The organism is Candidatus Omnitrophota bacterium, from assembly GCA_041653595.1.
GTDB lineage: Bacteria > Omnitrophota > Gorgyraeia > Pluralincolimonadales > Pluralincolimonadaceae > Pluralincolimonas.
Genome location: JBAZFB010000001.1, coordinates 115343 through 173013, shown reverse-complemented (window position 1 = coordinate 173013; position 57671 = coordinate 115343). Strand labels below are relative to the sequence as shown.

Annotated in this window: 58 protein-coding genes (2 of these 58 running past the window's edge); 54 read left to right on the top strand and 4 right to left on the bottom strand. The window is 53.0% G+C overall.

The window, feature by feature from the left end; translation table 11 throughout:
- The 21 genes from WC317_00855 to WC317_00755 all read left to right on the top strand — a co-directional run.
- Positions 1–28, top strand: the 3' end of a protein-coding gene (locus WC317_00855; protein MFA5338683.1) for a putative porin. 1277 nt of this gene lie to the left of the window's left edge; only the last 28 of its 1305 coding nucleotides appear in the window; its start codon lies beyond the left edge, outside the window; its stop codon occupies positions 26–28.
- Between the two features lie 9 nt (positions 29–37).
- A complete protein-coding gene (locus tag WC317_00850) occupies positions 38–859 on the top strand; it encodes a phosphate ABC transporter substrate-binding protein (protein ID MFA5338682.1) in 822 nt (273 codons plus the stop codon).
- 4 nt (positions 860–863) lie between these two features.
- Positions 864–1748: a phosphate ABC transporter permease subunit PstC gene (gene pstC / locus WC317_00845; protein ID MFA5338681.1), complete on the top strand. Its 885-nt coding sequence runs from the start codon at positions 864–866 to the stop codon at positions 1746–1748.
- On the top strand, positions 1745–2596 hold the full coding sequence (gene pstA, locus WC317_00840) for a phosphate ABC transporter permease PstA (GenBank protein ID MFA5338680.1): 852 nt from the start codon (positions 1745–1747) through the stop codon (positions 2594–2596). The genes pstC and pstA overlap by 4 nt, the downstream gene beginning before the upstream one ends.
- Positions 2589–3353 (top strand): phosphate ABC transporter ATP-binding protein PstB, encoded by a 765-nt coding sequence (gene pstB / locus WC317_00835; GenBank protein MFA5338679.1) that lies wholly within the window; start codon positions 2589–2591, stop codon positions 3351–3353. Before pstA ends, pstB begins: the two co-directional genes overlap by 8 nt.
- Positions 3354–3776, top strand: coding sequence for an arsenate reductase ArsC (locus WC317_00830; GenBank protein MFA5338678.1), 423 nt, complete (start codon positions 3354–3356; stop codon positions 3774–3776). It abuts the gene before it with no gap.
- Positions 3776–4444, top strand: coding sequence for a phosphate signaling complex protein PhoU (phoU, locus tag WC317_00825; protein MFA5338677.1), 669 nt, complete (start codon positions 3776–3778; stop codon positions 4442–4444). The genes WC317_00830 and phoU overlap by 1 nt, the downstream gene beginning before the upstream one ends.
- 96 nt (positions 4445–4540) lie before the next feature.
- Positions 4541–4987 (top strand): Rrf2 family transcriptional regulator, encoded by a 447-nt coding sequence (locus tag WC317_00820; GenBank protein ID MFA5338676.1) that lies wholly within the window; start codon positions 4541–4543, stop codon positions 4985–4987.
- A gap of 14 nt (positions 4988–5001) precedes the next feature.
- Complete coding sequence (locus tag WC317_00815; GenBank protein ID MFA5338675.1) at positions 5002–5181, top strand: 4-oxalocrotonate tautomerase family protein; 180 nt, start codon at positions 5002–5004, stop codon at positions 5179–5181.
- Positions 5182–5201: 20 nt separating this feature from the next.
- Positions 5202–5393 carry a YezD family protein gene (locus WC317_00810; GenBank protein MFA5338674.1) on the top strand — a complete coding sequence of 64 codons (192 nt, stop codon included), beginning with the start codon at positions 5202–5204 and terminating at the stop codon, positions 5391–5393.
- A gap of 130 nt (positions 5394–5523) precedes the next feature.
- On the top strand, positions 5524–6384 hold the full coding sequence (locus WC317_00805; protein MFA5338673.1) for a DUF3034 family protein: 861 nt from the start codon (positions 5524–5526) through the stop codon (positions 6382–6384).
- Between the two features lie 54 nt (positions 6385–6438).
- Positions 6439–7731: an O-acetylhomoserine aminocarboxypropyltransferase/cysteine synthase family protein gene (locus WC317_00800; GenBank protein MFA5338672.1), complete on the top strand. Its 1293-nt coding sequence runs from the start codon at positions 6439–6441 to the stop codon at positions 7729–7731.
- 19 nt (positions 7732–7750) lie between these two features.
- Positions 7751–8677: a cysteine synthase A gene (cysK, locus tag WC317_00795; GenBank protein ID MFA5338671.1), complete on the top strand. Its 927-nt coding sequence runs from the start codon at positions 7751–7753 to the stop codon at positions 8675–8677.
- A 20-nt stretch (positions 8678–8697) separates the two neighbouring features.
- On the top strand, positions 8698–9870 hold the full coding sequence (locus WC317_00790; protein MFA5338670.1) for a cysteine desulfurase family protein: 1173 nt from the start codon (positions 8698–8700) through the stop codon (positions 9868–9870).
- A 4-nt stretch (positions 9871–9874) separates the two neighbouring features.
- The gene (locus WC317_00785) at positions 9875–10486 is read left to right on the top strand and encodes an iron-sulfur cluster assembly scaffold protein (GenBank protein MFA5338669.1); all 612 of its coding nucleotides are present in this window, start codon (positions 9875–9877) and stop codon (positions 10484–10486) included.
- A 9-nt stretch (positions 10487–10495) separates the two neighbouring features.
- Positions 10496–10957: a pyridoxamine 5'-phosphate oxidase family protein gene (locus WC317_00780; GenBank protein MFA5338668.1), complete on the top strand. Its 462-nt coding sequence runs from the start codon at positions 10496–10498 to the stop codon at positions 10955–10957.
- 37 nt (positions 10958–10994) lie between these two features.
- A complete protein-coding gene (locus WC317_00775; GenBank protein MFA5338667.1) occupies positions 10995–11582 on the top strand; it encodes a DedA family protein in 588 nt (195 codons plus the stop codon).
- Positions 11579–13291 carry a carbon starvation CstA family protein gene (locus WC317_00770; GenBank protein ID MFA5338666.1) on the top strand — a complete coding sequence of 571 codons (1713 nt, stop codon included), beginning with the start codon at positions 11579–11581 and terminating at the stop codon, positions 13289–13291. The genes WC317_00775 and WC317_00770 overlap by 4 nt, the downstream gene beginning before the upstream one ends.
- Positions 13276–14031, top strand: a complete 756-nt coding sequence (locus WC317_00765; GenBank protein ID MFA5338665.1) for an aminoacetone oxidase family FAD-binding enzyme — start codon at positions 13276–13278, stop codon at positions 14029–14031. Before WC317_00770 ends, WC317_00765 begins: the two co-directional genes overlap by 16 nt.
- Complete coding sequence (locus tag WC317_00760; GenBank protein ID MFA5338664.1) at positions 14028–14567, top strand: NAD(P)/FAD-dependent oxidoreductase; 540 nt, start codon at positions 14028–14030, stop codon at positions 14565–14567. Before WC317_00765 ends, WC317_00760 begins: the two co-directional genes overlap by 4 nt.
- Positions 14560–15138 (top strand): Maf family protein, encoded by a 579-nt coding sequence (locus WC317_00755; GenBank protein ID MFA5338663.1) that lies wholly within the window; start codon positions 14560–14562, stop codon positions 15136–15138. The genes WC317_00760 and WC317_00755 overlap by 8 nt, the downstream gene beginning before the upstream one ends.
- Before the next feature lie 16 nt (positions 15139–15154).
- Here WC317_00755 and WC317_00750 read toward each other — a convergent pair whose 3' ends face one another.
- Positions 15155–16387, bottom strand: coding sequence for an HD domain-containing phosphohydrolase (locus WC317_00750; protein MFA5338662.1), 1233 nt, complete (start codon positions 16385–16387; stop codon positions 15155–15157).
- A 70-nt stretch (positions 16388–16457) separates the two neighbouring features.
- On the opposite strand from WC317_00750, the gene WC317_00745 reads away from it, so the two are divergent.
- A complete protein-coding gene (locus WC317_00745) occupies positions 16458–17102 on the top strand; it encodes an RluA family pseudouridine synthase (GenBank protein ID MFA5338661.1) in 645 nt (214 codons plus the stop codon).
- Here the strand turns inward: WC317_00745 and WC317_00740 are convergent.
- The gene (locus WC317_00740) at positions 17083–17664 is read right to left on the bottom strand and encodes a hypothetical protein (protein ID MFA5338660.1); all 582 of its coding nucleotides are present in this window, start codon (positions 17662–17664) and stop codon (positions 17083–17085) included. The two genes, WC317_00745 and WC317_00740, sit on opposite strands and share 20 nt — an antisense overlap.
- 184 nt (positions 17665–17848) lie before the next feature.
- Between WC317_00740 and WC317_00735 the strand changes: the two genes are divergently transcribed.
- The 26 genes from WC317_00735 to WC317_00610 all read left to right on the top strand — a co-directional run bounded on the left by WC317_00735 (position 17849) and on the right by WC317_00610 (position 44920).
- Entirely contained in the window at positions 17849–18265 is a 417-nt protein-coding gene (locus tag WC317_00735) for a secondary thiamine-phosphate synthase enzyme YjbQ (protein MFA5338659.1), read from the top strand.
- Between the two features lies 1 nt (position 18266).
- On the top strand, positions 18267–18764 hold the full coding sequence (locus WC317_00730) for a ferritin family protein (GenBank protein ID MFA5338658.1): 498 nt from the start codon (positions 18267–18269) through the stop codon (positions 18762–18764).
- A 1-nt stretch (position 18765) separates the two neighbouring features.
- Complete coding sequence (locus WC317_00725) at positions 18766–19764, top strand: radical SAM protein (protein ID MFA5338657.1); 999 nt, start codon at positions 18766–18768, stop codon at positions 19762–19764.
- 18 nt (positions 19765–19782) lie between these two features.
- A complete protein-coding gene (locus tag WC317_00720; GenBank protein MFA5338656.1) occupies positions 19783–20034 on the top strand; it encodes an FmdB family zinc ribbon protein in 252 nt (83 codons plus the stop codon).
- A 24-nt stretch (positions 20035–20058) separates the two neighbouring features.
- Positions 20059–21078, top strand: coding sequence for a zinc-dependent dehydrogenase (locus WC317_00715; GenBank protein ID MFA5338655.1), 1020 nt, complete (start codon positions 20059–20061; stop codon positions 21076–21078).
- A gap of 34 nt (positions 21079–21112) precedes the next feature.
- Positions 21113–21670, top strand: coding sequence for a LemA family protein (locus WC317_00710; protein MFA5338654.1), 558 nt, complete (start codon positions 21113–21115; stop codon positions 21668–21670).
- Between the two features lie 6 nt (positions 21671–21676).
- Positions 21677–23161 (top strand): M48 family metalloprotease, encoded by a 1485-nt coding sequence (locus WC317_00705; GenBank protein MFA5338653.1) that lies wholly within the window; start codon positions 21677–21679, stop codon positions 23159–23161.
- A 44-nt stretch (positions 23162–23205) separates the two neighbouring features.
- Positions 23206–24042 carry a 3-hydroxy-5-phosphonooxypentane-2,4-dione thiolase gene (gene lsrF, locus WC317_00700; GenBank protein MFA5338652.1) on the top strand — a complete coding sequence of 279 codons (837 nt, stop codon included), beginning with the start codon at positions 23206–23208 and terminating at the stop codon, positions 24040–24042.
- A 17-nt stretch (positions 24043–24059) separates the two neighbouring features.
- On the top strand, positions 24060–26819 hold the full coding sequence (locus tag WC317_00695; GenBank protein MFA5338651.1) for a PAS domain S-box protein: 2760 nt from the start codon (positions 24060–24062) through the stop codon (positions 26817–26819).
- Positions 26820–26845: 26 nt separating this feature from the next.
- Entirely contained in the window at positions 26846–28072 is a 1227-nt protein-coding gene (locus tag WC317_00690) for a carbohydrate binding domain-containing protein (protein ID MFA5338650.1), read from the top strand.
- 218 nt (positions 28073–28290) lie between these two features.
- Positions 28291–28947: a PEP-CTERM sorting domain-containing protein gene (locus WC317_00685; protein MFA5338649.1), complete on the top strand. Its 657-nt coding sequence runs from the start codon at positions 28291–28293 to the stop codon at positions 28945–28947.
- A 186-nt stretch (positions 28948–29133) separates the two neighbouring features.
- On the top strand, positions 29134–30132 hold the full coding sequence (locus WC317_00680) for a LacI family DNA-binding transcriptional regulator (GenBank protein MFA5338648.1): 999 nt from the start codon (positions 29134–29136) through the stop codon (positions 30130–30132).
- 46 nt (positions 30133–30178) lie between these two features.
- Entirely contained in the window at positions 30179–30967 is a 789-nt protein-coding gene (locus WC317_00675) for a DUF116 domain-containing protein (GenBank protein MFA5338647.1), read from the top strand.
- Positions 30964–32865 (top strand): squalene--hopene cyclase, encoded by a 1902-nt coding sequence (shc, locus tag WC317_00670; GenBank protein MFA5338646.1) that lies wholly within the window; start codon positions 30964–30966, stop codon positions 32863–32865. The genes WC317_00675 and shc overlap by 4 nt, the downstream gene beginning before the upstream one ends.
- 34 nt (positions 32866–32899) lie before the next feature.
- Positions 32900–33868, top strand: a complete 969-nt coding sequence (gene hpnH / locus WC317_00665) for an adenosyl-hopene transferase HpnH (protein MFA5338645.1) — start codon at positions 32900–32902, stop codon at positions 33866–33868.
- A 15-nt stretch (positions 33869–33883) separates the two neighbouring features.
- On the top strand, positions 33884–34900 hold the full coding sequence (locus tag WC317_00660; GenBank protein ID MFA5338644.1) for an SDR family oxidoreductase: 1017 nt from the start codon (positions 33884–33886) through the stop codon (positions 34898–34900).
- A complete protein-coding gene (gene ispH, locus WC317_00655; protein ID MFA5338643.1) occupies positions 34897–35733 on the top strand; it encodes a 4-hydroxy-3-methylbut-2-enyl diphosphate reductase in 837 nt (278 codons plus the stop codon). Before WC317_00660 ends, ispH begins: the two co-directional genes overlap by 4 nt.
- 2 nt (positions 35734–35735) lie before the next feature.
- Positions 35736–36317, top strand: coding sequence for a hypothetical protein (locus tag WC317_00650; GenBank protein ID MFA5338642.1), 582 nt, complete (start codon positions 35736–35738; stop codon positions 36315–36317).
- Complete coding sequence (locus tag WC317_00645; GenBank protein ID MFA5338641.1) at positions 36317–36946, top strand: ribulose-phosphate 3-epimerase; 630 nt, start codon at positions 36317–36319, stop codon at positions 36944–36946. The genes WC317_00650 and WC317_00645 overlap by 1 nt, the downstream gene beginning before the upstream one ends.
- Before the next feature lie 56 nt (positions 36947–37002).
- Positions 37003–37362: a hypothetical protein gene (locus tag WC317_00640; GenBank protein MFA5338640.1), complete on the top strand. Its 360-nt coding sequence runs from the start codon at positions 37003–37005 to the stop codon at positions 37360–37362.
- Between the two features lie 96 nt (positions 37363–37458).
- Complete coding sequence (gene mgtE / locus WC317_00635) at positions 37459–38442, top strand: magnesium transporter (GenBank protein MFA5338639.1); 984 nt, start codon at positions 37459–37461, stop codon at positions 38440–38442.
- Between the two features lie 27 nt (positions 38443–38469).
- Entirely contained in the window at positions 38470–38880 is a 411-nt protein-coding gene (gene queF / locus WC317_00630; protein MFA5338638.1) for a preQ(1) synthase, read from the top strand.
- On the top strand, positions 38880–39404 hold the full coding sequence (locus WC317_00625; GenBank protein MFA5338637.1) for a cob(I)yrinic acid a,c-diamide adenosyltransferase: 525 nt from the start codon (positions 38880–38882) through the stop codon (positions 39402–39404). Before queF ends, WC317_00625 begins: the two co-directional genes overlap by 1 nt.
- On the top strand, positions 39401–40312 hold the full coding sequence (locus WC317_00620; GenBank protein MFA5338636.1) for a prenyltransferase: 912 nt from the start codon (positions 39401–39403) through the stop codon (positions 40310–40312). Before WC317_00625 ends, WC317_00620 begins: the two co-directional genes overlap by 4 nt.
- A gap of 9 nt (positions 40313–40321) precedes the next feature.
- Positions 40322–42586, top strand: coding sequence for a glucoamylase family protein (locus tag WC317_00615; protein ID MFA5338635.1), 2265 nt, complete (start codon positions 40322–40324; stop codon positions 42584–42586).
- Positions 42587–44920, top strand: coding sequence for a GH116 family glycosyl hydrolase (locus tag WC317_00610; protein ID MFA5338634.1), 2334 nt, complete (start codon positions 42587–42589; stop codon positions 44918–44920).
- A 44-nt stretch (positions 44921–44964) separates the two neighbouring features.
- On the opposite strand, the gene WC317_00605 is transcribed toward WC317_00610, so the two are convergent.
- On the bottom strand, positions 44965–46272 hold the full coding sequence (locus WC317_00605; protein ID MFA5338633.1) for an MFS transporter: 1308 nt from the start codon (positions 46270–46272) through the stop codon (positions 44965–44967).
- A 57-nt stretch (positions 46273–46329) separates the two neighbouring features.
- Here WC317_00605 and WC317_00600 point away from each other — a divergent pair, with 57 nt between their 5' ends.
- On the top strand, positions 46330–47496 hold the full coding sequence (locus WC317_00600) for a class I SAM-dependent rRNA methyltransferase (GenBank protein MFA5338632.1): 1167 nt from the start codon (positions 46330–46332) through the stop codon (positions 47494–47496).
- A gap of 33 nt (positions 47497–47529) precedes the next feature.
- On the opposite strand, the gene WC317_00595 is transcribed toward WC317_00600, so the two are convergent.
- Positions 47530–48012 carry a transposase gene (locus WC317_00595; GenBank protein MFA5338631.1) on the bottom strand — a complete coding sequence of 161 codons (483 nt, stop codon included), beginning with the start codon at positions 48010–48012 and terminating at the stop codon, positions 47530–47532.
- Between the two features lie 148 nt (positions 48013–48160).
- Between WC317_00595 and WC317_00590 the strand changes: the two genes are divergently transcribed.
- From WC317_00590 to WC317_00570, 5 genes are all read left to right on the top strand, one after another.
- Positions 48161–48676, top strand: coding sequence for a bifunctional nuclease family protein (locus WC317_00590; protein MFA5338630.1), 516 nt, complete (start codon positions 48161–48163; stop codon positions 48674–48676).
- Between the two features lies 1 nt (position 48677).
- Positions 48678–50690, top strand: coding sequence for an amylo-alpha-1,6-glucosidase (locus tag WC317_00585; protein MFA5338629.1), 2013 nt, complete (start codon positions 48678–48680; stop codon positions 50688–50690).
- Positions 50687–51892, top strand: a complete 1206-nt coding sequence (locus tag WC317_00580) for an ATP-binding protein (GenBank protein MFA5338628.1) — start codon at positions 50687–50689, stop codon at positions 51890–51892. The genes WC317_00585 and WC317_00580 overlap by 4 nt, the downstream gene beginning before the upstream one ends.
- Positions 51893–51907: 15 nt before the next feature.
- Positions 51908–52270 (top strand): response regulator, encoded by a 363-nt coding sequence (locus WC317_00575; GenBank protein ID MFA5338627.1) that lies wholly within the window; start codon positions 51908–51910, stop codon positions 52268–52270.
- Between the two features lie 243 nt (positions 52271–52513).
- On the top strand, positions 52514–57671 hold the 5' portion of the coding sequence (locus tag WC317_00570; protein ID MFA5338626.1) for a beta-galactosidase. Its footprint extends 2063 nt past the window's final position; the window shows 5158 of its 7221 coding nt (coding positions 1–5158); the start codon lies at positions 52514–52516; the stop codon falls past the right edge of the window.

The window sequence follows — 57671 nt, the reverse complement described above, 5'->3', positions numbered from 1 at the left end:
CCAGGCAGATTGGAACATTAAATTCTAAGGAGGAAAAATGAAAAAAGTTATTTGGTTGGCGGTTATTGCGGCCTTTGCGGCGGGTTTCTGTATGAACACTGCTGCCGCGGCCGCTAACAAGATAGTCCTTGAAGGTTCGACTACGGTCCTGCCGATCGCGCAGAAGGCAGCCGAGGTCTTTATGTCGAAGAACCCGGCAGTGGATATATCGGTGCGCGGCGGCGGCTCGGGAGTAGGCGTCGCTTCATTGATAGACGGCACCTGCGATATCGGGAATGCTTCGCGCTCGATGAAAGACGCCGAGCTGGAAAAGGCCGGGGTAAAAGGCAAAAACCCGAGAGCGAACGTAATAGCGATGGACGGGATAGCCGTAATAGTGAACCGTTCCAACGGCTTGAGCGCTTTGACTAAGCAGCAGCTGAAAGATATCTTTACCGGCTCGATCTCTAAATGGCCCGATGTGGGAGGCACAGGCGATAAGATAGTGGTCGTATCGCGCGATAGCTCGAGCGGGACTTTCGAGGCCTTCGGCGCGCTCGCGCTTGACGGCCGAAAGGTCCGGGCCGACGCGTTGATGCAGGCCTCCAACCAGGCGGTTGCTTCGGTCATAGCGAAGACGCCGGGCGCGATAGGCTATGTGGGCCTGGGGTACATGGGCGGTGAGGTCAAGGCGATACCCATAAACGGCGTTGAGCCTTCCAAAGAGACGGTCCTTTCGGGCAAATATCCGCTCTCGAGGCCGTTGTTCATGTACACGAACGGCGCACCGCAGGGCGCGACCAAAGCGTTCATCGATTTTATAATGAGCGACGACGGCCAGAAGATAGTGGACGAAGAAGGGTTTGTTGCGTTAAAATAAAAATATGACTAGGTTAAAAGAGAAGGCCTATCAGTGGATCTTCACTGCGCTGGCCTTCTCTTCCCTTATTTTTTTGGTCGGCATAATAATCGTCCTCTTTAAAGAAGGGCTGCCGGTATTTAAAGAGGTCAGGCCGGCGGATTTTATCTTCGGCAAGGCGTGGTATCCCACGTTCGATCCCCCGGAATTCGGGATACTGCCTTTGATACTGGCGTCGTTCTGGGTCACGGTAGGCGCCATGTTCGTCTGCGTTCCGTTGGGCGTAGGCAGCGCCCTTTACTTGAACGAACTGGCAGGCCACCGGCAGAAGGCGGTATTAAAACCGCTTGTCGAGATCCTGGCCAGCATACCGTCGGTAGTATACGGGTTTTTCGGCATGATGATGATCGCCCCTTTTTTGCAAAATTTACTCCACCTTCCTACGGGATTATGCGCTTTCACCGCGAGCCTTACCCTGGGGATAATGGCGACGCCTACGGTCTGCAGCATCGCCGAGGACGCGTTAAGCTATGTCCCGAAAAGTTTCAGGGAAGCGTCTTTTGCCGTGGGCGCGAACCGCTGGCAGACGCTTGTGAACGTCGTGATCCCGGCTGCCGGCTCCGGTATATCTACAGCGATAATACTCGGGATGAGCAGGGCCATAGGAGAGACGATGACGGTGCTCATGGTAGCGGGCGGCGCAGCCGTCATACCGCATTCGTTCTTTGAGCCGGTGCGGCCCATGACCTCGGCCATAGCCGCGGAGATGGGGGAGGCGCCGATGGGCAGCGCGCATTACCATTCACTGTTCGCGATCGCGCTGGTCCTGTTCCTTATAACCTTTGTATTTAATATCATCGCCGAACTTATAAGCCGCAGGTTCAGGATAAAACTGGGGTTGGGCGGATGAAAAAACACAAGGTAACGCAGAATATAGGTTTTGCGCTGCTCTTCCTTTGCATGGCGGTCACCCTGTTCTTCCTCGGGGCGATAATCTATTTTATTGCCGCCAGGGGAATAAAGGTCATATCGTGGGAATTCCTGACCCAGGTCCCTAAAAACGGGATGACCGAGGGCGGAGTGGCGCCGGCGATATTAGGGACATTTTATCTTACGATGGGGGCTATACTCGTCTCATTGCCGCTCGGCCTGGCGTGCGCGATATACCTTTGCGAGTATTCCCCGAAAAGCGCCCTGGTAAATATTATCAGGATGAGCATAAACAATCTCGCGGGCGTCCCATCGGTCGTTTTCGGGCTTTTCGGTTTCGCGGTATTCGTAAAATACATGAAATTCGGAGTTTCGATATTATCCGGCAGCCTGACACTCGGGATACTGGCCCTGCCGGTGATAATATCCGCGGCGCAGGAGGCGCTTATAGCTGTCCCGCAATCTTTACGGGAAGCGTCCCTGGCCCTCGGCGCGACAAAATGGGACACGATAAAAAAGATCGTCCTTCCGACGGCCCTGCCCGGTATTTTGACCGGCGTGATATTAAGCATCGGGCGTGTCGCCGGAGAGACCGCCCCCATCCTTTTTACTGCCGCCACATTTTATACGCGGCATTATCCCGATTCGGTATTTTCGGAAGTGATGGCGCTTCCTTACCATATTTACGCGTTGATGACCGAAGGGACCCATCCCGATAAACAGGCGGCGATCGCCTACGGATGCGGCTTGATCCTTTTGGTCCTGGTCTTGTTGATCTCTACTATAGCGATAGTCATACGGCAAAGACAGAGGGTCATCCATGGATAGGCAGATAGTCAAAATAGAGGCGAGGGGCGTTGACTTCTTTTATGGGGACCGGCAGGCGCTGAATTCCGTGAGCCTGGAGGTCTATAAGAACCAGGTCACCGCCATAATAGGGCCGTCGGGCTGCGGGAAATCCACTTTTATAAGGCTTTTGAACCGGATGAATGAGCTTGTGCCGGGCACCGTCTTGAAAGGGAACATATTCCTGGAAGGGGAGGACATGTTCGGCCCGTGTGTGGACCCCGTTGATATAAGAAGGCGCATAGGAATGGTCTTCCAGAAGCCGAACCCCTTCCCCAAAAGCATATTTGATAACGTAAGTTACGGCTTGAGGATCAACGGGATAAAAGATAAAGGATTTATCGAGAAGAAGGTCGAGGAGTCGCTCAAAAAGGCGGCGCTCTGGGACGAGGTAAAGGACAGGATACACGAGAACGCGCTCAAATTATCGGGCGGGCAGCAGCAGAGGCTTTGTATCGCGCGCTGTCTCGCGGTCGAGCCCGAAGTGCTGCTGTTCGACGAGCCGTGCGCGAGCCTCGATCCCATATCCACCAGCAAGATAGAAGAACTTATACTTGGATTGAAAAAGTATTATACTATAGTCATCGTGACCCACAATATGCAGCAGGCGGCCCGCGTCTCGGACTACACCGCGTTCTTCCTTCTGGGCGAATTGGTAGAATTCGGCAAGACACAGAATATCTTCACCGCCCCGAAAGACAAAAGGACAGAAGATTATATAACAGGGAGGTTCGGTTAAATGAAGAAAAAAATCTTATTTGTGTGCATAGAAAATTCCTGCCGCAGTCAGATAGCCGAGGGCTTCGCGCGTAGCCTTGGCGGCCATGTGCTGGAAGCTTACAGCGCCGGCTCTAAACCTTCGGGCAAAATAAACCCCTACGCGACAAAAGTGATGTGGGAAGAGAAGGTGGATATCTTTTCGCAGAAGTCCAAGGGTTTCAACGACCTGCCGGTCAAGGATTTCGATTATGTCATTTCCATGGGCTGTAGAGAGACGTGCCCTTTCGTGCCGGCTAAGAAGCATATCGAGTGGGACATACCTGACCCGAAAGGCAAGAGCATAGAATTTTTCAGGACGGTAAGGGACACCATTAAGGAGAAAGTGTTGAGGCTTATATTTGAAGTTGCGGAAGCGGATAAACGCAAAACAGGAGATAAATAATGGAGAGGCATTTTGACGAGGAATTAAAGGACCTTAATGCCCGGATACTCAAGATGGGAGCCCTGGCCGAGGAGGCGATAATGAACTCGGTCAAGTCCCTCAAAGAGCAGGACAAGGCCATGGCTCTGAAGGTCATCGATTCGGACAAGCAGATAGACATGATGGAACTCGAGATAGAAGAGCGCTGTCTTGAAATGCTGGCCCTGCACCAGCCGATCGCCATAGACCTCAGGTTTATCACCACGGCGATGAAGCTTAACAATGAGCTCGAGAGGATAGCCGACCTCGCGGTCGATATCGCCCAGCGCGTCCTTGAAATAGTCGATAAGCCGTTGCTCAAGCCCCTGGTAGACATACCGAAGCTTTGCGCCATAGCGCAGAACATGGTAAAGCAGGGGATAGACGCTTTCGTAAACAGGGACATAGAATTGGCGAAAAAGGTAGTCCTTACGGATCCGGAAGCCGATAAACTGAGGAATTTTGTCCAGGATGAGCTTATAAACGATTACATAGCCAAGGATAAATCCACCGCCCCGCGCGCGGTGCCGCTCCTTTTGATAGCCCGCCATCTCGAGCGCATCTGCGACCACGCAACAAACATCGCCGAAGACGTGATATACATGGTCCAGGCGAAGGTCGTGCGCCACCATCCAGAAAAACTCGAATAGGCGGGTACATTTTTTTACTTGACAAAGATTTTTTTGGTGATATAATTACACCAATTCAATAGAATTAGTGGGAAATGAAAGAAGAGGGGGATACCGATGAAATTGACGACAAAAGGACGGTACGGGACGCGGTTGATGCTGGATCTGGCGCTCCATTATGGAGACAATCCTGTTTTTCTCAAAGATGCCGCAAAGAGACAAGAGATATCGGAGAAATACCTCTGGCATTTGGTACCGCCTTTGAAGAACGCGGGCCTGATAACATCTGTCAGGGGCGCTCACGGCGGCTATTCCCTGGCCAGGCCGCCGGCTCATATAACCCTGAAAGAGATACTGCTTGCGGTAGAAGGGCCGATATCATTTGTCATGTGCGTCGGCGATTCCTCCGCATGCGCGCGGTCGGAGACATGCGCAACGAGGGATATCTGGAGCGAATTATCGGAAAAGTTTTTAGGGATACTGGAATCGGTCACGCTTGAGGATATAGCAGAGAAGCAGAAGAGCAAATACGGGTCTTTAGCAGCGTACAATTACGTAATTTAAAAAAGGAGGGAAAGATGCCATTCGTAAATTTGAAACTAGTCGGTAAGCTGACAAAAGAACAGAAGAAAGAGATCGCCGAGAGATTTTCAGAGACGCTCCTGAAAGTGGCCGGAAAACCTAAAGAGAGCCTGTATCTGGTCTTCGACGAGGTCAACGGCGAGAACTGGGCCCACGGCGATAAGCTATTGGGCTAAGGCCGGACAGGAAAATGACGATGGAAAAGAGCGACCAGAAGAAGAACATAATAAATGACGCGATAATAAAGGAGCTGAGCGACGCCGTGCACAAGATCAAGTACGGCGATATAAATATTACCGTGCATAATTCGAAGATAGTGCAAGTAGAGGTATCGGAGAAGAAACGGTTTGACGACGTTTGGACCGTCGAGGAAGGGGGTGGTATATGATACCCTGCGGCGCAGCCGAAGGGTAGTTTAGGTTTTTGTGTTTGCCGGACCACCGGGAACCTTATAAATCAAAAAAGCACCTGAGCGACCAGTCAACTGGGGTTTAAGGGCCATTGCTTGGAGGTCGTTCATGAAAATAGCGGCATTGTTCGTGTTGGTAGTTTTATTGACTGTGGTTTATCCGTTCGAAGAGGCGAACGCCGGAGTCCCGCTCAATAACCTTGAAGGCGTGGGCGGTATAGCGTTCAACCCGCTGGCCTATACGGCCGGCACCGCTATCGAATCGGACAAGAAATCCGGGGAAAAAGAGGGGGAAAAGGACCTCACTTATAAGGATGTCTTTTCCAAACCTCAGTTCGGCGTATGGTACGTGAACTTAAACGACGTCAAGGTCGGTTGGACGAGTATCGGGACCGCGGAGACGTTCTTCAAAAGGCTCGAGGTCTCGTATGCCCATGAAATAATAGCTCCGCCAGGGAAGAACATCCATAAGGACAACGTAGGCGCCAAGTTGTTATTGCTGCCGGAGAACTTCAACAATAATAAGTTCCTTCCCGCAGTATCGGTCGGAAGCGTATGGAAACATGCGAATAATGTCGCTCCGGGAGTGGATGACAGCGATTTTGACATCTACGGTGTCGTGACGAAGCTGATAACCCAGACGCCGAGGCCGGTGCTGATATCGGGAGGCCTCCTCTCGACGACAGGATTGGCCACGGGAGTGTTTGGGTTTGACAAGAACAGGAAGCAGGTAGGTTTTGCCAATGTCGATATCCTGCCGTTCGACAATCTCGCGATCGGGTTCGAGTATAAACAAGGCGCGAGGTTCAAGGACTTCAAGAACGCGGATTACTGGGATGCGCATGTGGCCTGGTTCGCGAACAAGAACCTGTCTCTCGTACTTGCTTATGTCAATGCCGGAAACAGCAAATCGACCTCGAGAGTAGGTTTGGGCGAGGGAGTAGTCTTGAGCGCGCAATACGCGTTCTAAAAACATTTGGGTCGGGAGGAAGATCCCTCCCGACCCGGAAAAGGAAGGATAAAGATGAGTAAGATAGACAGTAAACTGAAAGTGGAGTCACTGGCTTTACACGGCGGGCAGGAAGCAGACCCGACGACAGGCTCGAGGGCGGTGCCGATATACCAGACGACCTCGTACCAATTCAAGAACACGGAGCATGCCGCCAATCTTTTCGGGCTTAAAGAATTCGGGAATATCTATACTCGCCTGATGAACCCGACAACCGATGTTTTTGAAAAGCGTATCGCAGCTTTAGACGGCGGCGTAGGAGCATTGGCTGTCGCGAGCGGCCAGTCAGCGATAACGCTGGCCCTCCTTAATATAGCCAAAGCCGGGGACGAGATCGTCTCGGCGGATAATCTCTACGGGGGAACGTATAACCTGTTTCATTATACCTTCCCGAAATTTGGGATCACCGTAAAGTTCGTGAAGTCAAACGACCTCGACGCGCTCCAGAAAGCGATCACGCCTAAGACGAAGGCCTTCTATGCCGAGTCGATAGGCAATCCCAAACTTGACGTGGCCGACCTGGAAGGCATCGCGGGGGTCACGCACAAGAACGGGATACCTTTCGTGCTCGATAATACGGTATCGCCGTATCTCTTGAGGCCTATCGATTTCGGCGTCGATGTCGTCGTTTATTCGGCGACGAAATTCATCGGGGGCCACGGGACCTCCTTAGGCGGGGTGATAGTCGATTCAGGCAAATTCGATTGGGATAGCGGAAAATTCCCGCTCATCTCAGAACCTGATCCCAGCTATCACGGCATCGACTTTATCGAGGCCTTGAAACCGATGGGCAACATCGCCTATATCATCAAGGCGAGGGTCACGCTCTTGCGCGACCTGGGCCCCGCGCTATCTCCGTTCAATTCGTTCCTGTTCCTGCAGGGGCTCGAGACCTTGCACCTGAGGTTGCCGCGCCATTCCGAGAACGCGCTTGCGGTCGCGGAATATCTCTCGCGGCATCCGAAAGTGGGCTGGGTCAATTATCCGGGCCTTAAGAACAGCCCGGAGAAAGACAGGGTAAAGAAGTACCTGCCTAAGGGCGCCGGCGCGATACTCGGATTCGGCATAAAAGGAGGGCTTGAGGCGGGAAGCAGGTTCATTAACTCCCTTGAGCTTATATCGCACCTTGCAAATGTCGGCGACGCCAAGAGCCTGGCGATACACCCGGCCACAACGACGCATCAACAGCTTTCAAGCGAAGAACAGTTGGCGACCGGAGTAACACCCGACTTCGTAAGATTATCTATCGGCATCGAGCATATTGATGATATAATCAGGGACATAGAACAGGCCTTGGAAAAGGCATAACTATCAAGGAGACAATAAGATGGCGAGGATATTTGACGATATAACAAAGACGGTGGGCAACACGCCGCTGGTCAGGATAAATCGCCTTACGAAGGGCCTGAACGCGACAGTTATCGCGAAACTCGAATCTTTCAATCCGCTATCCAGCGTCAAGGACAGGTTAGGCGTCGCGCTGATCGAGGCGGCAGAGAAAGCGGGCAAGCTCAAGAAAGGCACCGTCATCATCGAGCCGACGAGCGGTAATACCGGCATCGCTCTAGCGTTCGTCGCCGCGGCAAAGGGCTACAAACTGGTCTTAACGATGCCCGAGACGATGAGCGTCGAGCGCAGGCAGCTGCTTAAGATCCTGGGAGCGGAGATAGTCCTGACAGAGGGCGCAAAAGGCATGAAGGGCGCTATCCAAAAAGCGGAAGAACTCGTAAAAAGCACCCCTAACGCTTTTATGCCGCAGCAATTCGACAACCCCGCCAATCCCGAGATACACCGCCGCACGACGGCCGAGGAGATACTTAGGGATACCGACGGCAAAGTCGATGTGTTTATCTCAGGGGTCGGCACCGGCGGCACGATAACAGGCGTCGGGGAGATCCTGAAAAAGAAGAACTCAAAAGTGAAAATAATCGCGGTAGAGCCGAAAGATTCTCCTGTATTATCCGGCGGGAATCCGGGCCCGCATAAGATACAGGGAATAGGCGCGGGATTTGTCCCGAATGTATTGAACAAAAACATAATAGATGAGATAATCCAGGTAACCGCCGAAGACTCCGGAGCGACCTCCCGCAGGCTTGCGAAAGAAGAGGGCATACTTGTCGGGATCTCGAGCGGAGCCGCATTATGGGCCGCTTTGGAAGTCGCGAAACGCCCGGAATCGGCGGGGAAAACAATAGTCGTCCTGCTTCCCGATACGGGAGAAAGGTACCTGTCAACCTGGCTGTTCCAGGAGTAAACTCCTAAGGAGAAAGAAAATTGAAACGCAAAGTATATCTGGATCATAACGCGACAACGCCATTGCATCCGGAAGTGAAGAAGGCGATGATAGAAGCGATGGACGCCTTCGGCAACCCTTCGAGCCTGCACAGCTTCGGAAGGCAGGCGCGGCGCCTCATCGATGACGCGAGAGAGAAGATAGGCGCGTTCATCGGAGGAAAAGCCGAGGACATTGTCTTCTCCGGAAGCGGCTCCGAGGCGAACAACACCGTCTTGAACCTGCTTTATTGCGCCGCGAGGCACTGCGAAGCGCCCCACACAAAAAGACACCAAATAATCACATCGCAAATAGAACACCCCTGTATCCTGGAAGCGGCGGCATGCCTCGAGGAGAGGGGCATCGACGTCGTCTATTTGCCCGTGCATAAGACCGGGAAGATAGATATGGACAAATATTCATCGGTCATATCGGATAAGACCGCGCTCGTCACGGTCATGATGGCCAATAACGAGATCGGCACCATACAGGACATAAAAGAGATAGGCAGGATCGCCCATAAACACGGCGCGATGTTCCATACAGACGCTATCCAGGCTGTGGGCAAGATACCCGTCAATGTCCATGAGCTGGGCGTCGATTATCTTTCGCTCTCGGCCCATAAAATATACGGGCCCAAAGGCGTCGGCGCGCTGTATGTTTCGCCGGGCGTGCCGTTCTGTCCGTTCATACGCGGTGGTCACCAGGAGAGGGGCAGGCGCGCCGGAACAGAGAACACGATAGGAATCGCAGGTTTCGGGAAAGCCATCGAGATGCGCGTTACCGAGATGGCCCCTGAAGCGAAACGTTTATTGTCGCTTAAATCTAAACTCAAAGCTGGCATCGAAAAAAATGTCCCGAATATCCAGTTCAACGGCCATCCGACCGACACCCTGCCCGGAACTTTAAACGTCTCATTCTTCGGAGCAGAAGGGGAGGCGATACTTCTCTACCTCGACCTCGAAGGGATAGCCGTATCGACCGGTTCGGCGTGCGCGTCCGGCTCGCTTGACCCGTCGCATGTCCTGATAGCGGCCGGCCTTCCGGCAGAAGAGGCGCACGGCTCGATCAGGATGAGCCTCGGAAGGGATAACACCGAAGAGGATATCGACTACACGGCAGAGAAGATCGCGCTGGTCATCGACAAGATCAGAAAAATGTCTACGGTAAGGTGAGGCCATGGACAATAAATTTGAATGGGTATATTCGGAAAAAGTAAAAGACCATTTCATGCATCCCCGCAACGTCCTTGCGGACGAGGCGGCTTATCACGCGGACGGCAGGGGCATCGTCGGTAATATCAAATGCGGCGACGAAATGGTCGTCGCGATAAAGGTCGACAAGAAGAAAAATACGATCGCCGACTGCAAGTGGAAGACATACGGCTGCGCCAGCGCGATCGCCAGCACGTCCATACTTTCAGAGATCGTGATAGGAAAGACGCTCGATCAGGCATACCACCTTACCGCAAAAGATATCGCGAAAGAGCTCGGAGGCCTTCCAGAGTACAAGATCCATTGTTCGGTCCTCGGGCATAAGGCGCTGCGCGCGGCGATAAACGATTATTACACCAAAAACGGCATGCTCGACAAGGTCGAGGAAGAAAAAGCCCATATCGTCTGCCAGTGCATGAACGTGACCGACATGGAGATAGAGCACGCCGTGCTGGAGGGCGCCAGGACGTACCTTGAACTGCAGGAACACACGAAACTCGGCACCGTCTGCGGGCAATGCAAGGATAAGGCGATAGAGCTGCTCGAGGAGTACAAGAAGAAGCATTTTTCAAAATAGGGCTGAAAGATGATTAAGCTTCCGGAAGATGTTATAAAATTTTTCCACAGCCAGCATTTTACGATAGTTTCGACGGTAGACCCTGACGGGATGCCGCATATCTCATGCAAAGGTATCGTACAGATAGATCCGGACGGGACGATATACCTCCTCGACCTCTACACCGGCAAGACGCGCGCTAACCTCGAAAGGAATCCCGCGATAAACTTGAGCGCCGTCGACGAGCATAAATTCAGGGGCTACAGCCTGAAAGGCACGGCGAAGATAATAAAAGAAGAAGAGCTGAAATCGCATATAATAAAGGCATGGGAAGAAAAGCTCACCGCGAGGATAACCCACCGGCTCATCAAGAACCTGAAAGGCGAGCCGGGCCACGAAAGGCATCCCGAGGCGCAGCTCCCGAAGCCGAAATACCTTATAGTAATGACAGTAAGCGATATAGTCGACCTCACCCCGCCGCCGCTCAGATAAGTGGACAAATCCCCCCAAAGAAGTTAGAATATTGTCTATGTTAGAAGCCGGAATGCAGCCCCATGTTACAAAGCTCGTCGCCGAACTCGGCGACCTTGGCGTCTTTATCGCGATGTTCCTCGAGTCGAGCATCGTGCCCCTGCCTTCCGAGGTCATAATAATCGGGGCCGGGGCGTTAGGCCTCTCGTTATGGTCGGTGACGGTATTCGGCTCGCTTGGCGCTACGCTCGGAGCGATAGTCGGATACATGATAGGGAAATACGCGGGAGCGCCCGTCATCAAAAGATACGGCAAATACGTATTCATAAAGCCCCACCATATTGACAAGGCCGAAGCATTCGCGAAAAAACACGGCGCATGGGGCGTACTGATCGGCCGTCTTTTGCCGATCATCCCGTTTAAAGTCTTCTCTATCGCCTCCGGTATAACCAAGCTCCCTTTAGGGCCTTTTATCCTGTGCACCTTCATAGGCGTCGTCCCGAGGATAATACTGCTCACGCTTTTCGGCACGAGCCTCGTGAAATACACTAAACCGACGGTCATCGCCGTAGGCCTGCTGGTATTGATATTCGTATCTTATAAGATAACGAAAAGGATATTTTATATGAACGGGAAAAAGAGATGAGCCTCCTGTTGCTTGTCGTAGTCTGCATCGCGCTGCTTGTTACGGGATATATATTTTACGGCTCGTTCTTGTCCGGGCTCCTGAAGCTCGACTCGAAGGTAAAGACGCCCGCGCATGTGTTCAAGGACGGCATCGATTTCGTCCCGACCGGAAAGTCTTACCTGCTGGGGCAGCATTTCTCCGCCATCGCCGCGGCCGGGCCGATCGTAGGGCCGATAATAGCGGGCATATGGTTCGGCTGGCTTCCGACCGTCCTCTGGATAATAATAGGCAGTATATTCATCGGCGGAGTCCACGACTTCTTCTCGCTTACGGCCTCTATCCGCCATCAGGGGCGCTCTATAGCCGAGGTCATCAAGGAGCATAAGAGCAAGAGGGCGTTCATACTTTTCCTCATTTTCCTTTGGGTCTCGCTGGTATACATAATCACCGCTTTTACCGATATAACGGCAGGGGCTTTTGTCGCCGCGCAATCCGGGCCGGCGGTCGCGTCGTCATCGATGATGTACCTGCTGTTGGCCCTTATCATGGGAATGGTGCTGAGAGGGTCTAATCCGCCGCTTTTAAAGATGACCCTCATATCATTACCGCTCGTCCTGCTGTGTATCTATCTCGGTTCGATATTTCCCCTCCATATCCAGCCGCTTTTCGGGACTAGCCTGCGCACGACGTGGGATATACTGCTTTTGGGCTACTGTTTTTTCGCGGCGGTGATACCGGTATGGCTCCTTCTCCAGCCGAGGGGATACCTCGGCGGGACGTTCCTCGTATTTACCGCCGGGATAAGCTTTATAGGGCTTGTGGTAGGCACATTTACACAAAGCTACGTGATACAGTATCCGGCGTTCGTAAAATGGGTCAACCCGCAGGGCCTGCCTCTTTTGCCGCTTCTTTTTACGACAGTGGCCTGCGGCGCCTGCTCGGGCTTCCATGCGCTGGTATCTTCGGGCACCACCTCTAAACAGATATCTAACGAGAAAGACGCCAAGCCCATCGGCTACGGCGGGATGCTGCTTGAGAGTTTCGTCGCGGTGATCGCCCTGGGAACGCTGCTCCTTTTGAGTAAAGACCAGATGATGACGCTAAAGACGCCCGACCAGATATACGCTAACGGCATAGCATCTTTCCTGAACAGCCTCGGGATAAACAGGGATTTCGCGTTCAATTTCGCCCTGCTAGCGTTCGCCACATTCGTATATGACACCCTCGACGTGGCCACGAGGCTCGGCCGTTACATATTCCAGGAGCTGACGCACGTCCGCGGGAAGATAAGCATCTATGTCTCGGCGCTGGCCACATTGCTCCTGCCGCTCTTCTTTGTCACGAGGGAGATGAAGGACGCGCAGGGCAACATCATCCCGGTCTGGCAGCTCTTTTGGACCGTCTTCGGCGCGAGCAACCAGCTGCTTGCGGCGCTGGTCCTTTTGGGCCTGAGTGTCTGGCTTTTCAAGAAGAAAGGGAATTTCATTGTCACGCTCATACCGTCGATATTCATGATCATCGTGGCGATGGTATCGCTATGGCTCCTCTTAAAACCGTGGATACAGAAGATCCTGTCGGGAGGCACGTTCGCGTTCGAGCCGATCGTCCTTACCATAATAGCCCTGTTTATACTAGCGACATTCCTTATAATAGAGGGTGCAGCGATATTCATAAAAGGCAAGGTCCCGCCTCAGCGGGGAAAGGACCTCAAGTGCCGCGTCCCGTAAGTAGCGTTGACTATTATGATATCGCGGTCGTAGGCGGCGGCCCGGCCGGGGCCATGGCCGCGATACGCGCCGCGCAGCTGAAAAAGAACGTCGTCCTGGTCGAGAGGAACGCATCTATCGGCCGGAAGATACTGATAACCGGCAAAGGCAGGTGCAACCTGACCAACACCGCCGATATGGAAACATTCATGCAAAAATTCGGCAAACAGGGGCAGTTCCTGCGTTCAGCGTTCTACGAATTCTTCAACGACGACCTTATTAATTTCTTTAAAGAATACGGCCTCTCAGCCAAAGCCGAAAGGCAGGGCAGGGTATTCCCGTCCGATGACAAGTCGATGTCCGTGGTCCGCGCCCTCGAAAAGGCGCTTGCCGAGACCGGCGTCCACGTCCTTACCGGCTCGCGCGTGATGGGCATAAGGAATGAGGGCGGTATATTCCATTTGAAGTTCGAAGGCAGGACAGAGATATGGACCAACCGGCTCATCCTCGCGACAGGCGGGGCTTCCTATAAGGCGACGGGTTCTACCGGAGACGGTTTCCATTTCGCGAAATTACTCGGCCATACCTTTAACCCCTTAAGGCCCGGGCTTGTTCCGTTAAAGACCAAAGAGCCCTGGGTCACGGAGATGCAGGGGCTGACGCTGAAAAATGTCCGGATCACTTTCGAATGCGGCGGCAAAAAAATACATTCCGAAATAGGCGAGATGCTATTTACGCATTTCGGGGTCCCGGGCCCTTGATCCTCGACTTAAGCTCGCAGGTCGTCGAACTTCTCGGGGATAAAAAAGAAGTTACGCTTTCTGTCGACCTTAAACCAGGGCTCACCAAAGAGCAGCTCGATAACAGGATGCTGCGCGATATAGAGGAGCATGGGAGCATAAACATAAAGACGCTTCTTAAAGATATGCTGCCGCTGAAGATGATCCCGGTATTCGCTTCGGCGCTTAATCTTGACCCGGCAAAGAGGATCAACCAGCTTGCCAAGGGAGAGAGGGAAGGGATAACGGCGCTGCTCAAGGATTTCAGGATGACGGTTGTAGGCGCCTTGCCGCTCGAGGAGGCTATGGTCACGTGCGGCGGCATCCCGGTCAAGGACATTAACCCGCGCACGATGGAGTCGCGGATCATTCCCGGCTTATATTTTGCCGGCGAGATAATAGACGCGACCGCGCCGAGCGGCGGTTATAACCTTCAGCAGGCATTCTCTACGGGGTATCTGGCCGGGGAGAGCGCGGCGAATCCCGAACTTTCCGGAAAGGGCGGGACAAGTGCGTAAGATAATACTCGCATCGCAATCGAAACAGAGGCAGAAGCTCCTGAGGCAGATAGGCCTGCGATTCGTTTCCGCCAGATCAGATGTAAAAGAGGATATGAAGCTTAAAAGCGGCTGCGCTGACCTGGTCATGGATAACGCGCTGAAAAAGGCAGAAGACGCCGCGAAAAGACACCATTCCGGCATCGTCATCGCCGCCGATACGGTCGTCCTCTCCGGCAAGAAGATAATCGGCAAGCCGAAAAACCTCGACGACGCGTTCAGGACGTTAAAACTCATCTCGCGCAGGCCCCAATGGGTCTATACCGGGATGGCGGTGATAGACATCGATAACGGGAAGGTGCTTATGGATTTCGAGAAGACGAAAATATACATGTACCGCTTAAGCGACAGGCAGATAAGGAATTATTTCAGGAAGGTCTCGCCGCTTGACAAGGCGGGGAGTTTCGATATACAGGGACTGGGAAGCGTATTCATCAACAGGATAGAAGGCTGCTTCAACAATGTCATCGGCCTGCCGTTAGCGAAGCTGGCAAAGATGCTTAAAAAAATAGATATTGATCTTTTTGCCTGAAGCGGCGTGTTATTTCCTACATTAGGGAAATAGAGAGGTTGCGCAGGACCGGGATAGCTTCCTTGACCACGGCCGGGTCGAACTGGGTCCCGGCGCATTTTTCGATCTCGTCGCACGCGGAGTCCTTGCCCAGGGCCTTGCGGTAAGTCCTTGTCGATGTCATCGCGTCGAAAGCGTCGGCGACCGAGATTATCCTTGTTCCTAAAGGTATCTGGTCGCCCTTAAGCCCCATCGGATAACCCTTCCCGTCATAGCGTTCGTGGTCGGAGCTGGCTATCAGCGCTATATCCTTAAAGTCCGTGATCGTCTCGAGCAGCTCACGCGTAAATACGGCGTGTATCTTCATCGTCGCGAATTCCTGGGGCGTGAGCTTTCCGGGTTTGCTTATGAGGCTTTTTGCGATGCCCAGTTTCCCGACGTCATGGAGCAAGGCGGCCCATTTTGTCTTGGTTATCTCGTCGTGGGAGAGGTTCATCGCGAGCGATACTAGCATCGAATAGACCGAGACCCTTTTGGAATGCCCGATCATCGAAGGGTGTTTTGTGTCTATAAGCTGCGAGAAGACCTCGCAGGCGATACCTACCGCGTCGACGCTTCCGGGTATATCCACGGGGCCGGTCTCTGCCCTTACCCTGTTAAATACAGCCGGTATCTTCTCCTTGGCCGATACCTCCTCGATAAGCCCTTCGTCCCTGAGGACCCTTATGGCCGTTTCGACGAGCTCGGCCGAGACGCGCTCATTCGACCACGAGGAGATCTCCTTCTCTATCGTTTTTATGCCGCGCACCGATTCGTTCCTCATGAGCATATCCAGCTGGTCGGAGAGCAGTATTATCTGCGCGCCCAAAGGGATCTCATTGCGCTGCTTACCGAGCGGATAACCCCTGCCGTTATACCGTTCATGGTGGTTTAAGATAAGCTTGGCTATCGTAGAGAGGTTCGGTATCTGGCTGGTCAGTTCCGCGCCGATGATAGGATGGGAGAGTATTATCGGGTCCTTAGTCGGGTCTTCCTGCGCGAAAAGATAATGCGTTATATGTTCGGGAAGCGCGAGATAACCGATGTCATGCAGGAGCGAGGCGTAAAATATGGTCTTTCTTTCGTCGGGGACGGTCGCCTTCGCGAATTGAGAGGCGAATATGCCTACGCGCCATGAGTGGTAAAGGTTGGTGCCTTCGCTCATGACATCAAGGACATAAGCGATAGCGGAGACGAGTTCATTAATGGTGCGAGTTGTATTTATGTCCATATTGTTATATAAATTTATCATATAAATTTTACATTGTCAATTCATCTCTGCCGGATGTATAATTACGTCGATGAGCGGATTTAAAATACTCTATGAAGATGACCACATAATAGTTGCCGATAAGCCGGCCGGGATGCTGGTGATACCGACCCCTAAAGGGGAATCGAATACCCTCACGTCCCTTTTGAATAGGGAGCTCGACGCCCGCGGTATAGAGGCGAACGCCCACCCGTGCCACCGCATTGACAGGGATACTTCCGGGCTCATAATATATGCTAAGGGGAAGAAGGCCCAGCAGGCGATGATGGAGGAGTTCAGGGCCCGCAGGGTCAAGAAATCATACATCGCTTTTGTCCACGGACGGCTTGTCAGGAAGGCGGGCGCGATCGACCTTCCGATAGAGGGCAAGAAGTCCGTGACAAAATACAAGGTGCTCGAGGAGCGAAGGGATTTTTCGGTCGTAGAGATCGAGCCGGAGACGGGCAGGACCAACCAGATAAGGATCCATTTTAAGTCGATAGGCCATCCGCTGGTCGGAGAAAGAAAATTCGCGTTCGCCAAGGATTATAAACTTAAGTTCAGGAGAGCTGCGCTTCATTCCCACAAGATAGGGTTTGAAGATCCGTTTACGAAAAAACCCCTTGGTTTTACGACTCCGTTGCCGGAAGATATGGCGAAGTTCCTTGAAGCGACCCCTATTGTATATGCGGGGTGAGGATTATTTCGAGATCGCTTTGCGAGGCGGCGGAGAAGAAATACTTGTCGAACTCCGCGTCCTTCCGGAGCCCTCCGATCGGGATCGATTGGCCGTCTGCCGCGATGACGGTCGTGCTTAACGTCTTGATATCTATTGTCCGGCGTTTCCTGTCCCGCATGAAGCTTATTTCGGGGGTGAGAGTTATCTCCACGGCGTTATTCCCGACTATGCGGGGCTTGACCTTCAATTTAGTCCCGATATCTTTTATCACGGTCTCTTCCTCTTCCAGTATGTAGCCGCGCTTAAATAGGAATCTCCTGTAATAGGCCACGAACGGCACTTCTTCCCCGACGAATATGCTCGCCGAAAAACCGTCCAACACGACGATAAATTGTTTTGTGTAAGAGCTGTTTTTTCCGGCGCGCCATTGCGCCGAGCCGATCCCCCGGCCCGCCTCGCCGGACTGCCTGTATTCCACGTCGATGCGTATGTTCCGCGGCCGGTAGTCCTCTCCGGCGGTCGCATGGGAATAGGACAAAAATACGGCGGCAACGATCGTTATCAGCTTAATATATCTCATGGATATATGATATCATTCCCGAGAGGATAATAAAATATATTTATGCCGGAAATTTAAGTCCCGCTCGGCCTTTCTTTATTACTCGCTTCCACAAAATATCTACTGCGTCATAAACCGGCTCTTCGCGAGACGTTAAATTTCCGGCATTGATATAACTCATGATTCTTGTTATAATTACTAAACCATGAAGTCGTATACCGAATACCTCGTATTCAATACCGAAAATAGGTATGAGATAGTAAATATTACCGCCCAGGTCGAGAAGGCGCTCGATAAGAGCGGCATAAAGGAAGGGCTTTGCCTCGTGAACGCCATGCATATCACGGCGAGCGTCTTCATAAATGACGACGAGGACGGGCTGCACCGGGATTTCCTTGATTGGGTAGAGAAACTGGCGCCTTACGGCGTAGAGAAATACAGGCATAACCGCACCGGCGAGGATAACGGCGACGCGCACCTCAAAAGGACCATAATGGGCCGGGAAGTAGTCGTGGCCGTGACGAAGGGGAAGCTCGATTTCGGGCCGTGGGAACGGATATTCTACGGCGAGTTCGACGGACAGAGGCGCAAGAGGGTACTGGTCAAGATAATAGGGGAATAATATGAAGATAGAGTATAAAGGCGACGAGATAATAATATCGGACTTCAAGCCGCTGGAGGCGTACAAGATCGCGCGCAGGCTCGAGGCCGAGGGTATAAATTTTTACAGCCTTTTCCTGTCATCGGTGGATGATGTGGAGGCCGAGAAGGCGGTCTATTCGCTCCTTACCGAAGAAAGGAAGCACCTGAAGTTCTTTAGCCAAAAGGCCGAAGAGCTCTCCGGGCCTTTCGACGAGAACAGCATAGTCGACGAGATAGATACAAGGGTCTTCGGGGCTCTCGGCGAGTCGGTCGACCTGGCCGCCATAATAAAAGACGAGAAGAAAGCGATAGAGCTGGGCATATTTTTCGAAAAACGCTCCGTCAGCTTCTTTAAAGCATGCCTCGGCAAGACGGCCGATGCCCCGGCAAAGAAGGCTTTTGAGGATATAATAAAAGAAGAGGAGAAGCACCTCGAGTCGCTAAAAGGGATCCTGAAAATCTGGAGGGGCGTGTCATAAGATGGGGGAGAACCTCTTTTTCCAGTGGCACATAACCGACGCGTGCAATTTCAGGTGCCGCCATTGTTACCAGCATGATTTCACGAAGGCCTCGGACCTTCCGCTGGCCGCCCTCATCAAGATATATGAGAATATCGCCTCGAGCGCGGCCGGAAGGAAGACGAAGATAAACCTCACCGGCGGGGAACCTTTCCTGAGGAAGGACTTCTTCGGCCTCCTGCGCTATCTCGACAAGCACGATACCACCGAAGAGCTTGCCATAATAACGAACGCCAGCCTTATCGACGAGGATGCCGTCGCGAAACTCAGGGAGATAAAGAAATTAAAGCAGGTCAAGATATCCCTCGACGGGGCGACTGAGAAGACTAACGACGCGATACGCAAGGCCGGCGCTTTCAGGACGGCCCTCGAAAAGATAAACCTGCTCCAGGAGAAGGGCGCCTTCGAGGTCATAATAATGCTCACGGCGATGCGGTCGAACACCTATGAGCTGCCCGCGCTTTTCCAGCTGTGCAGGGACCTCAAGGTCGACGGCCTGATAATAGAGCGCTTTATACCGCTGGGCCAGAGCAAGGGCCTCAAATCCGAGGTCATAGATAAGGAAGACTGGAAGCGGCTGGTCGGCGAGATATGCGAATATATGGAGGTCGACGCGCGCGGGGACGATATGCTGCCCTGCAAGGCGTTCTGGATAAAATTCAAAGAGGGCGACGCGGAACTGCTCGGCGCGGAATGCAACCTCGGCGAGGACGCCTTCGCTATACTGCCCAACGGGGACCTGCTCCCGTGCCGCAGGTTCGCCATAAAGATCGGCAACCTACTCGATAAGGGCCTGAAGGATATAATAAACGAAAGCAGGGTGCTCAAGGAAGTGACCGATAAGGGAAAATTAAAAGGCAAGTGCCGTACCTGCCGTATAGTTAAATGCCGCGGATGCCGGGCTTTCGCCTACGCGGTGGGGGACGATTACCTGGCCGAGGACGGGCTCTGCTGGATATAAAGGAGATAATTTTCGAAGATGCCTACTTACGATTACGAATGCCAGAAATGCAAGCATATATTTGAGGTCTTCCAGTCGATGGCCGACAAGCGCCTCGAGAAGTGCCCCAAATGCGGCGGCAAGGTCAAGCGGCTCATAAGCGGGGGCGCCGGCGTGATATTCAAGGGCTCGGGTTTTTACGAGACCGATTACAAGAAAAAGTCCCAGCCGTCTCCCTGCGAGAAGGCGACCTCGAGCTGCCCCTCAGGCTGCAAACATAAACACAAATAGAAAAGGCTTTCTATGCGAGTCGCGATGTATTATAGCAACAATGATGTCCGCCTCGAAGAGGCGCCTATACCCGAGACAGGGCCGGGCGAGATCCTCATCCGCGTGGCCTCGAGCGGTATCTGCGGAAGCGACGTCATGGAGTGGTACCGCATCAACAGGGTGCCGCTTGTCCTCGGCCACGAGATAGCCGGTACGGTTGAAAAGACCGGCGCGGGCGTAAAGAATTTAAAAATAGGCGACCGCGTCGCCGTATCCCACCACGTCCCCTGTAATAAATGCCATTATTGCCTCAACGGCCATGAGACCGCCTGCGAAACACTGCGCAAGACAAATTTCTATCCGGGAGGATTCGCCGAATTCGTCCGTGTACCGGCGATAAACATAGAGCAGGGCGGCGTCTATCCGCTGCCGGCAGGCGTCTCTTTTGACGAGGCGACATTCATCGAGCCTCTAGCTTGCGTCCTGCGCGGCCAGAGGATAGCAGGGGTCAAAAAGGGCCAAACCGTCCTCGTGATAGGAAGCGGGATATCAGGGCTACTGCATATCCAGTATGCGCGGGCGCTCGGCGCAAAACTTGTAGCAGCGACGGATATTTCGCAATACCGTATTGATGCTGCCAAGAAGTTCGGCGCGGACAGCTCATTTAGCGCTAAAGAATATTCCCCGGAAAAATTGAAAGCCATAAACAGCGGCATGCTCGCCGACGCCGTCATCCTGTGCGCCGGCGCAAGGCCGGCAGTAGAGCAGGCGCTGGCCTCGGTCGAGCGCGGCGGGACCGTCCTTTTCTTCGCGGCCGCCGAGAAAGACCTCGCGCTTCCAAGATCGATAAATGATATCTTCTGGCGCAACGAAGTGACCCTTACAAGCTCTTACGCGGCGAGCCCCAAAGAACATCTTGAGGCCCTCGAATTGATAAGGTCGGGCAAGGTCAACGTAAAGGACATGATAACGCACCGGTTCGCCCTGGCCGACGCGGGAAAAGGTTTTAAGCTCGTCGCGGGCGCCGCAGATTCAATAAAAGTCATCATTGAACCCCAGAAATAAATCAGGTATACTTTAAAAAATAGGAGGTAGCGCTATGGCCGCATTATTTATCATTCTTGTCATCGTAGTCGTCGCTGTGCTTTGGCTAATCGGCGTTTATAACGGCCTCGTCCAGCTGAAGATGCGGGTCAAGAACGGCTGGGCCCAGATAGACGTCCAGCTCAAGAGAAGGCACGACCTTATCCCGAACCTCGTCGAGACGGCGAAGGGATACATGAAATTCGAACGCGAGACCCTCGAGAACGTCATCAAGGCGCGCACCCAGGCGACCCAGGCGACGACGGTCAAGGACAAAGAAGGCGCGGAGAACATGCTTACCGGCGCGTTGCGTTCCCTGTTTGCCGTGGCGGAGAAATATCCGGACCTGAAAGCGAACCAGAACATGCTGGCGCTGCAGGAAGAGCTGACCTCTACCGAGAACAAGATCGCCTTCGCAAGGCAGTATTACAACGACGAGGTCACGCGCTATAATACTACGGTCAAGACATTCCCGGCCAATACGGTCGCCCCGGCGCTAGGTTTCGCGCCTGAAGAGTTCTTCGAACTCAAGGACCTCGCAGAGAGGGAGCCGCCAAAAGTCAGCTTCACCTAGAGTTAAATGCCCTACTCATTTGTCGTGATAGAGAAAGAGAAGACGCGGGTAATAAAAGCAGTCTTCGTCTTTCTGCTGGTATTTTATTTCCTCGTCGCCGAACTCCTCTGGATAGTGACGAGGATGTTTTTTAGTTCCCCGTCTTCGTTCGCCGGCCCGGCGCAGCTCTTCTCCCCGGGAGAATTTGTGATAGTATTTGCCGTTGCCCTCGCGGTCGCATCCCTCCATTGGTACTATTCGACCCGGAATATGATAGCGGATGTGACGAATCTTCTCGACGCCAGGGCGCCGGACCCCGGGGATACCTACCATAAGACGTTCCGGAATGTCGTCGATGAGGTTTCTATCGCCACAGGCGGAAGGAAGATCGGATGCTACGTCGTGCCCTCGAGCGGGATGAACGCCTTCGCCGTATCGGATCTCGAGGGAAATTCCGCCATAGGCGTCACCGAGGGGCTGCTCTCGAGGCTTAGCAGGAGCCAGCTCGAGGCGGTCGTCGGCCATGAGGCCGCGCACATCGCCTCCGGCGACAGTTTTTCGACGACGGTGATATGCTCCCTCTTCGGTATCTACGGCGCGCTCCTCGAAGGGATCAACAGGATCACCCTGAGGAGGTCCGGCGACAGCTCCGAAGAGAGGGTCAGCGTCGGCGCGAGGTTCGGGGCGTATCTCCTGGTCGTCTACCTGGTCCTTCTCGTCGTAAAAGGCGCGAACCATCTCCTTAATATGTTCATCTCCAGGCAGCGCGAATACCGGGCCGACGCCGTCGCGGTCCGCCTTACAAGGGACCCTGTAGCGCTCTCCGAGGCCCTCTATCTTATATCAAGGGGGTGGCGCGGAGTGGGAGTGATACCCGGCTCGCTCTCGCCGATATTCATAACTGCCCCGGATACCGACAGCCTCTCGGAGTCCGAGGGCATATTTTCCGACCTCTTTTCGACGCATCCGCCGGTCAAGAACCGCCTTAATATACTGCTCGACATGGCGCACTCCGACCTGCAGTCGTTAAAGAGAGGGATAAGGACGACGCCTAAGACAGTGGTCGAAGAGGAACCGGTCGAATTGGAAGGGCTTTCCGTTGACGCCCGGAAGGGATGGCCGTTCTGCCCTAAATGCGGCCAGGCGCTTTCGGAAATATCATATGAGGGCGCGCCGGCAATGAAGTGCCGTTTTTGCGGAGGGGTTTTGGCCGCCTCTGACGTAGCGAGCAGGGTGATCGCGAGGGAAAATTATTTATTTCCCGGAGAGATAAGAGAGGCCGCCGAAGCGCTCATGAAGAGCCATTGGAGGGAGAACCCGCCTAACTTCTTTAACGTGACAGATAAGCTGGCCTGTCCCAAGTGCCGGGAGGCGATGGAACGCGGCTTCTTCACATACGGGCTGCCGGTCATCATAGATAAATGTTTTAAATGCGGGAATATCTGGTTCGATAAGGGTGAACTCGAGATGCTCCAGTACCTGATCGAAAAGAGCAGGAGCGGGGAGCTATAAACGAAACGTTTCTACAACCCCTTGAAAAATCAGGCAAATAGGGTATAATTAGTTATACTGCCTACCAAAAAAGGAGCTACAACATGGATTGGGGACTCAAGAACCGTTTAAGCCGGATAATAAAGCCGGACGGCCGCACAGTCATGCTCGCAATAGACCACGGATATTTCCTCGGACCCGTACAAAGATTAGAAGATCCCTCCAAGACTATCAAACCGCTGCTTCCTTATACAGACGCGCTCATGCCCACGCGGGGGGTGCTGCGGAATTGCGTTGACGCGGGCATCGATATACCGATAGTCCTCAGGGCCTCAGGCGGGAACACCATAATAGGCGAAGACCTCTCCAACGAAGAGATCACGGTTTCGATGAAAGACGCGGTTCGCCTGAATGTTTCGGCCGTGGCGTTCTCTATCTATATAGGTTCGAAGCATGAGCACCAGACTATCGTAAATTTTTCAAGGCTCGTCGACGAGGGGATGGAATACGGGATACCGGCATTGGCAGTGACCGCGGTCGGGAAGGAACTTGAGAAGAGAGACGCCCGTTACCTGTCGCTCTGCTGCAGGATCGCCGCGGAATTAGGCGCAAGTTTCGTTAAGACTTATTATTGCGAAGATTTCGAGAAAGTGGTAAAGAGCTGCCCTGTGCCGCTCGTCATCGCAGGCGGCCCGAAGTTAAAAACGGAGACAGACGCGCTCGAGATAGCGTATGAGGCGATAAGGCGCGGCGCTTGCGGGGTGGATATGGGCCGCAATATATGGCAGTCCGGAAATCCGGTGGCGATGATAAAGACGATCCGCGCCATCGTCCACGACAACATCTCTATTGACAAGGCGAAGCAGATGCTGGATACCCTCAAAGGCAAGACTAAGCCCTGAACGGAGCGTAGGAGTTAATGTTCGTAAACCTCTTCGTAAAGAACGATAAATGGGTCAAGGATAATAAGGTCGCTTTCGCATTATTCGATGACTTTGGGGTGGGCGTCGCCGTAATAAGCCCGGAGATGGAGATCCTCGCCTTAAACAAAGTCATGAAGAAATGGTTCCCGGAAGTGGACGTAAACAAAAAGCCCGTCTGTTATACCTGTTTCAATAATCCGCCGCGCAACGAAAAGTGTTCATATTGTCCGACCGCAAAAACCCTAAAAGACGGAAAAGTCCATGAGGCCGTCACCGAGACACCCCGATTTGATAGAATAGTAAATTTCCGCGTGGTCTCCTCGCCGGTCAAGGACAAGGACGGCAACATAATCGCCGCGATCGAGGTCGTAGAGGATGTGACCGAACATAAACGTCTGGACGAAGAGAGGGCGAATACGGAAAAGAAATACCGTTCTCTTGTCGAAAAACTCCCGGCGGTCACTTACATCGCGTCCCTGGACAAGGACAGCAGGACGCTTTTTATCAGCCCCCAGATCAAGGACCTGCTGGGGTTCACCCCGGAAGAGTACTATAAGTCGGAGGCGGAGATATGGCTGAAACAGCTGTATCCGGAAGACCGCGACAAGGTCATTGCCGAGTTGGAGAAATGCCATAAGTCCATGTCGTCTTTCCGGGTGGATTACAGGATGGCGAGGAAGGACGGCCGCGTCATATGGGTCACCGATGAGGCGTCGGTAATAAAAGACGAATCCGGGAAGCCGCTCTTCCTCCAGGGTGTCATGTTCGATATCACAAAGAGGAAGCGGACCGAAGAAATACTTAAAGAGATAGAGAAGCAGCAGGAAGCCTTACTCGACAACATTCCCGACATCGCGTGGCTCAAAGATAAGGAGAGCAGGTTTATTGCGGTAAACGAGCCGTTTAGCAGGGCTTGCGGAGTAGCGCCCAAAGACCTCGTCGGTAAGAACGATTTTGATATCTGGCCCAGGAACCTCTCGGAGAGCTACAGGGCAGATGATGCCGAGGTCATAAGGACGGGGAGGAGAAAAATAATAGAAGAGCCGATGCACAATAAGGACGGGAAGGTGCAGTGGATAGAGACGATCAAGACCCCCATCTTTAACGAGAAAGGCGAGGTTATCGGCACAACCGGCATCGCGCGCGATATTACCGTGAGAAAAAAGCTCGAATTCCAGCTTAAGGAATCCGAGGAGAAGTTCCGGAGGATCTTCGAGTCAGCTAACGACGCGATATTTATCGCGGATCTGCGGACAGGCGAGATATTAGATGTAAACAAAGCGGCGGAGAACCTGATAGGCAGGCCCAGAAAGGAGCTCGTCGGAGTAAACCAGACCAAGCTTCATCCGTCGGAAGAAAGCGAGAGCTATAAGGAAAAATTTTACAGTATGACCAGCGATGCGCAGGAAATGAAAAACTCCCTTAATCCCTCCCTTGAGGCTGAGATATTCAATTCAAGGGGTGAAAGGGTGCCGGTCTATATAAGCGTCTCTGTCTTCGAGATCGGCGGGAGGAAAGTGGCCCAGGGGATATTCAGGGATATTTCGGAGCTCAAGAGGATAGAACGCGAGAAAAAAGAGGCTGAAGCCCTCGCCCTCATAGACCCGCATACCCAGCTTTATAATTACCGCTATCTCCAGAGGAGGTTGCATTCTGAATTTGAATTATCGAAACGCAGGGCCACGCCCCTTTCGATACTTATGGTGGACATAGATTATTTCAAATCCGTAAACGACACCTACGGGCATGAGTACGGAGATACGGTCCTGCAGGAGTTCGCTATAGTCCTGCAGCACGCCTCCCGGGGTATAGACATTGTCACAAGGTTTGAAGGCGAGGGGTTCGCGATCATCCTGCCCGATACGGAAGAGAAGGGCGCCTTGGCCTTTGCCGACAGAATACAGAGGATAATGAAGAAACACAGGTTCGGGGCAAGTAAAGTAAAACTCAGGATAAGCATAGGTATCTGCTCGTATCCCGAGGACGGCATCGCTACCGTTGACCAACTGCTTACGACTGCGGACAAGTGCGTACGTCTCGCAAAGGAACAGGGCGGGGACACGATAAGCGTGTCCAGCCAATTGCGTAAGAAGAAAACCGCGCCAATCCCCGTAGACCCCGATTCACAGAAGCGGGTAAATAATATCACGAATAAATTCGTAGACCTGTTGAGGCGCAACAGGCTGAACACGATAGAGGCGGTCTATGCCCTGGCTCACACGGTTGGCGCCAAGAATGCGTATACCGAGGAACATTCGGAAGAGATGGTGAAGTTATCTACGGAAGTCGGCAAAAAAATGAATCTTACCGACCAGGAGCTCGATGACCTCAAGCACGGCGCCATGCTCCACGACATCGGCAAGCTCGGCGTCAGCGAGAAGATCCTTCTCAAGCGCGGCAAGCTGACCAAGAAGGAATTCGAGGTGATAAAGAAGCATCCGCAGATCGGCGCGGACATAATCAGGCCCGTCCATTTCCTGAAGGATGTCGTTCCGATCATCCTGCACCACCACGAGAGATACGACGGATACGGCTACGGCTCCAAATTGAAGGGCGATGAGATACCGATCGGCGCCAGGATAATAGCGGTCGTGGATGTCTACCAGGCCCTGGTCTCCAACAGGCCTTACCGGAAGGCCTATTCAAAGAGGGAGGCCCTTAAGATAATAAGAGAGGAATCCGGGACGCATTTCGACCCGAAAATTGTGGCGATCTTCATGGAGATAGTGACGAAAGAGAAGAAGGCAAAAAAATGATCCTGTGGGGGAGAAAGGTGTTTTAAATGCTGCGAATATTTTTAGTAGCGCTCATCATTGCGATCACGGTCCCGCTGTATGCCGCCGAAACCCCTCTGGTCGGGAGGAACCTCCTTAGGAACGAGAGTTTCGAGAACCGTCCCGGTTTCAAGGACGAGACGCCGCTCGATTGGGGCAGCTGGAATTCCGATTATAACGGGATCTCTACGACGGAAAGCAGGAGGGGGCAGCAGTCGGTATATATCAATTGCCCTAAACAGAATGATTCGACCGGCATCTTCTTTACCAATAAAAAAGTTAAACCGGGTAATAGGTATAAGTTTACCGCGCATTTCCTGAACTACGCGCCGGACCCGGTAAGCGGCAACGCCTTCGGCCAGCTGCATATAGAATGGCGCAAGACGACCAAGGATAAGGATAACAAGGATGTAGTGACGGAACTAGGCCGTGATTACGGGCCGATGTTCGAGTCCGGGACACCGACTATGAAGTGGACAGCCATTACCATGTCGGCCATAGCCCCGGTCGACGCCGATAACTGTAATTTCGTCGTGGAGTTCCTTAATAAAGAGAACGGCAGCGGAAGGTTCTACGTTGACGACGTATCGGCAGAGGAGATAAGCAAGGGTATGGGAGTCAAGAGATATATCCTTTCCGAGTCGCGCCCCGGCGCCAAGGCCGCCAGACCCGCGGAAAGAGGCGGAACGGAAAAAACTAGAACGGAAGAAGGCGCCGGCCAGGACGAGGAGACCGGGTTGTCATTGATGGCGGCCGATTTCAATTTCGGAGACATGGGCCCAGGCGGCGTTTGGTCAAAAGACCCTAACGACAATACCCAGGGCTGCACAACGGCCATTAACTCGCAGGTCAAGCACGGGGATGCGGGTTTCTCCCTTCAGATCGACTACGACGTAGATTCCCCGAATCCCGCCATGATCGGCGTTTGGCTGAAACTTCAGGATCTAAATCTTTCGCAATACGGCAAATTGAGCCTTTGGGTCAAAGGCGACGGCTCGACCGGATTTTCGAAGAACATCAAATTGGAACTAAAAAACTCCAAAGGGGAGACCGGGAAATATACCCTTTCCGGAATAACAAAGGATTGGAAAAGATTTGCGATACCGATGAAGGAATTCTCGGATATAACTAATTTTTCTTCTGTAACGGAATTTGTCATCCGGTTTGATGACGCAGTGAATGCCGATAAAAAGTCCGGAAGGATATACGTAGACGATCTGTCATTCGTGAGATAAGGCCTGTTCCTTTTTTTGCGTGACGATGCGCACGTGGGCAAAAAATTGCTGAAAAATAGCAAATTAGTTTTCTTGACAAAGATGCGATAGCGTGGTAAATTTTACCTAGTTCCTTAATAATCCTCGAACCTGTAAACCACATTTTAGTTTTTCCTTTATTCTGCCCTCGGGGGCAGAAGTATGGAAAACAACAGCAACAAAAAGGAAAGGGGGTAAGAGTGAAGAAATTATTCTTCCTCGGGTTAGTAGCAGGGTTGGTTCTGGTTTCATCTTCAAATGTTTACGCTAATCTTATAACCAATCCGGGTTTTGAGTCGGGAGAGACAGGCTGGTCGTTCTTCTCTTCGGGTTCCGCGGCATCGCATTCTATCAAGACACCTGGTGCGAGCGGCGCGAATTACGGCGAGAACGTTATAAACGTCCAGTCGGGCACTACCACTCCGATGTACGCCGGATATTACCAGGCCGTACCTGACGCCGTCCCCGGTGCAGTCCAGCCGGGCAGTCTGATCTACCTGAATGGTTTGGTCAAATCCTCGGGTGTGACTGCGGGTGCGCGCGGGCAATTGCAGCTTGAGTTCTACAACGACTATACCGCGAATTCCACTACCAGAATATGGGGTTCGGATATAGTGACTACACCTGTTACATCGAACCAGGATTGGACATCTTATCAGGCGACCGGGTATGTTCCGTCTGGCGCCAAGATGTTCCAGATTTTGACGCTGGAAATGGGTTCATTGACAGGATCTACCGGAACTTTCGGATATGACGACATCAACGTTGATTATGCTCCGGTTCCGGAACCGGCGAGCCTTCTTCTGCTCGGTTCGGGTTTGGTAGGTTTGTTCGGAGTTTCAAAAAGGAAAAAGTAACCTGATTTAAGGGGCCGGCCCTGCTAAAATCTCATCCCCCACGAATAAGACGAAGCAGGGCCGGTTCTTTTATCATTGTAACTGCAACCAGGGCAAGGCCGCTGCTATTAAAAGCAGCGGCCTTTTTTCGGAGTTTACTTTTCCCGGCTTCTCTGATAAGATATTAGTCACCGGAAAGGGCAGCTAATGAGCGTAAAATCACTGGAAGAACTAGCGCAAAAACTCAACATCTCGCGCCGGACCATCTCAAGGGTCCTTAAGAACGACAAGAACGTGGCCGAGGAGACTCGGGAGCGCATTTTAAAACATCTCGATAAAGAGAAGTATTTCCCGAATATCCACGCCGCGAGCCTCGCCTCAAAGAAGATAAACGTAATAGGCCTCGTATTCCCTAACGATACTTTCATAAATACCGATTTCTTCGCGATAGATACCATCAAGGGAGTGGCCCGCGCCGCCAACGAGAACAACTACCAGCTGATGATATTCACGCAGACCAAATTTGACGGCGACCAATGCCTCCAGATGTACAAGAGCAAGCTGGTTGGCGGCCTGATATTGGTGGCTATCTCGAGAGACGATACTGAAAAACTCGAAGAATTAAGGAAGCAGCAGGTCCCGGTAGCGCTGCTCTTCGCGTATTCCGAGAGGGCGGATTCTTTCGGCTGCGATAACAGGAAGGGCGGATACGTCGCCACGAAGCACCTCATAGATACCGGCAGGAAGAGGATAGCCTTCATCCACGGGCACGAGAACTGGTTCGATGCCGAGGAGAGGTTCAAGGGATATAAACAGGCGCTCGAAGAGGCCGGCCTCCAATTCAGGCCGGAATACGTGGAGCGCGGATATTTCAGGTACGAGGACGCCGAGATCGTCGCGAAAAAGTTCCTCTTGCTCGATTCCCCGCCCGACGGTATCTTTGCGGCGAACGACAGGATGGCTATCGGCGCGATAAAGGCCATAAAGGGCGCAGGAAAGAGGGTCCCGGAAGATGTCGCCATAGTCGGATTCGATAATATACCGATATGCGAACTCTTCGATCCCCCGATAACTACCGTCGACCAGCCCGTAGTCGATATCGCCTACGAAGCCGGCTCAGACCTGCTCAACTCCATAAACTCCCCCCACAGGAAATCCTATACGCGTTTCTTCGATCCCAAGCTCATCATCCGCAAATCCGCTTAATAGCATTATTGCGCCCACCCTTTATTCGTGATATAATTATGCCCTTATGAAAGAGACCGGGAAGGGAAAGAGGCTGGAAGACAGGCTTTTGGGCGACGAATGGGCGGATTGGCAGCCGGGCGCCAAGGGCGGAAGCCCAAGCGACGCCCCGAAATCGTTATTCATTTTTTTCTCTTTTTTGGTATTACTCCTTGTCTTAGTTGGAGTTTGGTTGTTTTGGTACCTCGCGTTGCCGCGTTTTGAAAGTTTTGGGCCGGAATTTACGGGTATAGCCGGCGCGGCATTTGGCATTTCCGCTTTTTTACTTGCGGCCTGGTACCTGGCGCAGGTCTCATCGGCGGTCTTGAAAGTCAAGCTCGCGCCGTCTTTTTTTGTCAGGCGCCTCTCGTTGCGCGTCTTACTCTCCGGAACGGTGAGGTTAGCCGGGATCTTCGGCATAGCGAGGGACAAGATAGGTAATTCCTTCGTCAAATTCCATAATGATCTCATGTATGCTACGCGGACGGGCAGGAGCTCAAAGAAGATACTCGTCCTCCTGCCTCGCTGCCTCTCCGCCGAGGTAAGGGCCAAAATAAAAGAACTCAGCGAAAAATACCAGTTTACCGCCTACACCGCTTTCGGCGGTGACGAGGCGAGGAAAGCCATTAAAGACCACAGGCCCGACGCGGTGATAGGCGTAGCGTGCGAGAGGGACCTCATCTCCGGCATACAGGACACCGCCCCGAAGATGCCGGTCTTCGGTATCCCGAACAAGCGCCCGGAAGGGCCTTGCAAAAACACTTCCGTAGACATAAAAGAACTTGAAAAAATAATCAGATACTGCCTTAACATATGAACGAGAGACTTTCAAACGCGATAAAGGGCGCTCAGGAGTATCTCTTGAGCAAACAGGCTGCCGACGGCCATTTCCATTCGAATTTCCACATGGACCTGGGCCTGGAGGCGGATACTATCTTCCTTCTGCGGTTCCTGGGTATAAGGGACGACGCGTTGGAAGAGAAACTGGTGAATTTTATTTTAGCCGCGCGCCTTGAGAACGGGGGATGGCCCGTCTATCCGGGAGGTCCGCCGGAACTCAACGCCACCATTAAGAATTACATGGCGCTGAAGCTTAAAGGATTTGAGGAAGGTAACCAGCTGATGGCGCGGGACCGCCGGATAATATTGGGCCTTGGCGGCATCGAAAAGTCCAACAGCTATAACAGGTTCTATCTGGCCATGTTCGGCCTCGGGAATTGGGACGCGGCGCCGGCTATACCGCCGGAACTTATCCTGCTCCCGGACTGGTCCCCTGTGAATATTTACGATTTCAGCGCGTGGACGAGGACGATCGTCGTGCCGCTTTCGGTGATCTGGGCTTTCAGGCCGGTGCGGCCCCTGGTGAAGAATTTCAGCATAGACGAGCTTTACACGGCCGGACGCAGGATGAAGGATTGCGGCATACGGTGGGACAGGCGGGTGATAAGCTGGAAGAATCTTTTCCTATTGCTGGATGCGACGATAAAAACCTTATATAAATTAAAATTAGCGTTCTTGAAGGGCGCGGCAGTGAAGAAAGCCGGGCAATGGATGATAGAGAGGTTTGACAAGAGCGACGGCCTGTGCGCCATCTATCCTGCCATGATAAATTCCGTAATGGCCCTGAGCTGTCTCGGCTATAAGGCCGATGATCCGCTCCTGAGATCGAATCTTGAAGAGGTCTTGAAATTAGCGATAGATAACGGCAAGGAGACGGAGATGCAGCCCTGCGTCTCGCCGGTCTGGGATACGGCGCTTTGCGCATATGCCCTCGGGATATCGGGTTTCCCGAAAGGGGATGATGCGATGCGTAAGGCCGGACGTTGGCTACTCTCGAAGCAGGTGAACGAGACCGGTGATTGGAAGAAAAAGTCCGGGGACGCCGCACCGGGCGGATGGTATTTCCAGTTCAGGAACGAATTTTACCCGGATATAGACGATACCGCGCAGGTATTGCTCGGGTTGACGCAGATAGATATGGGGCCGGAAGAGCCGCAGAAGAAAGCCGGATCCGCCCGAGGCCTTGACTGGATGCTGAAGATGCAGTCCCGCGACGGCGGGTTCAGCTCTTACGACAAGGATAACAATAAGAGTTTCCTGAATAAGGTGCCTTTTTCGGACCATAACGCGATGCTAGACCCCACGTGCGCGGATATAACCGGAAGGGTATGCGAGCTTTTGGCCCGGCTCGGTTTCGACGCTAAAAGAGCCCCCCTGAAGGACGCGATCGGATTTTTAAAAAAAGACAGGATAGCCGACGGCACGTGGTACGGTAGGTGGGGGGTAAATTATATATACGGCACGTTCCTGGCCGCACGAGGCCTTTCTTTCTCGGCGGGGGGATCGTCGAAGGAAGAATTGGCGGCCGCGGCGAAATGGATATACGGCGTCCAGAATGACGACGGAGGATGGGGAGAATCGGCGGCGACGTACGAGGACCCGTTCAAGAAAGGCAAGGGGCCCTCAACCCCTTCGCAGACGGCCTGGGCGCTTTTTATACTCTTTGCCGACGGTGATTACGAAAGCGCCGCAGTCGAACGCGGCATAGAGCATCTTATAGGGAGCCAGGAGGCGAACGGGAACTGGAAAGAGGCTGATTTTACGGGGACGGGTTTTCCGAGGGTCTGCTACCTGCGTTATGAACTTTATTCCGCGTATTTCCCGCTTATCGCCCTCTCGGAATATGCGGCCAACCGCGGAAAGATAAAGGTCTGAAAAAATGAGATTCAAGCCCGGCTTAACGGCCAGAATGACGAAACATATAATTGCCAACAAGATCAGGAGCAACAAGCGGTTCTCGCTCGTTTTAATGCTGGAACCGACGTTTATGTGCAACCTGTCGTGCGAAGGGTGCGGCCGCATTAGGGAATATAAACGCGACCTGCACAAGATGATGACCGTCGCCGAATGCCTCAAGGCGGCGGATGAGTGCGGGGCGCCGATAGTGTCGATCTGCGGCGGAGAACCGCTCGTCTACCCGTATATATCCGAGTTGGTAGAGAAACTTGCCAAGAAGGGTAAATATATATACCTCTGCACCAACGGCCTTCTCTTTAAGGATAAGATAGATACGTTGAGGCCGAGCGGCAACCTCATGATAAATTTCCATATCGACGGGCCGGAGAAGATGCATGACGCGATAACCGGGCTTAAAGGGACATACGCAAGGGTGATCGAGGCGATAAAAGCGGCAAAAAAGAAGGGTTTCTTCGTCTGCACCAATACCACCATCTACAGGCAGACTGACATAAGCGAACTTAAGCAGTTGTTCAAGACCCTCCAGGGCGCCGGAGTGGACGGCTTCCTGATATCGCCGGCCTACGGGTACCCGCAGGTGGGCGAGGCATTCTTCTTCCGCAAGAAGGAACTGGCGGATTTCTTCCGGAAACTCGAGCCCGAATTCAAAAAATACAATTTTCTCGGCTCCCCGTTATATTTTGAATTTGTGCAGGGGAAGCGCGAGCTGGATTGCGCGCCCTGGTCGACGCCGACCCGCAACCCGATAGGGTGGCGCTCGCCCTGTTACCAGCTTGCCGATAAGCATTTCGCCACCTACAAGGAACTTATCGAAAAGACGGAATGGAAAAAATACGGCCCTAAGAGCAAGAACCCGCGCTGTGCGGAATGCGCGGTCCATTGCGGTTTCGAACCTGCCAGCGTGCTCGAAGGAAAGTCGTTCAAGGATATAATGACGTTGATCGGCTGGCAGTTCAGTTAATCCCGGGAGAAAAATATGATCCTTGTGACCGGCTCTAACGGTTTCGTGGGTTCGCATGTAGTGAGGCTATTGGACAAGCGGGGGGAGCGCGTCCGCTGCTTCGTGCGCAAGAATTCCAATCTCGTGAATCTCATCGAGGAGCAGCCCTTGAAATGCGATGTCGAATTCGCCTACGGCGACCTGCGCGATCCGGATTCGCTCAAGAAAGCCCTCTCCGGGGTCAAGACCGTATACCACCTGGCCTCATATGTCCATCTCTGGTACGCGAATCCCAAAGAAGTCTATGATATCAACTGGACCGGGACGAGGAATTTATTCCAGGCCGCGCTCGAAGAGGGGGTCGATAAGGTCGTCTTCACCAGCACGGCCGCCATTTTAAAAGGGGGCACAAGGGAGAACCCGTCCGACGAGAAGGCGGTATTGGGCCTGGGGAAGATGGCCGGCCACTATGCCCGCTCAAAATGGCTCGCCTACGAGGAAGCGGTCAAATATATCAAGAAGGGCCTTCCGATAGTCACCGTCAGCCTGACGACGCCGGTGGGCGAAGGGGATTACAACTTTACCCCTCCGGGAAAGATGATACTCGATTACCTTAACGGCAGGCTTCCCGGCTATATCGACACCGTCATAAATTATATTGATGTGGGGGATGTCGCTGCCGGGCACCTGCTCGCGGAAGAAAAGGGAAAGACAGGCGAGCGGTATATCCTGGGCGCCGATAACCTGACTCTTGAGGAGGTATTCGGCATTTTAAGCGAAATTTCCGGCAGGCCTAAGCCGAAGACCAAATTTTCCGCGGCGCTCTTGCTGCCGCTGGGTTTTGTATCGCAAAAGATATGCCAATATGTGACGCACAAGGAACCTCTTATCCCATGGGAAGGGTTGAGGCTCGGCGGAAAGCCGTTCGCTTTCGATTGTTCAAAGGCGGTGAAAGAGCTGGGACTCCCGCAGGGCGATGTAAAGGACGCCTTCCGGAGATCCGCGGAATGGTTCTACTCGAAGGGTTACGCGAAACGGGGAGAGAAGAGATGAGGATATTGACGCCCAGGAAGATAGGATGCTGTTTCGGCGTGAACCGCGCGGTAAAGCTTACGGAAGAAGCGCTTTCGAAAGGCGTCCCGGCCTATATAACCGGAGAGCTGGTCCATAATGACGCCATTACCCGTAAACTCTCCGAAAAGGGGCTCAGGGAAGTGAAGAGCATAAGAGAGGTAAGGGAAGGCGGGATGCTTATCATACGCGCGCACGGCATCTCTCCCGACGAAAGGGCTAAGGTCGCGGTGAAGAGGATAGAGATAGTCGACGCCACCTGTCCCATCGTCAGGCAGGCGCAGATCGCGGCGAAGAAACTGGAAGAGGAGGGCTATCAGGTCCTGATAGTGGGAGACAAGGACCACGCCGAGATAAAGGGCATATTGGGCCACCTGAAGGAGAAGGCGATAGTGGTCGCGAACCATAAAGAAGTCGACCAGGCAAAATTGAAATACAAGGTCGGCCTTATCTTCCAGACGACCCATTCGGTGGAGCTCTGCAGGGACGTCGTTGCCGAGGTGATGAGGGTAGCCCATGAGATAAAGATAATCAACACCATATGCGCCGACATCAGGAAAAGGCAGGAGGACGCGGTAAAACTCGCCCAGAAAGTCGACCTGATGATAGTCGTAGGAAGCCACCACAGCTCAAATACCCTGAAGCTCAAGAAACTCTGCCATAAATACAATAAAAATACGATACAGATAGAGAGCGCGAAGTACCTGAAGCCGTCTGCGCTGAAAGGCGTGAGATCGGTCGGCATAATCGGGGGCGCGTCGACGCCGGATGTGCTCATCGAAGAAGTCAAGAAGAAGCTCAAGAAGTTGGGCTGAAAATGAAGAAGATCGCCATCATCTTCGCGTTTTACCGGGAGCTCAGGCCCCTGGCGCGCCTGATGGGAGTAAATTTTTTTAAATCGCTCCGGCCGGTGATACCGGTGAAGGACGGATACCTGGTCCTCGCAAATAGCGGCATAGGAGCGGAAAAGGCCGGGGAGATGGCGGAGGGTATCATAAAAGATTTCAAGCCCGACCTCATAATCTCAGCAGGGTTTTGCGGCGCGCTTGTCAAGGACCTTAAGATAGGCGATGTTATCGTATCCGACCTGAGAGACCGTAAGTTATTTTGCTCCCCCCTGCCGCTCTTCACCTGCGAGGAGAAGACCGAAGCGTCCCAAAGGGAAGGCGCCATCATCGTCGATATGGAATCCGAGGCGGTCTCATCGGTGGCAAAAAAACATGATACACCCTTTATTGCCATTAAGACGGTAAGCGATACGCTGTTGGATGACCTGCCGAGGTCTTTCCTGCAGCTCTTGTGGCCGCCGAGGCTCCTGCGCCTCAAGAGGAACACCGATCTCGCTTCAAATAATCTCGCGGAATTCTTACTCGATTATATAAACAAAGGAGCGACCTGATGAGGATAGTGCCGGCAGTGCTTACGGACAAGCCCGACGAGCTGAAAAGGATGATCGCCCAGGCCGAAGGTTTCTGCGACCTGGTACAGATAGATATAATGGACGGGAAATTCGTCCCGTCTAAGAGTATATCGGCCGCGGACCTGGCGAAGATCAAGACGGGATTAAAGCTTGAAGTCCACCTTATGGTGGAGGAGCCGGGCGAATGCCTGGAACCGTTCAAAAGGGCCGGGGCAAAAAGGATAGTCTTCCACTATGAATCCAAAGAGGACCCTTCCTCGGTCATCCAGAAGATCCGCGCGCTGGGGCTGGAAGCGGGTATCGCGATAAATCCGGGGACGCCCGTATCGAAAGTCGAAGGATATTTCAAAGATATAGACGTCCTGCTTTTTCTTTCCGTAAATCCGGGTTTCTACGGCGCCAAATTCATCCCGGAGGTCTGCGATAAGGCGCGCGCGTTAATGGGGCGCAACGGCAGGCCGGTCATCGCGATGGACGGGGGATTGAAAATGGACAATATCCTGATGATAAAGGAGGCCGGTGTCGATCTCGCCTGCGTCGGGAGCGGAATATTCGGCAAAGGAGACCCGAAGGAAAATTACAAAAACCTGGCCGAAACGGTAAGGTAAATCTTATAGACTTTTCGACATTCTGTGGTATACTTTAAACAAGAAGGAGGGTAAAAATGCGCATAGCAGCCACATTTATATTGGTAATCGCCCTTATGTTCTCAGTTTCAGCCCCTGTATTCTCTGACGGCGCAAGCGGCCTAATTAAGTCCGGTTTGGTCGGTGCAGCCACGGGCGCCGTAGCTTCAGGCGCTTCCGGCGGCAAGGCCGGGCAAGGCGCGCTCATAGGCGCCGGTACCGGCATAGCGGCAGGTGTTATCGCTGACGTTTTGATGCCGGACGAGAAACCGGCTCCCGCACCGGCGGCAGTTGCGGCTCCGGCATCTGACTCGAGCGGTTTTGAGAGAGGCTACACCAAGGGTTATGAGTCCGGTTATCAGGCCGGTTATCAGGCCGGAACGAACGCGCGCAGGTAGCACGGCGGCGCTAAAGGATATTTGACCGAAAAGCCCTTTGACGATTGAATCAGAGGGTTTTTTGTTTTATAATATTACCCAAAACTAGGACGGCGCATGGTTACCAGAAGGGCAAAAGGCGAGACCGTAGGCTCCATAATGAAGAACGAGTTCCTGGCGGTCTCCGACGAATCCACGATAGAAGAGACTATAAAGCATTTCCGCACCGTCTCGCTTGAGAAGGTGTCAAAGCCCTCCTATATATATGTGGTGGATCCCCGCGACCATCTTGTAGGCGTAGTCCAGATGCGCGACCTTTTGAGCCACGCGCCGGGCGTCCACGTAAGGGATATAATGCTGAAGAACGTGGTAAAGGTGCACGCGGAGATGGACCAGGAAGAGGTGGTAAGGTACTTCATAAGGCACAAGTTCCTCGCGCTCCCCGTAGTCAACAACGAACAGAAGCTCGTCGGGATAATAACGGCCGATGAGATGGTCGATATAGCCGAACTCGAAGCCGAGGACGACATCGCGAAGATAGTCGGAACCGGAGTCGACGAAATAACCTCAAGGTCCATACCGCGCATAGTCAGGCTGAGGCTGCCGTGGCTCGCGATAAGCATAGTGAGCGGGCTCGCGTGCGCGTTCATACTCGGGTGGTTCGAGCGCGATATGAAGTCGGTCATAGCGCTGGCGCTTTTTATCCCCATAGTGCTCGGACTTTCGGAGAGCATAGGAATGCAGTCGTCGACGATAGTAGTAAGGAATATGGCCCTCGGCCGGGCGTCTTTCAAGGACGTCAGGTGGCTGCTCCAGAAGGAGATGTTCGTCGGCGTCATCGTCGGGCTTGTATGCGGGGTGCTTGTGGGAGGGGCCGCCACACTTTGGCAGGCCAATGCGAACCTGGGCGCGGTACTCTTCGTTTCTATGTCGATGTCGATAATCCTCTCGGGCGTCATCGGTTCCTGCCTGCCGTTCTTGTTCAAGTTCTTCAGGATAGACCCGGCGCTGTCCTCCGGGCCGATAGTCCTGGCCACGTGCGATATAATAACCCTTCTTATATATTTCAGGGTTTCCGGGTTTTTTCTGTCTAACCATTAAAACATTCCGGGGAGCGCAAGGAGACGTATGAAAAAAGGATATACTTCCGAACATGCAGGCAAAGGCATAAAAGACAGCCTGCCGCCCATAGAGGCTTTTCCGAACTTTCATAAGGATTACGAGATAAAGATCGAGATACCCGAATTTACCTCTGTCTGCCCGAAGACCGGGCTTCCGGATTTCGGGACTATAACGATAAGGTATATGCCCGGCAGGTCGTGTATCGAACTGAAGTCGCTGAAATATTACATCATCGGCTTCAGGAACATGGGCATATTCTACGAGAACGCGGTGAACAGGATACTCAAAGACGTCGTCTCCTCGTGCAAGCCGAAATGGTGCATTGTGACCGGCGAGTTCAATGTCCGCGGCGGTATGAAGACGACCGTGACCGCGAGATACGGGATCTCCCTTGAAGCTAGGCGAGGGGTCGAATAATGCGCATTACCACAAAACACGGGGACCGCGGCAGGACGCGCCTGTGCGGCGGCAGGTCCGTCCTCAAATGCGACCCGTCCATAAAAGCGCAGGGCGCGATTGACGAGCTGATATCCTTCCTCGGCCTCGCGAAGGCTAAAATAAAAGACAAATCCGAAAAAAAGAAGATCGGGCTAATGCAGAAAGACCTATTCAGGATAATAGGGTGTATCTCGGCCGGCGGCAGGAAGGCCGCCGTTCCCGCGATAAAAGATTGCGATGTAAGGATGCTCGAAGAGTTCGGCGACCTGATGGAGGGCCGCGGCCCTATGCCCTGCGGGTTTGTCATTCCCGGGGTAAACGAGGTTTCGGCTGTCTTGCATGTCGCGAGGACGGTGGCGCGCAGGGCCGAATGCTGCGTTGTCGAGTTGGGCAGGAGATCTAAAATAGACCCCTGTATATTGGCCTACCTTAACAGGCTTTCCGACCTTTTATTTGTACTGGCAGTCCGCGAGGAAGGGAGATCCGACCTGCTTAAAAGATGAACAGGATACTCCTTTGGATAATAGCGGTCAGGCCCCAATTCTTCACGGCGACCATGATCCCCATCGTTCTGGGAGCGGCCGTCGCCCGCTACTATACCGGATATTTCGATTGGGGGCTATTCTGGCTTACCCTCATAGGCGGGCTCTTTATACACGGCGGGCTTAATTTCACCAACGCTTATTACGATTTCAAGACGGGAAACGATGTCATCAACAAGACACCCACGCCTTTTAGCGGCGGCGTCAGGTTCTTGCGCGAAGGAACGCTCAGGCCCCGGCAGGTGCAAGTGGCGGGATTTATCTGTTTCGCAGTGGGAAGCGCCATCGGCCTTTATCTCAATTATATCTGCGGAGGGTATACCATCCTCGCGATCGGGGTCACAGGCGTATTTATCGCGTATTTTTATAACGCCGACCCGCTGAAGATAGGTTATACGAGGTTGTCCGAGGTAACGACGGGTTTCGGGTTCGGGACGCTTATGGTCCTCGGCGCCTATTATGTCCAGGCGAAGAAGCTTTCGTGGGAGGCGTTTTTCGCCTCTATCCCCATCGCCATACTCATCTCGCTCGTACAATTCATAAACCAATTCCCGGATTACGAGGCGGATAAGGCGGCGCGCAAGAATAACACCGTAGTCATCGTAGGGAAGACGAAGTCAGCCGGGTATTACAAGTTTTTTTTGATATCGGTATATGTCATAGTCCTCGCCGGAATAGCTGCCGGGGTATTCCCGTTCACGGCGGTAATAACGTTCGTGACGCTGCCGGCGGCTGTCAAAGCGATGAAGGTCGCCAGCGCGCATTTCGATAAGATAAAAGAACTATTACCGGCGAACGCGCTTACGATAGCGATACATCTCTCTTTCGGGATACTTTTTACTTTCGCGTATTTGTGGGGGACAAAATAGGAGGCAACGATGGGGACGGTGATTAAGGTATTGGCATGGACGGCGGTGGTGGTCTTTTCTTTTGCCGGGATCGCCTGCGCGCAGGAGAGTTCAAGCGGGAACCTTCTTGTTTCCGCAGCGATGCAGGGGACATGGGAAAATAAAGGGGCAGTGAAGCACTCCTATGCCTCACAGGGGGCCCGCACCGAAGGCGTGCAGGTATGCCAGCTGAAATATAACGTAAGCGGGGAGAAACAGGAATCGGGTTTCTGGTTCGGCCTGGTCGGAAAGGACCTGAGCAAATACGGGATTGTCATTTTCTGGGTGAAGGGGGAGAAGGGCGGAGAAGTATTTAAAGTAGGAATGAAAGACGGCTCGTCGTTCGAGGAGAAGCTGGATATAAAGACATATCTTCCGGCAGGCGTGACTGCGGGATGGCAGAAAGTCACGATCCCCCTGGCGGATTTTAAATCGATATACGATTGGTACAATATGGATAATTTTTCGGTCACGTTCCGCAATGATTACGGACAGCCGTTCTCCGGGGTGATCTATTTGGACGGGCTCACCCTTGAGGGCGAGAGGACGAACGTTTCCAGGCCGCAGCCGATAAGATGCAAGGCGCCTGAGCCATCGACGATGACCGACGAACAGTTCCTAGACCTCATTGAGCATTCGGCGTGCATGTTCTTCTGGGAGGAAGCGAATCCCGAGAACGGTCTGATCAAGGATACCTGCAATACCCTCCTCAAGGACAATTCGCCGATGGCCAGCATCGCGTCGGTCGGGTTCGGCCTGCCCGCGCTCTGCGTGGCAGTGGAACGCGGCTGGCTCCCGGAAGACAAGGTAAAAGAGAGGATAATCACGACCCTTAAGTTCTTCAGGGACAGGGCAGAATGCGTCCACGGTTTCTATTATCATTTCCTGGACATGAAGACAGGGAAGCGCTGGGGCGATTGCGAGCTCTCCTCGATAGATACGACGCTGCTCCTGGCCGGAGTCGTCTTCGTGGGAGAATATTACAAAGGCACCGAGATAGAGGGGCTTGCGAAGGAGATCTGCGACAGGGTCGATTGGGCGTGGATGATGGACAACGGCACCACCCCGAGCATGGGCTGGTTCCCGGAGAAGGGTTTTCTGCCTTACAGGTGGTCGGGTTATACCTCCGAACACCTGGTGCTGTATTTTATGGGCATAGGTTCGGATACGCATCCGATGTCGCCCGATTCCTGGAGCGCCTATAACAGGGGTTTCACGACCTATAAAGGCTTCAGGTTCACCGGCCCGCCGGCTTTATTTACCCACCAGTATTCGCACTGCTACGTCGATTTCAAGGGCAAAGAAGATAGCTTCATGGATTATTTCCAAAACTCGGTCCAGGCGACGATGGCTAACAGGCAGTGGTGCATCGACAATGCGAACCGCAGCAAGACCTACGGCCCGGACTGCTGGGGACTGACCGCCTGCGACGGACCGGACGGCTACAAGGCCTACGGGGCCCCTAACGGCGAGAACGACGGGACGGTATCGCCTACAGCGGCGATATCCTCCATCATCTTTACCCCGGACCTCTCGATAAAGGCGGCCAGGTATATGTATGCCAATTACAGGGACAAGATCTGGGGCAAATACGGTTTCGTCGACGCGTTCAACTGGGACAGGAACTGGGTCTCATCGAAATATATCGGCATCGACCAGGGCCCGATAGTCCTTATGATAGAGAACTACAGGACCGGGATGGTCTGGAAATATTTCGCGCAGAACAAGAACATCAAGAAAGCGATTAAACTCTGCGGTTTCACCAAGCCGAAGAAGGTCCTCGATACGCTGGACCTTTCGGGCAAATGGTATTTCAGGACCGGCGACGATATCAATTGGGCTAAACTGAAATTTCCGGGCAGGGAGTGGAAAGAGGTAAATGTGCCGGCGGTCTGGGAGACCCAGGGATTCGCCAACTACGACGGATACGCATGGTATTGGTACAGCTTCAAGCTCTCCAAGGAGAGAAGGGAGATCTGGAAGGAGAAAGGCGCTAAGATAACTCTCCAGTTTGGGGGCATCGACGATGTCGATATGACCTTCTTCAACAATAACCTCGTAGGCAAGAGCGGTTTGTTCCCTCCGCACGTCCAGTCGGTATGGGAGAAAGAAAGGAATTACGAGATCCCGGCGGGCATCGTGAACCTCAATTCGCAGAATGTGATAGCTGTGAAGGTATACGACAACGAAAGGCAGGGCGGCATCTATAAAGGGCCGGTACAAATAAAGGTAATAAAAGAAGAAGAACTGGAATAGATGACGAGGAAGAGGGATTTTTTCGAGATACCCGATTGCGCCTGGAAGAGGGGTCTCGGCGATGTGCCTTCTAACACGGCGAGCTCCTGCCCGGACAGGGGCGTGGCGCTCGGGGGGTTCGGCGCCGGAGCTTTCATGTACAGCATCTCCGGCGCGTTCGGCCCTTGGGCGCTCAAGTGCGGCGCCTACGACCAGACATGGCTTTATGAGGGCGCGTTCCATGTCTACGAGAAAGTCGGGTCCGGCCCGGCTAAAGTAAAGACGCTCGGGACGAACCCGTCGCTAAAACCGGCATGGGATAAATTAAATAAAGGGGAAGCGGCGTATTGCGCCCTCCAGCCAAAGGGATGGGTCACGTATGACTGCTTCACCCTCGATATCTCGCAGAAGTTCTTCTCGCCTATAATCCCGAATAATTACAAAGAGACGTCTTATCCTGTCGCCGTCTGGCAGTTTAAATTTTCCAATCCTGCCAAGGAGAAAGCCGAGGCCTCGGTTATGCTCACCTGGCCGCAGCCGCCTTTCAGCGGGTCCCTGCGCCGGAGGGGCTATAAAAATATCCTCAAAAATGACGGCGACATCACCGGAATAGTCTTAAAGGCCGACCGCCCGGACAATACGCCCGAGACACAGAATTCGGAATGGTGCGTCGCATCCAGGGCGGATAAGGGTGCGGTCCTTACATACGCGCTCAGCTGGAATAAGGACGGCGACGGCTCCGAGGTCTGGAGGGATTTTAAGGCCGACGGCCTTCTCGGCAACAGCAGGCTCGACGGTTCTGATTCGGCCGCGGCCATAGCGGTCAAGGTCTCGCTCGGTCCCGGAGAGTCAAAGGTAGTGCCGGTCGTCCTCTCGTGGGATTTTCCGGTAGTGAAATTCGGCGACGCGTGCGTCACCGGTACCGAGTGGTGGAGGAAATATACCGAATATTTCGGACGGGATTCCGCGCAATCCTTCAATATCGCGAAAGAAGCCCTCGCGAATTACCCGGAATGGGAGAAGAAGGTCGACGCGTGGATGAATCCCGTCATAAGGAACAGGAAATACCCGGCCTGGCTCAAGACCGCGGCTTTCAACGAATTATATTACACGCAGTTCGGCGGGACGTTCTACGAATCCGGGCTTAAGTCCGGCCACGACCGGGAATATATGGGGCTCCATGAGGACGACCATAAGTTCTTCGTCATGGAATCGATAGGCTACCCGTTCTGCGAGACTTTCGACGTCAGGCATTACTGTTCGATACTGACGCTCAAGTTCTGGCCGGAGATAGAACGGGACATATTGAGGTGTTTCGCCGACGGTATAATGCATTACGACAGCCTCCACCAGACGCCGCACGACTTCGGCGCGCCGGCTGACGACCCGTTCTTCAAATTCGATAACTACGGTACGAACAAGCTGCACTGGAAAGACCTGCACGCCAAGTTCATCCAGCAGGTAGCCAGGTATTATTATGTCCGCGAGGACAGGGAGTTCCTAGATTACTGCTGGGCGGCAGTGAAGATGACCTACGAGTACATGAAGTCCCAGGACACGGACGGGGACGGGCTGCCGAACAACAACGGTTCGGATAATACCTACGACGCGTGGGGCCTGTACGGCACCAGCCTCTTATGCGGCGGGCTCTGGGTCGGAGCGCTCGAGGCGGTGGTAAAGCTGGCGCATGTCCAGCGCGACCCGATACTTAAGGAAGCGCTCGGACTCCTTGATAAAGCGAGGACAAACCTCGACAAACAGCTGTGGAATGAAGCGGGGCAGTATTACAGGATGGACACCGCGGGAAAAAATTCCGGCGCCATAATGGCCGACGGGCTGAACGGCCAGAGGTTCTGCGAGACGACGGAATTGCCCGATATCCTTCCGCGCGAGCGTATGGTCCGATACCTGAAAAAGGTCTATGAGATGTGCGTCGTGCCGCTCAATGATTTTAACGGCGACGGCGTGGGCGACTGCGGAGCCATTAACAGCAGGAACGCCGACGGAAGCGATATAAATATCAACATGGCCAGGGAGGTCTGGCCGGGTTCCACATATTTTATGGCCGCGACCATGTACCACCTCGGCCTTAAAGAAGAGGCGCTTAAGGCGGCGTACGGCTGCTATTATATCGTCTACGGACACGAACCGAGCGCCTACTGGTTCAACACCCCCGAAGGATGGCATGACGGAGGGGGCACTCCGCGGCCGACCAATCCCGAGCAATACCAGCGCGCCCGCGCCGTCTGGGAACTCTTACTGGAGATAGACGACCCATACGAGAATATCCTTAAGTCCCTCTTCCGGAAAATAAGAGGGACGGTTCTTGAGCCAAAGCTAAAAGTGTCCCCTTAGTATTTGGATGGGGGACACTTTTCCGATTAGCTCAAGAACCGTCCCTAAATATCTTTTTCGCCTTCTACCTCTATCGGCCGCAGCCGGGTGATGCTGAAGAAGAGGTCGAGGCTGCTGATCTTTTCCACGCGCCTGACCTCCTTTACCATAGGAAGTATAGTCGCGGAAAATACGGCCCGCAGGACGCCCGAAAGCAAAAATAAGGTCAGCAGCCGGTAACCGAATATCGGCGGCAGGCTCTTTGCGAGGAAACCTCCCAGTAAGGCGCCGCAGCATATCGCCATCCCGTTTATGACGTTAAAATACGAGACGCAGCGCGTCCTCTTCTCCGGCGTGACCGCGTCATATACGAAATTAAATATCGAGAGGTTGAATCCGGCCCAGACATATCCGGCAAACAGCTGGATTATTATAAGATAGTAGACATTATGCGAAAAGAGCCATAAGACCGGGATGACCGGTATGAAGAACGACGTGAGCCTTATGACCTTCATGTTGCCGACCACGTCGGCATGCCTTCCCCATATCCCCATGGTAAGCAGGGTCGCTATGGTCGAGGACGTCACTATGATGGTGTACATGCCGTAACTTAAATTGAGGTCCCTGATCATATATACCGCAAAGAACGGCCCCGAGATATTTTGGGCGAAGCTGATGCTCGCGACATATATGACGAACTTCGCGAAATTCGATTGTTTCGTCCTTTTTATGAAATCCCAGAACGTGAAATAGTGCTCGCTCGTGACCTTTATCGGCGGCTCGTACATCTTGCTCAGGAAATACCAGGATATGAACCGCGACACAAAAGCAAGCCCGAGTATCACCATGAAACCGTAGAGCTTATCCTTGCCGAAGATATTGAGGATAAAACCCGCGAGAATCGCGCACGCCACGGTGATCATGCCCAACAGCCTGTTCCTCCAGCCGAAATACTTTCCCCTGCTGCGCGCGGGAAGATGGTCGGCCATCAGGCTCGTCCATGCCGGGCCCGGGAACGCGTTGAAAGAGGCCGCCATTGTGACAAAGACGATAAGCCATCCCGCCCTGTTAGTGGTGAAAATGAGCGGTATAAGCAGGATAGGGAGGAACATAAAGGCGTGGAAGAATACGAATATCCTTATTATCCTCATGCGGCTCTTGAGGTGTTCGGTAACGTCCGCCGATTTGAGCTGTATCAGGGAAGCGACGAGGTTCGGGAAAGCGGTAAGCATGCCTATCTGCTCGCTCGTCGCCTTAAGCGCGACCGCGAACGGCGTTATATACTGGTCGACAAAACCTATCATCGCCGAGCAGAATGCGCCGTCTATGAAGGAATTCCTGAGGCTTTGCCTTATCTTCCCTTTCTTTTCCATATCGGCGATATTATATCACAATTGACACGCAAGCATATCGCCTGTTAGAATCATTCTATGCAAACCCCGTCCCTGAGAATCACAAGGAAAGGCGCGGCATGGTTCCGCACCGGCCACCCGTGGATATATAAGGATGATCTCGAAAGAAATGATCCTTCCCTCTCCGGTTCGATAATCTCAGTCCTGGACAACAGCGGCAAATTCATTGCCAAGGCCTTTTATAATGAAAGGTCGAAGATCGCCCTGCGAATAATCACTTACGATGACGTGCCGGTCGACGCGGGGTTCTGGCGCAGCCGGCTTTCCGGATGCATAGAGTACAGGAAGAAGACCGTAAAGGACGCCGACGCGTACCGCATCGCCCATTCCGAGGCCGACGGCCTCCCCTCGCTCATTGTGGATAAATACGGCGAGCACCTGTCCATACAGACGTTATGCCTCGGCATGGACAATATAAAAGATACGATCGTTGACGGCCTGAAGGACCTGCTTAAGCCGGCGTCTATAGTCGCGAGGAACGATTCGGCTATGAGGAAGTTCGAAGGCCTCGAAGAGAAGAAAGAGGTCCTCTATGGCAGGCCGCCTGAGAAGGCAGTGGTCCGCGAGGGTAATATAAAATATCTTGTCGATATAATGAGCGGCCAGAAGACCGGCGCGTACCTCGACCAGCGCGAGAACCACATCGCCTCGGAAAAATACTCCAGGGGCAAGGCGCTCGATTGTTTCTCATACCAGGGCCTCTTCTCCCTGCATATGGCGCTATCGGCCGGCGAGGTGACCGCCGTCGATTCCTCGGGTCCTGCGCTCCGGGGATTAAAGGAGAACGCCGAACTTAACGGCCTCACGAAAATCGAAACAGTCGAGGGGAAGGTCTCCGAGACATTAAAATCATTCCAGAAAGAAGAAAGGCAGTTCGACTTCATAGTTCTCGATCCGCCGGCGTTCGCGAAGTCAAAGAAAGATATACAGGCCGCGGCGCGCGGTTATATAGACATAAATTTCAGGGCTATGAAATTACTGAAAAAAGGCGGGCACCTTATGACCTGCTCGTGTTCTTACAACCTTTCGGAAGGGCAATTCATGGACATCCTGGCGGAGGCTTTGTCCGAATCGCGCAGGCGCGCGCGCCTCATAGAGAAACGCATCCAGCCCGCCGACCACCCTATCCTCCTGAACTTCCCCGAATCGAATTACCTCAAATGTTTAGTCCTTGAGATGCTCTAGGGACGGTTCTTGAGCCAATCGGAGAAATGTCCCTCAAAATAATTCTGGTACATCTAAAACCCCATTTTTTATATCGAAGATTCTTTCTTTATAGCTACTCCAAAGATAATCCAAAGGGCTGTTTACTATGTTTCCCCTGACGGGGTTGGCCTCAATATAGTTGATACAGGTAATAAGATAATCATTTTTTTCAATAACCATACTCTTAAAACGGTCCTGCCAAAGATGCCCGATTTTGTCATATTTTGCGTTGAACCATATCGAATAAGATAAATTCAGTCCCTGTATGGCTTTGGATATTTCTCGTGGTTTCCCGGGGTCTATCACCATATGTACATGATTATTCATAAGGCAGTAACCGTAGAGTTTAAAATGGTATTTTGTTTTGTACTTTTTCAGCAGTTGAAGATATTTTTCGTAGTCAACTGTCTCAAAGAAAACCTCTTGTTTTTGGTTTCCCCTTGCTATAATATGATAGCAGGCATTTTCTATAAATACTCTTGCGCTCCTTGGCATCTTAAACCTCCTTGTTATATAATAGACGCAAGAAAAAGGGATTTTCTTTCAGAAATTTTTAATATTAATAGGGGACACTTCTCCGATTGGCTCAAGAACCGTCCCTAGATAGAGGGTATGGTCTAATATTGTAGCAGGAGAGCGCGGAATGAAACTCGCCAAGATCTACTCGTTGATATTTATCCCTCCATTAGCGCAGTATGTCGTCACCCTGGAAGAGGTGGACGGCTCGAGGCTGATACCCATCTGGATAGGCGTGAGCGAGGGGACATCGATCGTGATGGTCCTCGAGGGAGGGAAATTCAAAAGGCCGCTGACGCACGACCTTACCGTAAACCTCATCAAGGCGCTCGGCGGCTCGATCGAGAAGGTCATCATAAGCGACTTGAAGGACAACGCCTATTACGCCACCGTCATACTGAAACAGGGTGATAAGACCCTGGAGATAGATTCGCGGCCGTCCGACGCCATAGCCTTGGCCGTGAGGACCGGCGCGCCGGTATTTATCGATGAGAAGGTGCTCGAACTCTGCCCGGTCATAAACAAGCCCATAAGCGAAGACGAGGTGAAGAATTTCGAGAAAGAGATAGAGAACCTGCGGCCGGAAGAGTTCTTCAGGAAGCTGGACGCCGAGGGCGGGAAGACGAAAGGCGGGCTGGAATAGGATGATAATGACGAAGGACGCGGTAAGGGAAGCATCCCCGGCGACAGACGAAGTCATCCGTTTCGGGAAGGAAGTGTGCGGCGATTTCCAGGCCGCCTCATCCAGGGAATGGATCGAGACGAACGGCCTCGGAGGCTACGCGTCATCGACCATAATCGGGACTAATACCCGCCGTTATCACGGATTGCTCGTGGCCGCGGTAGGGCCTTCGCTCGCGCGCATGGTAGTCCTGTCAAAGCTTGAAGAGACCCTTGTGCTGAAAGACGGCAGCCGGTATAACCTCTCCTGCAGCAATTACCCCGGCGGCATAATCCATCCCGAAGGCTACAGGTATCTCGAGGAGTTCAGGCTGGACCCGTTCCCTGTATTCACCTACAAGGCCGGGGATGTGACCATAGAGAAAGCTGTCTTCATGGTCCACGGCGAGAACACGACCGTTATCACTTATAAGGTGCTGAAATCGCCGGGTTATCTCGAGCTATTGCTGCAGCCGCTTATCGCCGCGCGAGATTACCACTGGGTATCGATGGAGAACTCGGGTTTCGACAAGTCGGTCGAGTGCCTGGAAGGATATATCAAGATGAAGCCGTACGGCGAGTCGCCGATAATTTACCTGGCCAACAACGCCGACAGGTTCGAGCGGACGGGATATTGGTACAAGTCCTTCGAGTACCAGCGCGAAAAGGAGAGGGGCCTCGAATATCACGAGGACCTCTACAGCCCCGGGGAGCTCGGCTTCCTGGTCAAGGAAGGGGACAAGGCTTACATCGTCGCCTCGACCGAGGGGCGCAAGATGCGGTCGCTCGAGGTCCTCGAGTCGAGCGAGGTCCTGCGGCACAGCGAGATCTCCGCCGCGGTCAACTTGAAGGACAATTTCGCCGTGCGCCTGGCGAACGCGTCAGACTCGTTCCTGATAAAGAGGCCGGACGGCCTGCCGACGATAGTCGCGGGCTACCACTGGTTCTGGGATTGGGGCAGGGACGCCCTTATATCGCTTCCCGGCCTGACCCTCACCCTGGGCAGGTACGACGAGGCGAAGGATATCCTGCTGACGTTCGCGAAACATTGCGACGAAGGGATGATTCCCAACAGGTTCCCGGAGAAGGCGAAAGAGCCCGAATATAACAGCGTCGATTCGTCCCTGTGGTTCTTCTGGGCGATACACAAATTCCTCGAATATACCAATGATTATGATTTCATCGAATCAAATATGCTCGACTGCCTCGAAGAGATAATCCAGTTCTACATAAACGGGACGCGTTACGGCATAAAGATGGACAAGGACGGACTGGTCGCCACCGAAGACCCGGACGCGCAGCTGACATGGATGGACGCGAAGATAGGCGGATGGGTGGTGACGCCCAGGAACGGGAAAGCCGTCGAGGTCAATGCCCTCTGGTACAACGCCCTGAAGATAATGGAAGATATCTGCGAGAAGCTTGATCTCAAATACCGCCACGAGTGCGCGCGGCTCGCCCACCTTACGAAGAAGAGTTTTGAGATAACCTTTTGGAACGAGGCAGGGGGCTACCTGTATGACTGCGTCAATGAAGGAGGGCCGGACGCCTCGCTCCGCCCCAACCAGATATTCGCCCTCAGCCTCCCGTACCGGCTGATCGGGAAAGAGAAGGAAAAAAGGGTCATCGATGTGGTGGGGAAAGAGCTCCTTACGCCTTACGGCCTTCGTTCCCTATCGCCGAAAGACAGGAATTACCGCGGCGTATATTCCGGGGACCAGCGCATGCGCGACGCCTGTTACCATCAGGGCACGGTCTGGCCGTGGCTGTTGGGGCACTTTATCTCCGCCTACCTTAACGTCTACGGCAGGAATAAGAACACGCGGCAGGAGGCGAGGAGATTTTTAGCTCCCCTCGCGGAACACATCAAAGACGCCGGCCTCGGAACGGTATCCGAGATCTTTGACGGCGACCCGCCCTATAACCCGAAGGGCGCAATATCGCAGGCGTGGAGCGTGGCCGAGATATTGAGGGTATATAAGGAAGAGCTGCAATGAGACCGGAGAGGCATATCTTTAATATCGACCCGACGGATTTCGCTTTCGCGCTGGTCAAGTTATTGGCGGTCTTCGGCGCGATGATCTGGGGGCTGTACCATCCTATGCCCCCCGGCGCCAAGCTCTTATTCCTCGTCATTATCGGGATCTACTTCGTTTACAATCTCGCGCTGTACTTGTGCGTATTCAAGTTCGCCGACAAGGCCCCCAAGATATATTTCTTTGAGCTGCTCGTCGATCTCATCTTCCTCAGCGTGGTCGTGCCGATGACCGGCGGGCTCAATTCGACCTTCACTTTGGGATTTTTCCTCCTCGCCGCCATACATTCTTTTTATTACGGCCTCTTTGCCAGTATCGGAATAGCCCTGCTCGTCTCGGGCGTCTACATCTTTTCCTGTCCGGACTGCCTGATAAAGATCCATTGGACCGATATCTCGCTGCGCGCGGGATTCCTCTTGCTCCTGGCAGTCACTATGGGGTATCTCTCGGAAAGGGAGAGGCGGATGCACCGCCAGCTCGTCAATGCCGAACAGCTCGCGGCCATGGGGCTGATGTCGTCCCAGATAGCGCACGCGGTAAGGAATCCCCTGAGCACTATCAGCCTTAACGCCGAACTCCTGGCCGAGCAAATAAAGAAATGCCAGGGGGTAGATGCCAAAGAAGCCGGGACGCTGATAGGCTCCATCATGAACGAGGTCCAGGAGGTCAACGATGTCGTCGGGGAACACCTTAAGTTCATGAGGAAGTCGAGGTCCGAATATAAAAGCTGTGACGTAAGCGCCCTCCTTGATTCGCTCGTGAAGTTTCTGGAAAAAGAGGCGAGCCGCAAAGGCATCTCGTTCCTTAAGGAACTCGAGAAAGGCCTGCCCAACGCCAGGATCGAAGAGAGCCAATTGCGGCAGATCATGTTGAACATCATGAGGAATTCCTTCGAGGCTATGCCGTCGGGCGGACAGATCAGGGTCTATACAAAAAAGGAAAAGGATGACGTCGAGATCACGGTCGAGGATACGGGTGTCGGGATAGCCCGGGAAAATCTTAGAAGGATATTCGAGCCATTCTTCACTACAAAAGATGTGGGTACCGGACTGGGGCTTTATATAGCGCGCGACATGGTCATCACCGCGGGCGGGGGCATATCCTGCGAAAGCAAAGTCAATAGAGGCACTAAAGTAAAGATAAGATTGCCGTTCGTGGTCTGAAAAGGAGGCGCTTTAATGGCAAAGATATTGCTGGTCGACGATGATGTTGAGTTCGGTGTGGCCTTTTCCAAGATATTGAAGAGCGAGGGGCATGAGGTTTCGGTCTCGCTTAATACCGCCGAGGGCCTCGCCGCCATCAAGAAGGAGAAGTTCGGCATCGTCTTCGCGGACCTCTCCATGCCGGGCGAGAACGGCCTTGTCTTCCTGAAGAAGTCGAAGAAGGAGTTTCCCTCTATCCCTGTTGTCATGATAACAGCATTCGGAGACTGGGATATATACGCCAAGGCGATAGAGACCGGCGTGAGCAAGTTCGTCAACAAGCCGGTAAAGAAGGAAGAGATAGTCCAGGTATTAAAGGAAGTTTTGGGGACGAAATAAATATATTTGAAAGGCCCTAAAAATTTTTACTTGACAAAATTAATATTTGATGTATACTCCCACTGTTTCCACACCTTTCTTGAAGACTCAGACAAAAAATCAGTCCTTCAGAAGGTTTCAAAAAATGAGTTCAGCAGGTTTCGGTTCTCACCGAAAAGAAAATACTAAACGGCGATTTTAAAAAATCGCCGTTTTTTTCTTTTATTACTCGACACGTTTTTAAGATAAAAAGTAGGGGGTAACATGATGAGGAAGAAATGGTTTTTTGTCACAGCGCTTTTTCTTTTTGTTCTATCGAGTCAGGCATACGCTTATACCATAAATGGCTATGTCAAAGACTCTAGCGCCCAGGGCATAAGCGGCGTATCCGTTGCCCTGACTGGAGCGGCAAGCCAGAATTACACGACAGGCGCAAACGGCTATTACGAATTTGTAAGTTTATCGTCGGGTAATTATACGGTTACTCCCTCAAAGTTCGGCTGGAAGACCAGCCCCGCCTCAAAAAGTTATACCCCTTTAAGCGCCGACCAGCTGGATCAGGATTTTACGGGGCAGGTATTTATTACATTTAAAAACGGTTATTTATGGGACGAGGCAAAGAACGACTACTGGATCCCTCACGGGATAGCGTATCAGACATGGAACCGGCCCCTCGGCATGTGGCAGACCTTCGAGCAGATCGATTACGACCTGGACGAGATGGTCAAGGCAAATGTTAATTCCATAAGGGTCGATTTCGTCTGGAAACAGATAGAGTCAGCCGGCGATAACCAGTTCGATTGGACGAACTACGATTATTTCGTGCAGGCAGCGGCCCAGCGCGGCATCAGGATCTTCGCGCTCGTCGGTTATCAATGGCCGCCCGACTGGTTTACTCAGAGCGGGTTTACAATGCATCCGCCGGGGTACGATAACGAGGGGGTATTTCAACAGGCCCGTTGGAAGTCGGATATTATCTCCTACGAGAACGCCAACGCCCGCGCGCAGTATGCCGAGTTTCTATCTGCCGTTGCGGCCAGATACAAAGACAATCCCACTATCGTCGGCTGGATAGTCGGAAACGAATACGGTTATCTTGGGCTATGGAGCGGAAAGCAGGACGGCTATGACGCCGATTGCGAAAGCGCCTTCAGGACCTGGCTGTCGGCAAAATATGGCACTATCGCCGCATTAAACCAGGTTTGGGGCACAACATACGCTTCCTTCACCACGGTCATAATGCCGGAATATTACACCCGCGATGACTATTGCGATACCTCGAAGTGGCCGCCGAATGATCCGGGCGGGATCGCCAGCGGCAACCCGAACCCGGCCGTCTATAATCCGGGCGCATGGTGGGACCTGGTCCAGTGGAGAGAGGATAGTATAGCGAGTTTTACCTCCCTGGGCGCGCAGGCGGTAAGGCAATCCGACCCGAACCATCTTATCTCCTATGCCACCGTCGGCATGCAATGGGGCGAGGAGGATTGGCGTTATCACGCAGAGGATACGGCCAAGATCGCGAAGGCCTGCAGGGATATAGGCGCTCCGCTTGATTTCTGGTCTATAAATAATTATCCGTGGGACCTGTTGGGGCATGAGTCCCAGACAGGCCGGTGGGGAGTGATAAATGCCAAATGGAGGACGGGTCTGCCCGTTCTCTGCACCGAGACCGGTTTCACGAGTTCCGAGACAATGTATTCCGGGATGAACGAACTGAACCAGGGACCGCTGATAAGAAATTCCTTATGGGAGGAATTGGAAGCGGGTGCCATAGGCGTCCACGTCTTCACCTGGAATGACAGGCCCTATATTACAGACAGGGAAAAAGGTTTCGGCATCGTATATGCCGACAGAAGGATCAAGCCTTCGTTCTGGGTCGTAAGGGATACCTATAATCTGATGGAGCAGATAGACGTCGAAGGGCTTATAGGAAATTCGACCGACCCCACCCCGGATGTGGCGTTCTACTGGTCGGATGCGACCGACGGGATGTATAACCGTTATGAATGCAACATGCAGCAGCTCTACGGCCCGTTGACGAGGCTGGGGCTGAACCCCGCATTTATCGACAGGACCGCTCTTTTGGCTTCGAAATATTTTAAGGATATCTGGCAGTCTGATCCCGTGATAAACCTTTCGACGGTTTATGCCGGGACGAGATCCCTGAAGATAACTGCCGGAAGCGGCGGCGGGACGGTTGCGGTATACCCGGCCAACAGCGCTCAGGTAATGGATTTAAGCAGCGCTACCGGTTTCTCTGTCTGGGTCTATGATACGCAGGGGAATAACTCTATCCAACTGCGCTTAAGAGACGCGGAAGGCGACGGAGGGTCGGGAGGCGACGGCTATTGCCTGTGGTCTTCGAACAATTCGGTGCAGAACCAGTGGACACAGATAAACTGGGACATGACGCAGTATCCAAGCGTTCCCAATCTCAACAAAGACAGGATCGCATCGGTCGAGCTCTATGAATGGAATCAGGGCGTCTATTATTTAGATCAGGCGACCTATGTATCTGGAAGCCAGATTGCGTTCCAGAGTTTCGAGAAGAATAACGGCACGCCGGCCGATTACAGTTCTTACGCGGCTATAATACTGCCGAGGAATATGCGGACCTACCCGGGGGATATGAATTATATCCGCACAAAGATAATTCCCGCGGGCGTCAACATCTACGCGGACGCGGACCTGCCCGGAATGCAGGACTACCACGTAAACTCATTAGGCGACTTCACAACAGAGATGGGCAATATCTTCGGCGTCAATGCCGCGAATACCTCCGGTTATGATGACCCGGCAAGAAACGGCCAATATGGGATTAATTTTACGCCCATCACCACGACGGTCACCCAGGCGCTTTCGCCGTTGACCGCATCAAGACAGGATGTCTTCCGCGTCTGGAAATACAGCAATATGATCACCGCTACGACAGGCACGGTCTATGCCACCCATTCAAACGGCAACCCTGCGCTTGTGATAAAGGACAACGGGACATCCAAGGCCGCTATAACGACGTTCAGCCTGGGAGACATAAGCCCGGACGGAGACGGCGACGGCAAACAGGATATAATCCCGTGGGCAAAGCATTACGATTGGATGAAGGCTATATTCTTGACCGGCTTCGGCATACAGCCGAGTTTGAATGTCACGGGCTCTCAATATGTCCAGGTCTGTTACAGGACCGGGAGCGACGGCTCCATCCTGATATCGGCCAAGAATTACAGAAACGACCAGAACGAGAGCGTGACGATAACGACGAGCCTGATCAGCGGGAGGACAGTCGAGAATCTGACCACAGGCGGGGTTATAGAAGAGAACAGCGACGGGACGTTTAATTTGACGCTGGTACCCGACGGCCATGAACTGATAAAGGCTTACAGCGGTTCTCCTTCAAAGAAGGCTACGATACTTGACGCGCCGGCTGTCGTCCACCCCATGGGGGATAAGTCGTATCAGGTCAAGGTAAGGTATGATACCCTGGCGGCATCGGATCTGACATTATACGTCGCTTTCCAGGAAGACGGCGACAACGGGGATAACACCCCCAACGAGATCTATGAGTCGATGAATACCACCGTCACCGGAGCAGGCGAACAGACGCTGTGGCTCTGGATACCGGATGCGAACAAGGCCGACAGCGACTATATATCGACTCCAGACGGAGGAAATTACGTCATTCATGCCTGGCTGGAGGAGTCGAGCGTAAAGGTGGCGGAGTCGTATCAAAAGACGCAATTGGAATGGGGAGCGGCTCCCACCACGTCTCTTCCGACCGCGTTAAACAAAGGACAGAGCTACTCCGTCAATTTCAAGTGGGAGGACCTGTATGAATATCAATCATGGGAGAATACGCCTATCAGCAGGGAGACTTCCTTCCCGCAGCGCATAGCGGTCGTAAGGTCCGCCAAGACGCAGGCGCTGTATTCAACCCATTACAATAAGGTAAACCAGGTCTGCGATTGGCTTGAGGACTTAGGCTACGTCCATTCCAACCCGGCGGTCACCGATTTCGATGACGTCGTGGTAACGAGCGGCGGCAATACCCTGTTCTCGGATGATTTCAGCAGCGGCAACGCGAACAACTGGACGGTGGCGGAAGGTTCGAGCCGCTGGACGGTGCCGAGCTATGAGTACAGCATCGACCGAATGAGCCAGAGCTATAATATCTCGGTTGCGGGAAACTCGGCATGGACAGACTATACCGCCGAGATGAAATTCAAGTACGTCACAATGGACCCGTACTTCGCGGAGGCGTACCTTGTCTTCCGTTATCAGGATAACAACAACTTCTACTACGTCAAGCCCTACAACAACTATGGGCTCTGGAGGGTGAAGTACGGCGGAAGGGTAAATGGCCAGGAGTTCGGAGGTAATGTAGCCAACCTCGCAAACCCCCTCTCGGCCGGCACCTTCCATACATTGAAAGTTATCGCGGCGGGACCGAACTTCCAGGTCTATCTTGATAATGAGTATCAAGGCGGGTTTACCAACACCGGCCTCGCCAGCGGAAAGATAGGAGTGGGCGCAAAGGCCTCACAGCTGGGCGTATGGGAACCCGTGTTGGGTTACTATTTCATCGACGATAACGAGAGAGGCCTCGACGGCAACCTGCTTAACCTCGATTGGGGTTACTTGAAAGAATTCTTCCCGATCGTGGTCCTGCCGAGCGTCTATGTCATGAATAACGACGAATGCTACAACATAAAGGCGTATTTGCAGGCGGGACAGTTTACGGTCGTGGCCACGGACGGCGGCGTCGGCATCAAGCAGCCGGACGGCTCATCGGGCACCGGAAGGATCGAGAGCGCCTTTGGCGTCGATTCAGGGTATACGACCTTAAGCGACCTGTTGAACCTGCAGGTTACCGACAACACTCATTACATCACCAAGGATTACTCCAACGGCCAGAATATAGCGACGGCTTCGGGCGCTTCCGCGATCTCCTGGACGACGGTTACGACAGGCACGAAGATCGCCGATATAAAGAACGCGGCCTCTTCCGCACCTGCTTTGATAAGCAACCTACTGACCAAGGAGAACGTTTCCTTCCAGAACCTCGAGCCCGGCAATTCGACCCCCGGCGATTACTACTATGACGCCTGGCAGTCTAATCCCGCGTTCGAGACGACGATCGTCCATAGCGGCACCCGTTCGGTCAAGATGATATCCGCATCAGGCGGCGGCACGCTCGGTATTAACATCGCCGCGCCTATCGGATATATGAATCTGGCGACTATGACCGATTTCTACGTCTGGGTATATGACACGCAAGGCAGCAATTCGTTACAGATCAAATTCAAGGACAAATGGGGCAATCTAAGCTCGGCGGTCTGGTCGACGATGTCGGCCGTCCAGAACGAGTGGACTTTGATATCATGGCCCGTTTCGCAGACAGCGGGGATAGACTGGGAAAGGGTTG

What these genes read in the sequence shown, in the direction of transcription:
- WC317_00850 (MFA5338682.1), top strand. Translation starts at nt 38, where the DNA reads ATGAAAAAAGTTATTTGGTTGGCGGTTATTGCGGCCTTTGCGGCGGGT.
- pstC (MFA5338681.1), top strand. Translation starts at nt 864, where the DNA reads ATGACTAGGTTAAAAGAGAAGGCCTATCAGTGGATCTTCACTGCGCTG.
- pstA (MFA5338680.1), top strand. Translation starts at nt 1,745, where the DNA reads ATGAAAAAACACAAGGTAACGCAGAATATAGGTTTTGCGCTGCTCTTC.
- pstB (MFA5338679.1), top strand. Translation starts at nt 2,589, where the DNA reads ATGGATAGGCAGATAGTCAAAATAGAGGCGAGGGGCGTTGACTTCTTT.
- WC317_00830 (MFA5338678.1), top strand. Translation starts at nt 3,354, where the DNA reads ATGAAGAAAAAAATCTTATTTGTGTGCATAGAAAATTCCTGCCGCAGT.
- phoU (MFA5338677.1), top strand. Translation starts at nt 3,776, where the DNA reads ATGGAGAGGCATTTTGACGAGGAATTAAAGGACCTTAATGCCCGGATA.
- WC317_00820 (MFA5338676.1), top strand. Translation starts at nt 4,541, where the DNA reads ATGAAATTGACGACAAAAGGACGGTACGGGACGCGGTTGATGCTGGAT.
- WC317_00815 (MFA5338675.1), top strand. Translation starts at nt 5,002, where the DNA reads ATGCCATTCGTAAATTTGAAACTAGTCGGTAAGCTGACAAAAGAACAG.
- WC317_00810 (MFA5338674.1), top strand. Translation starts at nt 5,202, where the DNA reads ATGGAAAAGAGCGACCAGAAGAAGAACATAATAAATGACGCGATAATA.
- WC317_00805 (MFA5338673.1), top strand. Translation starts at nt 5,524, where the DNA reads ATGAAAATAGCGGCATTGTTCGTGTTGGTAGTTTTATTGACTGTGGTT.
- WC317_00800 (MFA5338672.1), top strand. Translation starts at nt 6,439, where the DNA reads ATGAGTAAGATAGACAGTAAACTGAAAGTGGAGTCACTGGCTTTACAC.
- cysK (MFA5338671.1), top strand. Translation starts at nt 7,751, where the DNA reads ATGGCGAGGATATTTGACGATATAACAAAGACGGTGGGCAACACGCCG.
- WC317_00785 (MFA5338669.1), top strand. Translation starts at nt 9,875, where the DNA reads ATGGACAATAAATTTGAATGGGTATATTCGGAAAAAGTAAAAGACCAT.
- WC317_00780 (MFA5338668.1), top strand. Translation starts at nt 10,496, where the DNA reads ATGATTAAGCTTCCGGAAGATGTTATAAAATTTTTCCACAGCCAGCAT.
- WC317_00775 (MFA5338667.1), top strand. Translation starts at nt 10,995, where the DNA reads ATGTTAGAAGCCGGAATGCAGCCCCATGTTACAAAGCTCGTCGCCGAA.
- WC317_00770 (MFA5338666.1), top strand. Translation starts at nt 11,579, where the DNA reads ATGAGCCTCCTGTTGCTTGTCGTAGTCTGCATCGCGCTGCTTGTTACG.
- WC317_00750 (MFA5338662.1), bottom strand. Translation starts at nt 16,387, where the DNA reads ATGGACATAAATACAACTCGCACCATTAATGAACTCGTCTCCGCTATC.
- WC317_00745 (MFA5338661.1), top strand. Translation starts at nt 16,458, where the DNA reads ATGAGCGGATTTAAAATACTCTATGAAGATGACCACATAATAGTTGCC.
- WC317_00740 (MFA5338660.1), bottom strand. Translation starts at nt 17,664, where the DNA reads ATGAGATATATTAAGCTGATAACGATCGTTGCCGCCGTATTTTTGTCC.
- WC317_00735 (MFA5338659.1), top strand. Translation starts at nt 17,849, where the DNA reads ATGAAGTCGTATACCGAATACCTCGTATTCAATACCGAAAATAGGTAT.
- WC317_00730 (MFA5338658.1), top strand. Translation starts at nt 18,267, where the DNA reads ATGAAGATAGAGTATAAAGGCGACGAGATAATAATATCGGACTTCAAG.
- WC317_00725 (MFA5338657.1), top strand. Translation starts at nt 18,766, where the DNA reads ATGGGGGAGAACCTCTTTTTCCAGTGGCACATAACCGACGCGTGCAAT.
- WC317_00720 (MFA5338656.1), top strand. Translation starts at nt 19,783, where the DNA reads ATGCCTACTTACGATTACGAATGCCAGAAATGCAAGCATATATTTGAG.
- WC317_00715 (MFA5338655.1), top strand. Translation starts at nt 20,059, where the DNA reads ATGTATTATAGCAACAATGATGTCCGCCTCGAAGAGGCGCCTATACCC.
- WC317_00710 (MFA5338654.1), top strand. Translation starts at nt 21,113, where the DNA reads ATGGCCGCATTATTTATCATTCTTGTCATCGTAGTCGTCGCTGTGCTT.
- WC317_00705 (MFA5338653.1), top strand. Translation starts at nt 21,677, where the DNA reads ATGCCCTACTCATTTGTCGTGATAGAGAAAGAGAAGACGCGGGTAATA.
- WC317_00695 (MFA5338651.1), top strand. Translation starts at nt 24,060, where the DNA reads ATGTTCGTAAACCTCTTCGTAAAGAACGATAAATGGGTCAAGGATAAT.
- WC317_00690 (MFA5338650.1), top strand. Translation starts at nt 26,846, where the DNA reads ATGCTGCGAATATTTTTAGTAGCGCTCATCATTGCGATCACGGTCCCG.
- WC317_00680 (MFA5338648.1), top strand. Translation starts at nt 29,134, where the DNA reads ATGAGCGTAAAATCACTGGAAGAACTAGCGCAAAAACTCAACATCTCG.
- WC317_00675 (MFA5338647.1), top strand. Translation starts at nt 30,179, where the DNA reads ATGAAAGAGACCGGGAAGGGAAAGAGGCTGGAAGACAGGCTTTTGGGC.
- shc (MFA5338646.1), top strand. Translation starts at nt 30,964, where the DNA reads ATGAACGAGAGACTTTCAAACGCGATAAAGGGCGCTCAGGAGTATCTC.
- hpnH (MFA5338645.1), top strand. Translation starts at nt 32,900, where the DNA reads ATGACGAAACATATAATTGCCAACAAGATCAGGAGCAACAAGCGGTTC.
- WC317_00660 (MFA5338644.1), top strand. Translation starts at nt 33,884, where the DNA reads ATGATCCTTGTGACCGGCTCTAACGGTTTCGTGGGTTCGCATGTAGTG.
- ispH (MFA5338643.1), top strand. Translation starts at nt 34,897, where the DNA reads ATGAGGATATTGACGCCCAGGAAGATAGGATGCTGTTTCGGCGTGAAC.
- WC317_00650 (MFA5338642.1), top strand. Translation starts at nt 35,736, where the DNA reads ATGAAGAAGATCGCCATCATCTTCGCGTTTTACCGGGAGCTCAGGCCC.
- WC317_00645 (MFA5338641.1), top strand. Translation starts at nt 36,317, where the DNA reads ATGAGGATAGTGCCGGCAGTGCTTACGGACAAGCCCGACGAGCTGAAA.
- WC317_00640 (MFA5338640.1), top strand. Translation starts at nt 37,003, where the DNA reads ATGCGCATAGCAGCCACATTTATATTGGTAATCGCCCTTATGTTCTCA.
- mgtE (MFA5338639.1), top strand. Translation starts at nt 37,459, where the DNA reads ATGGTTACCAGAAGGGCAAAAGGCGAGACCGTAGGCTCCATAATGAAG.
- queF (MFA5338638.1), top strand. Translation starts at nt 38,470, where the DNA reads ATGAAAAAAGGATATACTTCCGAACATGCAGGCAAAGGCATAAAAGAC.
- WC317_00625 (MFA5338637.1), top strand. Translation starts at nt 38,880, where the DNA reads ATGCGCATTACCACAAAACACGGGGACCGCGGCAGGACGCGCCTGTGC.
- WC317_00620 (MFA5338636.1), top strand. Translation starts at nt 39,401, where the DNA reads ATGAACAGGATACTCCTTTGGATAATAGCGGTCAGGCCCCAATTCTTC.
- WC317_00615 (MFA5338635.1), top strand. Translation starts at nt 40,322, where the DNA reads ATGGGGACGGTGATTAAGGTATTGGCATGGACGGCGGTGGTGGTCTTT.
- WC317_00610 (MFA5338634.1), top strand. Translation starts at nt 42,587, where the DNA reads ATGACGAGGAAGAGGGATTTTTTCGAGATACCCGATTGCGCCTGGAAG.
- WC317_00605 (MFA5338633.1), bottom strand. Translation starts at nt 46,272, where the DNA reads ATGGAAAAGAAAGGGAAGATAAGGCAAAGCCTCAGGAATTCCTTCATA.
- WC317_00600 (MFA5338632.1), top strand. Translation starts at nt 46,330, where the DNA reads ATGCAAACCCCGTCCCTGAGAATCACAAGGAAAGGCGCGGCATGGTTC.
- WC317_00595 (MFA5338631.1), bottom strand. Translation starts at nt 48,012, where the DNA reads ATGCCAAGGAGCGCAAGAGTATTTATAGAAAATGCCTGCTATCATATT.
- WC317_00590 (MFA5338630.1), top strand. Translation starts at nt 48,161, where the DNA reads ATGAAACTCGCCAAGATCTACTCGTTGATATTTATCCCTCCATTAGCG.
- WC317_00585 (MFA5338629.1), top strand. Translation starts at nt 48,678, where the DNA reads ATGATAATGACGAAGGACGCGGTAAGGGAAGCATCCCCGGCGACAGAC.
- WC317_00580 (MFA5338628.1), top strand. Translation starts at nt 50,687, where the DNA reads ATGAGACCGGAGAGGCATATCTTTAATATCGACCCGACGGATTTCGCT.
- WC317_00575 (MFA5338627.1), top strand. Translation starts at nt 51,908, where the DNA reads ATGGCAAAGATATTGCTGGTCGACGATGATGTTGAGTTCGGTGTGGCC.